Origin of the sequence: Streptomyces sp. GS7, assembly GCF_009834125.1 — a bacterium.
GTDB lineage: Bacteria > Actinomycetota > Actinomycetes > Streptomycetales > Streptomycetaceae > Streptomyces.
The window spans coordinates 4237736-4293336 of the sequence record NZ_CP047146.1 but is presented as its reverse complement, the minus strand read 5'-3'; the positions used below and the strand labels follow the sequence as shown (position 1 = coordinate 4293336).

At 69.3% G+C, this 55601-nt stretch carries 58 protein-coding genes and 4 pseudogenes (1 of these 62 cut by a window edge); 32 read left to right on the top strand and 30 right to left on the bottom strand.

The window, feature by feature from the left end:
* Together GR130_RS18975 and GR130_RS18970 are read right to left on the bottom strand one after the other, a co-directional pair.
* On the bottom strand, positions 1–423 hold the 5' portion of the coding sequence (locus GR130_RS18975; RefSeq protein WP_159505833.1) for a non-ribosomal peptide synthetase. The gene continues 13932 nt to the left of window position 1, outside the view; the window shows 423 of its 14355 coding nt (coding positions 1–423); it begins with the start codon at positions 421–423; its stop codon lies off the left edge, out of view.
* Positions 424–759: 336 nt separating this feature from the next.
* Entirely contained in the window at positions 760–978 is a 219-nt protein-coding gene (locus GR130_RS18970) for an MbtH family protein (RefSeq protein ID WP_159505832.1), read from the bottom strand.
* A 991-nt stretch (positions 979–1969) separates the two neighbouring features.
* Here GR130_RS18970 and GR130_RS18965 point away from each other — a divergent pair.
* Positions 1970–3784, top strand: a complete 1815-nt coding sequence (locus GR130_RS18965) for a TIGR03767 family metallophosphoesterase (protein WP_159505831.1) — start codon at positions 1970–1972, stop codon at positions 3782–3784.
* Between the two features lie 252 nt (positions 3785–4036).
* On the opposite strand, the gene GR130_RS18960 is transcribed toward GR130_RS18965, so the two are convergent.
* Complete coding sequence (locus GR130_RS18960; protein ID WP_159510081.1) at positions 4037–5416, bottom strand: cytochrome P450; 1380 nt, start codon at positions 5414–5416, stop codon at positions 4037–4039.
* A 258-nt stretch (positions 5417–5674) separates the two neighbouring features.
* On the opposite strand from GR130_RS18960, the gene GR130_RS41900 reads away from it, so the two are divergent.
* From GR130_RS41900 to GR130_RS18945, 4 genes and pseudogenes are all read left to right on the top strand, one after another.
* Positions 5675–5809 carry a hypothetical protein gene (locus GR130_RS41900; RefSeq protein WP_443043628.1) on the top strand — a complete coding sequence of 45 codons (135 nt, stop codon included), beginning with the start codon at positions 5675–5677 and terminating at the stop codon, positions 5807–5809.
* Between the two features lie 897 nt (positions 5810–6706).
* Positions 6707–8341: a ribosomal protection-like ABC-F family protein gene (gene abc-f, locus GR130_RS18950; protein WP_159505830.1), complete on the top strand. Its 1635-nt coding sequence runs from the start codon at positions 6707–6709 to the stop codon at positions 8339–8341.
* A 152-nt stretch (positions 8342–8493) separates the two neighbouring features.
* A pseudogene (locus tag GR130_RS41600) lies at positions 8494–8892 on the top strand (SMI1/KNR4 family protein); the annotation flags it as partial.
* 58 nt (positions 8893–8950) lie between these two features.
* Positions 8951–9037, top strand: a pseudogene (locus GR130_RS18945) (IS5/IS1182 family transposase); the annotation flags it as partial.
* A gap of 94 nt (positions 9038–9131) precedes the next feature.
* Here GR130_RS18945 and GR130_RS18940 read toward each other — a convergent pair.
* Together GR130_RS18940 and GR130_RS41895 are read right to left on the bottom strand one after the other, a co-directional pair.
* Positions 9132–9788 (bottom strand): annotated as a pseudogene (locus GR130_RS18940) (LD-carboxypeptidase); the annotation flags it as partial.
* On the bottom strand, positions 9782–9928 hold the full coding sequence (locus GR130_RS41895; RefSeq protein ID WP_201304926.1) for a hypothetical protein: 147 nt from the start codon (positions 9926–9928) through the stop codon (positions 9782–9784). The pseudogene GR130_RS18940 and the gene GR130_RS41895, both read right to left, overlap by 7 nt.
* 406 nt (positions 9929–10334) lie before the next feature.
* On the opposite strand from GR130_RS41895, the gene GR130_RS18935 reads away from it, so the two are divergent.
* Positions 10335–10499 (top strand): hypothetical protein, encoded by a 165-nt coding sequence (locus GR130_RS18935; protein WP_159505829.1) that lies wholly within the window; start codon positions 10335–10337, stop codon positions 10497–10499.
* Positions 10500–10825: 326 nt separating this feature from the next.
* A complete protein-coding gene (locus GR130_RS18930; protein ID WP_159505828.1) occupies positions 10826–11746 on the top strand; it encodes a GNAT family N-acetyltransferase in 921 nt (306 codons plus the stop codon).
* A gap of 145 nt (positions 11747–11891) precedes the next feature.
* Here the strand turns inward: GR130_RS18930 and GR130_RS18925 are convergent, their stop codons facing one another.
* The 5 genes from GR130_RS18925 to GR130_RS18905 all read right to left on the bottom strand — a co-directional run bounded on the left by GR130_RS18925 (position 11892) and on the right by GR130_RS18905 (position 15636).
* Positions 11892–12668 (bottom strand): hypothetical protein, encoded by a 777-nt coding sequence (locus GR130_RS18925; RefSeq protein WP_159505827.1) that lies wholly within the window; start codon positions 12666–12668, stop codon positions 11892–11894.
* 1041 nt (positions 12669–13709) lie between these two features.
* Complete coding sequence (locus tag GR130_RS18920) at positions 13710–14066, bottom strand: hypothetical protein (RefSeq protein WP_159505826.1); 357 nt, start codon at positions 14064–14066, stop codon at positions 13710–13712.
* A gap of 322 nt (positions 14067–14388) precedes the next feature.
* Positions 14389–14613 (bottom strand): DivIVA domain-containing protein, encoded by a 225-nt coding sequence (locus tag GR130_RS41890; RefSeq protein WP_159505825.1) that lies wholly within the window; start codon positions 14611–14613, stop codon positions 14389–14391.
* A gap of 173 nt (positions 14614–14786) precedes the next feature.
* Positions 14787–15125, bottom strand: coding sequence for a winged helix-turn-helix domain-containing protein (locus GR130_RS18910; RefSeq protein ID WP_159505824.1), 339 nt, complete (start codon positions 15123–15125; stop codon positions 14787–14789).
* Positions 15112–15636, bottom strand: a complete 525-nt coding sequence (locus GR130_RS18905) for a hypothetical protein (RefSeq protein ID WP_159505823.1) — start codon at positions 15634–15636, stop codon at positions 15112–15114. The genes GR130_RS18910 and GR130_RS18905 overlap by 14 nt, the downstream gene beginning before the upstream one ends.
* Before the next feature lie 1044 nt (positions 15637–16680).
* Between GR130_RS18905 and GR130_RS18900 the strand changes: the two genes are divergently transcribed.
* Positions 16681–17688 carry a terpene synthase family protein gene (locus GR130_RS18900; protein WP_159505822.1) on the top strand — a complete coding sequence of 336 codons (1008 nt, stop codon included), beginning with the start codon at positions 16681–16683 and terminating at the stop codon, positions 17686–17688.
* Between the two features lie 148 nt (positions 17689–17836).
* Here GR130_RS18900 and GR130_RS18895 read toward each other — a convergent pair whose 3' ends face one another.
* Complete coding sequence (locus GR130_RS18895) at positions 17837–18328, bottom strand: HPP family protein (protein WP_159505821.1); 492 nt, start codon at positions 18326–18328, stop codon at positions 17837–17839.
* A gap of 481 nt (positions 18329–18809) precedes the next feature.
* Between GR130_RS18895 and GR130_RS18890 the strand changes: the two genes are divergently transcribed.
* The 3 genes and pseudogenes from GR130_RS18890 to GR130_RS18880 form a co-directional block, all read left to right on the top strand.
* Complete coding sequence (locus GR130_RS18890) at positions 18810–19544, top strand: carbonic anhydrase (protein ID WP_201304925.1); 735 nt, start codon at positions 18810–18812, stop codon at positions 19542–19544.
* 360 nt (positions 19545–19904) lie between these two features.
* Positions 19905–20624 (top strand): leucine-rich repeat domain-containing protein, encoded by a 720-nt coding sequence (locus tag GR130_RS18885; RefSeq protein WP_159505820.1) that lies wholly within the window; start codon positions 19905–19907, stop codon positions 20622–20624.
* Positions 20625–20663: 39 nt separating this feature from the next.
* A pseudogene (locus tag GR130_RS18880) lies at positions 20664–21011 on the top strand (zinc ribbon domain-containing protein); the annotation flags it as partial.
* On the opposite strand, the gene GR130_RS18875 reads toward GR130_RS18880, so the two are convergent.
* Entirely contained in the window at positions 20980–21876 is an 897-nt protein-coding gene (locus GR130_RS18875) for an alpha/beta fold hydrolase (RefSeq protein ID WP_159505819.1), read from the bottom strand. The pseudogene GR130_RS18880 and the gene GR130_RS18875 sit on opposite strands and share 32 nt — an antisense overlap.
* A gap of 121 nt (positions 21877–21997) precedes the next feature.
* Complete coding sequence (locus GR130_RS18870; RefSeq protein WP_159505818.1) at positions 21998–23515, bottom strand: MFS transporter; 1518 nt, start codon at positions 23513–23515, stop codon at positions 21998–22000.
* A 190-nt stretch (positions 23516–23705) separates the two neighbouring features.
* On the opposite strand from GR130_RS18870, the gene GR130_RS18865 reads away from it, so the two are divergent.
* Together GR130_RS18865 and GR130_RS18860 are read left to right on the top strand one after the other, a co-directional pair.
* On the top strand, positions 23706–23852 hold the full coding sequence (locus GR130_RS18865; RefSeq protein WP_159505817.1) for a hypothetical protein: 147 nt from the start codon (positions 23706–23708) through the stop codon (positions 23850–23852).
* Positions 23853–24185: 333 nt separating this feature from the next.
* Positions 24186–24332 carry a hypothetical protein gene (locus GR130_RS18860; RefSeq protein WP_236573189.1) on the top strand — a complete coding sequence of 49 codons (147 nt, stop codon included), beginning with the start codon at positions 24186–24188 and terminating at the stop codon, positions 24330–24332.
* Between the two features lie 336 nt (positions 24333–24668).
* Here GR130_RS18860 and GR130_RS18855 read toward each other — a convergent pair whose 3' ends face one another.
* Positions 24669–24908: a hypothetical protein gene (locus GR130_RS18855; protein WP_159505816.1), complete on the bottom strand. Its 240-nt coding sequence runs from the start codon at positions 24906–24908 to the stop codon at positions 24669–24671.
* 41 nt (positions 24909–24949) lie between these two features.
* Here GR130_RS18855 and GR130_RS18850 point away from each other — a divergent pair, with 41 nt between their 5' ends.
* The gene (locus GR130_RS18850) at positions 24950–25249 is read left to right on the top strand and encodes a transposase (protein ID WP_159505815.1); all 300 of its coding nucleotides are present in this window, start codon (positions 24950–24952) and stop codon (positions 25247–25249) included.
* Positions 25246–26136, top strand: a complete 891-nt coding sequence (locus GR130_RS18845) for an IS3 family transposase (protein WP_159505814.1) — start codon at positions 25246–25248, stop codon at positions 26134–26136. The genes GR130_RS18850 and GR130_RS18845 overlap by 4 nt, the downstream gene beginning before the upstream one ends.
* A 17-nt stretch (positions 26137–26153) precedes the next feature.
* Here the strand turns inward: GR130_RS18845 and GR130_RS40635 are convergent, their stop codons facing one another.
* On the bottom strand, positions 26154–26621 hold the full coding sequence (locus GR130_RS40635) for a recombinase family protein (protein WP_236573186.1): 468 nt from the start codon (positions 26619–26621) through the stop codon (positions 26154–26156).
* Positions 26622–26640: 19 nt separating this feature from the next.
* Here GR130_RS40635 and GR130_RS18835 point away from each other — a divergent pair, with 19 nt between their 5' ends.
* Positions 26641–26928 carry a hypothetical protein gene (locus tag GR130_RS18835; protein WP_159505813.1) on the top strand — a complete coding sequence of 96 codons (288 nt, stop codon included), beginning with the start codon at positions 26641–26643 and terminating at the stop codon, positions 26926–26928.
* A gap of 139 nt (positions 26929–27067) precedes the next feature.
* Here GR130_RS18835 and GR130_RS18830 read toward each other — a convergent pair whose 3' ends face one another.
* The 4 genes from GR130_RS18830 to GR130_RS18815 all read right to left on the bottom strand — a co-directional run bounded on the left by GR130_RS18830 (position 27068) and on the right by GR130_RS18815 (position 28925).
* Positions 27068–27271, bottom strand: coding sequence for a cold-shock protein (locus GR130_RS18830; RefSeq protein WP_016575107.1), 204 nt, complete (start codon positions 27269–27271; stop codon positions 27068–27070).
* Positions 27272–27555: 284 nt separating this feature from the next.
* Positions 27556–27870, bottom strand: a complete 315-nt coding sequence (locus tag GR130_RS18825; protein WP_159505812.1) for a hypothetical protein — start codon at positions 27868–27870, stop codon at positions 27556–27558.
* A gap of 263 nt (positions 27871–28133) precedes the next feature.
* The gene (locus tag GR130_RS18820; RefSeq protein ID WP_159505811.1) at positions 28134–28409 is read right to left on the bottom strand and encodes a DUF3761 domain-containing protein; all 276 of its coding nucleotides are present in this window, start codon (positions 28407–28409) and stop codon (positions 28134–28136) included.
* 162 nt (positions 28410–28571) lie between these two features.
* Positions 28572–28925 (bottom strand): DUF6415 family natural product biosynthesis protein, encoded by a 354-nt coding sequence (locus tag GR130_RS18815; protein ID WP_159505810.1) that lies wholly within the window; start codon positions 28923–28925, stop codon positions 28572–28574.
* A 106-nt stretch (positions 28926–29031) separates the two neighbouring features.
* On the opposite strand from GR130_RS18815, the gene GR130_RS18810 reads away from it, so the two are divergent.
* The 5 genes from GR130_RS18810 (at position 29032) to GR130_RS40625 (ending at position 34099) form a co-directional block, all read left to right on the top strand.
* Complete coding sequence (locus tag GR130_RS18810) at positions 29032–29859, top strand: helix-turn-helix domain-containing protein (RefSeq protein WP_159505809.1); 828 nt, start codon at positions 29032–29034, stop codon at positions 29857–29859.
* Positions 29860–29876: 17 nt separating this feature from the next.
* The gene (gene cyaB, locus GR130_RS18805) at positions 29877–30434 is read left to right on the top strand and encodes a class IV adenylate cyclase (protein WP_201304923.1); all 558 of its coding nucleotides are present in this window, start codon (positions 29877–29879) and stop codon (positions 30432–30434) included.
* A gap of 414 nt (positions 30435–30848) precedes the next feature.
* Entirely contained in the window at positions 30849–31415 is a 567-nt protein-coding gene (locus GR130_RS41885) for a helix-turn-helix domain-containing protein (RefSeq protein WP_159505808.1), read from the top strand.
* Positions 31412–31786, top strand: coding sequence for an SCO4402 family protein (locus GR130_RS18795; protein ID WP_159505807.1), 375 nt, complete (start codon positions 31412–31414; stop codon positions 31784–31786). The genes GR130_RS41885 and GR130_RS18795 overlap by 4 nt, the downstream gene beginning before the upstream one ends.
* 2052 nt (positions 31787–33838) lie before the next feature.
* On the top strand, positions 33839–34099 hold the full coding sequence (locus GR130_RS40625) for a tyrosine-type recombinase/integrase (RefSeq protein WP_236573184.1): 261 nt from the start codon (positions 33839–33841) through the stop codon (positions 34097–34099).
* On the opposite strand, the gene GR130_RS18785 is transcribed toward GR130_RS40625, so the two are convergent.
* A complete protein-coding gene (locus GR130_RS18785; RefSeq protein WP_159505806.1) occupies positions 34096–34986 on the bottom strand; it encodes an MBL fold metallo-hydrolase in 891 nt (296 codons plus the stop codon). The genes GR130_RS40625 and GR130_RS18785 overlap by 4 nt on opposite strands.
* A 210-nt stretch (positions 34987–35196) precedes the next feature.
* Between GR130_RS18785 and GR130_RS18780 the strand changes: the two genes are divergently transcribed.
* The 6 genes from GR130_RS18780 (at position 35197) to GR130_RS18755 (ending at position 40093) form a co-directional block, all read left to right on the top strand.
* Complete coding sequence (locus tag GR130_RS18780) at positions 35197–35391, top strand: hypothetical protein (RefSeq protein ID WP_159505805.1); 195 nt, start codon at positions 35197–35199, stop codon at positions 35389–35391.
* Positions 35392–35396: 5 nt separating this feature from the next.
* Complete coding sequence (locus GR130_RS18775; protein WP_159505804.1) at positions 35397–36815, top strand: amidase; 1419 nt, start codon at positions 35397–35399, stop codon at positions 36813–36815.
* Between the two features lie 81 nt (positions 36816–36896).
* Entirely contained in the window at positions 36897–37475 is a 579-nt protein-coding gene (locus GR130_RS18770; RefSeq protein WP_159505803.1) for a TetR/AcrR family transcriptional regulator, read from the top strand.
* Positions 37476–37699: 224 nt separating this feature from the next.
* Positions 37700–38548 carry a DUF2127 domain-containing protein gene (locus GR130_RS18765; RefSeq protein ID WP_159505802.1) on the top strand — a complete coding sequence of 283 codons (849 nt, stop codon included), beginning with the start codon at positions 37700–37702 and terminating at the stop codon, positions 38546–38548.
* Positions 38549–38570: 22 nt separating this feature from the next.
* A complete protein-coding gene (locus GR130_RS18760; protein ID WP_159505801.1) occupies positions 38571–39167 on the top strand; it encodes an N-acetylmuramoyl-L-alanine amidase in 597 nt (198 codons plus the stop codon).
* 512 nt (positions 39168–39679) lie between these two features.
* Complete coding sequence (locus tag GR130_RS18755) at positions 39680–40093, top strand: hypothetical protein (RefSeq protein ID WP_159505800.1); 414 nt, start codon at positions 39680–39682, stop codon at positions 40091–40093.
* Between the two features lie 29 nt (positions 40094–40122).
* Here GR130_RS18755 and GR130_RS18750 read toward each other — a convergent pair whose 3' ends face one another.
* Positions 40123–41730, bottom strand: coding sequence for an FAD-dependent monooxygenase (locus GR130_RS18750; protein ID WP_159505799.1), 1608 nt, complete (start codon positions 41728–41730; stop codon positions 40123–40125).
* Between the two features lie 82 nt (positions 41731–41812).
* Between GR130_RS18750 and GR130_RS18745 the strand changes: the two genes are divergently transcribed.
* Positions 41813–42274 carry a MerR family transcriptional regulator gene (locus tag GR130_RS18745; protein ID WP_159505798.1) on the top strand — a complete coding sequence of 154 codons (462 nt, stop codon included), beginning with the start codon at positions 41813–41815 and terminating at the stop codon, positions 42272–42274.
* Between the two features lie 212 nt (positions 42275–42486).
* Positions 42487–42849, top strand: coding sequence for a 5-carboxymethyl-2-hydroxymuconate Delta-isomerase (locus tag GR130_RS18740; RefSeq protein WP_159505797.1), 363 nt, complete (start codon positions 42487–42489; stop codon positions 42847–42849).
* Between the two features lie 95 nt (positions 42850–42944).
* Here GR130_RS18740 and GR130_RS18735 read toward each other — a convergent pair whose 3' ends face one another.
* Positions 42945–43895, bottom strand: coding sequence for an SDR family NAD(P)-dependent oxidoreductase (locus GR130_RS18735; protein ID WP_159505796.1), 951 nt, complete (start codon positions 43893–43895; stop codon positions 42945–42947).
* A gap of 204 nt (positions 43896–44099) precedes the next feature.
* Positions 44100–44834 carry a CTP synthase C-terminal region-related (seleno)protein gene (locus tag GR130_RS18730; protein ID WP_159505795.1) on the bottom strand — a complete coding sequence of 245 codons (735 nt, stop codon included), beginning with the start codon at positions 44832–44834 and terminating at the stop codon, positions 44100–44102.
* 77 nt (positions 44835–44911) lie between these two features.
* Here GR130_RS18730 and GR130_RS18725 point away from each other — a divergent pair, with 77 nt between their 5' ends.
* The 3 genes from GR130_RS18725 (at position 44912) to GR130_RS18715 (ending at position 48044) form a co-directional block, all read left to right on the top strand.
* Positions 44912–45811 (top strand): LysR family transcriptional regulator, encoded by a 900-nt coding sequence (locus GR130_RS18725; RefSeq protein ID WP_159505794.1) that lies wholly within the window; start codon positions 44912–44914, stop codon positions 45809–45811.
* Positions 45812–45876: 65 nt separating this feature from the next.
* Complete coding sequence (locus tag GR130_RS18720) at positions 45877–47106, top strand: TrmH family RNA methyltransferase (protein WP_159505793.1); 1230 nt, start codon at positions 45877–45879, stop codon at positions 47104–47106.
* Positions 47107–47405: 299 nt separating this feature from the next.
* Complete coding sequence (locus GR130_RS18715) at positions 47406–48044, top strand: hypothetical protein (protein WP_159505792.1); 639 nt, start codon at positions 47406–47408, stop codon at positions 48042–48044.
* A gap of 74 nt (positions 48045–48118) precedes the next feature.
* On the opposite strand, the gene GR130_RS18710 is transcribed toward GR130_RS18715, so the two are convergent.
* The 7 genes from GR130_RS18710 to GR130_RS18680 form a co-directional block, all read right to left on the bottom strand.
* A complete protein-coding gene (locus GR130_RS18710) occupies positions 48119–48937 on the bottom strand; it encodes a DUF4344 domain-containing metallopeptidase (RefSeq protein WP_159505791.1) in 819 nt (272 codons plus the stop codon).
* 181 nt (positions 48938–49118) lie between these two features.
* Positions 49119–49820, bottom strand: coding sequence for an esterase/lipase family protein (locus GR130_RS18705; RefSeq protein ID WP_159505790.1), 702 nt, complete (start codon positions 49818–49820; stop codon positions 49119–49121).
* A gap of 498 nt (positions 49821–50318) precedes the next feature.
* Positions 50319–51215: a hypothetical protein gene (locus GR130_RS18700; protein WP_159505789.1), complete on the bottom strand. Its 897-nt coding sequence runs from the start codon at positions 51213–51215 to the stop codon at positions 50319–50321.
* Positions 51216–51427: 212 nt separating this feature from the next.
* On the bottom strand, positions 51428–52111 hold the full coding sequence (locus GR130_RS18695) for a hypothetical protein (protein ID WP_159505788.1): 684 nt from the start codon (positions 52109–52111) through the stop codon (positions 51428–51430).
* 223 nt (positions 52112–52334) lie between these two features.
* A complete protein-coding gene (locus GR130_RS18690; protein ID WP_159505787.1) occupies positions 52335–52742 on the bottom strand; it encodes a nuclear transport factor 2 family protein in 408 nt (135 codons plus the stop codon).
* A gap of 236 nt (positions 52743–52978) precedes the next feature.
* Positions 52979–54958 carry a zinc ribbon domain-containing protein gene (locus tag GR130_RS18685; RefSeq protein WP_159505786.1) on the bottom strand — a complete coding sequence of 660 codons (1980 nt, stop codon included), beginning with the start codon at positions 54956–54958 and terminating at the stop codon, positions 52979–52981.
* Complete coding sequence (locus GR130_RS18680; RefSeq protein WP_159505785.1) at positions 54955–55578, bottom strand: IS607 family transposase; 624 nt, start codon at positions 55576–55578, stop codon at positions 54955–54957. The genes GR130_RS18685 and GR130_RS18680 overlap by 4 nt, the downstream gene beginning before the upstream one ends.
* Between the last annotated feature and the right edge of the window lie 23 nt (positions 55579–55601).

Here is a 55601-nt window from a genome sequence, read left to right as displayed (position 1 = left end):
GATGTGGTGATAGCGGATGTACCAGTAGCGGCGATCGGGGCCGAGCCTGAGCAGGAGGAAGGCATGGTGCGGCGGAGCCGGGGTGCCGGCGACGGTGGCCATGTCGGCGGCCATGAACCGTTCCGCGGCGTCGGCCGGGTCCGCCTCCGCGGAGAGGTCGATGACGCGTGGACGTCCCGGTGACGGGTGCGCCACGCGTTGGTGGATGCCGTCGCCCTGCTCCACGAACTCGACATTGAGGCTGTCGCAGCCCCTGGTGACTTTTTCGAGCGAGGCTATGAACAGAGCCTCGTCCAGGGGGCCCTGGATTTCTATGCATTCACCGATGTTGTACTTCGGACTCTGCGGATCCAACTGCTGCCCGTACCACACGCCCTGCTGCGACATCGTCAGCGGGAGGAGGCGACCGTGGTTTTTCTGCATAGTGCTTCCGCCCTTTCAGGGGGTGTGTTGTGGCCGCCCCTTCAGGGCACGGGAAAGCATCCCGGATCACCGAATTCAGGCGACACCCTGAACGATGAGGCAACGGCCCGGAGAATTACCGTAGATCGCCGTGCCCGCGGTGCCCGGAGATCCTTTCCGGGCGTGGCGAACAGGCGTTACCGGCGATGACCGAAACGGAATAATGGATGTACCTGCGCATCACCGCCCGGCACGGGCGGCGGCGGAGAGAACGGCCGGCGACCACGCGGCACCACCGGCGGGCGCGCCCTCAACGGGGCGCGCCTCGGCCGTACTTGCCCTGGTCGCGGCCGTGGGCTACGAGCCCTGACCCTCCATGGCCGCGACCAGGCTGGCCGGCCGCATGTCCGTCCAGGTGGACTCGACGAATTCCAGGCACTCCTGGCGCGACCCCTCCGGCCGCGCGATCTGCCATCCACCCGGCACCTCTGTGGTGGCGGGCCAGAGCGAGTACTGACGCTCCTCATTGACCAGAACGATGAATCGGGCAAACTCATCGTCAAAAACATTGGCCATAGCTTCCCCCTACTCCTTCCCTCCTGCTGACCGGCAAACCGGGAGGTGATCGGGATCGCACCGCATCCCGCCCCCACCTACGCGCTACGGCATTGACCGATATTCCGTACGGAAACCGGGCGAGCGTGAGTACGGTACACCACAAAACCTTCACACCCGACCAGTTCGCCGAACCGGCCCACCCATGTGATCACACGGCACAGCGAGGGCGGCGGCCCGCTTCCCCGTAAGCAGCCGACCGCTCCCCCTTTCTGCCGGGCGTCACCGACCTGCCGATTCACGAAGAAGAAACACCAAGGCTTTGCCTGTGACACACGCACGACGCCCTACGGTGAGCGAAATTCAGCCACACCATGGCCGATTCCGTGCATGCCGACAACGCACCCGGGACGCCTCGACATGTATTGCAGCCCACGGCGCATCGAAGCTCCATCACCACCCAATCCCGCGAAAGGAACTTCAATACGCCCCCGATGCGCCCTTGCGGAATCGTCGACGAGAACGCTATTGCCGCCACCGCGACAGACCTGACTCGTCGCTTGGTACGTCATTCGTCGACGACGCCCCACGCCGGGAGGGTGCCGGGCCGCGCACCGGTCGTCGTGCATCGACCGGAAGGTCTCCGGACCGCCGTGGGCATGCTGCTCGGCTGCCGACGGTGCGCCGGAGCCGGACCTCGAAGGCGCGGCCCGGGGAACCGCCCGGTTCGCGGATCTCAGGATCTCAGTCGCGTCGCTGAGACCCACCGCCCGACTGGATGAGCGGACCTGGTACCGCGCTCCGGACCTGCGACACGCGCACCGGCAGCGGTCGCTTCATACCGAGGATCCCATGGGCCGCAACGCCCGGTCCGATCCGACGACGGATGGGCGTTCCGCGTTCCGGGCGCGTTCAACTCCCGGCCAGGCACACCGCGCACCCTCAGGAATACGAGATTCCGATCCGTGACACCGCTGTGGCCGGGCACGCCCGGCACTGTACGGAGGGCCCCATGGCCGGAATGGCAACCACCACCGACCGCCGTCGATTCCTCCTCAGCACAGGTGCCGCCGTCGCAGCGGCCGGCGCCTCCTACGCACTCGCGGGCCAGCGCGGCAGCAGTACGCACCCGGTCGCCCGCCCGGCACCGGCCGACACCGGCGCGGCACCCGCCCGCCCCATCGTGAGGCGGGCCGCACCATACGGCGCCACCACGCTCCAGACCACCGCACGGCTCACGGGCAGCGGAGGCTACCGGCGCATCGGCTCCGGACCCGGATGGCCCCTGGTCGTGCGGGGTGACATCGCCGCCGCCCAGGGCGGGCGCGAGGACCGGAGGGCCGCGCTGGCGTGCTTCGTGCAGATCACCGACCTGCATGTGGCCGACGTCCAGAGCCCGTTGCGGACCGAGTACCTGCGCGCCGGGTCGCCCGGGTCGTGGCGGGGCCAGGAGGCACTGTCTGTCGCGGGCGCGGTCTCGCTGGTCGAGCAGGTCAATACGATCGGCGGCGGACCCCACACCAGTCTGCCCCCGGCCTTCGTGATGTCCACCGGCGACAACATCGACAACCACTCGATGGTGGAGCTGGAGTGGTTCCTGACGCTGATGAGCGGCGGCCGGATCACTCCCAACACCGGCGACCCGGCCGCATACGAGGGAGTGCAGAACTGCGGCCTCCCGCTGTACTGGCACCCCGACTCCGACCTGCGTGACCAGGACAAACTACGTGGAATGCCGCGGATCCCCGGATTCCTGGAGGCCGCGATACGCCCCGTCACCAGCCCGGGCCTGCAGATCCCCTGGTACTCGACGCCCGGCAACCACGACGACCTGCCCGGTGGATGCCTGGCCCCCCAGGACCCCTTCCTGAGCGACTACATCACCGGGGCGCGCAAGCTCGTCTCCGTACCGGACTCCGACGTGGCCGCCTTCGCCAAGGTGCTGGAATCCGGCGACGATCCCAAGAGCACCGTCCTGAAGGAGATCCTGCATCACAACGCCCGCCGGGCCCGGTCCGTCACCGCCGACCCGCGCCGGCGCCTGGCCACCCCGCACGACTACGTCACTGCGCACCTCGACCCCGCCTACGCGGGAGCGGGCCCGGTCGGGCACGGGTACACCGAGAATCACCTGGACGGTGAGCGGATGTACTACACCTTCCGTATCGCGGACGGCGTCCTCGGCATCAGCATCGACACCACCTACCGCAGCGGCCACTACGAGGGTTCGCTCGGGACCGAGCAACTGGGCTGGCTGGAACGCACCCTGGCCGCCCACAGCGCGCGCCACTACGACGCCGACGGGCGCCTGGTGCGCAACACCACTGCCGACGACGCGCACATCCTCGTCTTCAGTCACCACCACAGCCCGAGCATGACCCGGCGTCCCGACGCGGCCCGCGCCGACGAGATCCGGCACGACGGTGCGGAGGTGATCGCCCTGCTGAGCCGGTTTCCCAACGTGGTCGCGTGGATCAACGGACACAGCCACGTCAACCGCATCACACCGCACGCCCACCCGACACCGGCCCGCTCCTTCTGGGAGGTCAACACCGCCTCCCACGTGGACTACCCGCAGCACGCGCGGCTCCTCGAACTCGTCGACAACCAGGACGGCACGCTGTCGCTGTTCACCACGCTGGTGGAGTCCGCCGCGCCGTACCGGGCGGACTTCGACGACCTCTCCGCGGTCGGCCTCGCCTCCCTCTACCGTGAGCTGGCCTACAACGCGCCCGGACTCGCCGCCAGGACGGGCAGCGACGTCGATGAGGAGATGGCGGGTACGGCGGCGGACCGCAACACCGAGCTCCTCGTCCGGCGGGGATAGCAGCGCCGCCACTGCCCCGCAGGACGAGCGTCTCGATGGGCGGCAGCCCCTCGGGGGGGGAGCACATCACAATCCCTGAAGACCGTGCCTCTGTGGTGAGGCGGATCAGGCGTGGGTTCTCCGGCGGGGCCGGTCCGGCGCGCGGAGTGTCCACGGCGACGGATTCAACGGCAGCGTGGTGCGGTCGGTGAGCCGTAGGACAGCACCGGGAAGTCGAGCAGCCGGAGCCCGCGCCCCATAGCCACTCGGCTGTCAAGCCACGGTGTTTTTCCCCCGGTGGGAGACCACGAGGCGCGCCCCTCGCGCCGGACCGTGGGTGACCTGGCGGGGGCGTGGGGTCTCCGGGCGGGCGCGATCGGGACGCAGGTCGTAGCGGGTGAGTACCTCCCGCAGCACGATGGTCGCCTCCAGCAAGGCGAATCCGGCGCCCGGGCATCGGCGTGCTCCGCCTCCGAAGGGGATCCAGGCCGGTGACGGAAGCCGGCCGTCCAGGAACCGTTCCGGGCAGAACGCCTCTGGTTGCTCGTGGTGCGTGGGATCGAGATGGACCAGGCCGATGGCGGGCATGACCGTTGTACCCGCGGGGAGCCGGTGGCCTGCGATGGTGAGCGGCTCGGTCAGGCACCGGGCCACCTGATAGATCACCGGCCTGCGGCGCAACGTCTCCTGGAAGATCGCCGTCAGGTAGGCATCGTCGCCTTCGTCGGCTGCCCGTTGTGCCCTGCGCAGGTGCTCGGGGCTGCGACTGAGTTCGTGCAGCGCCCACGCCAACCCGGTCGCGGTGGTCTCGTGCCCGGCGAGGAGCAGCGTGACGAGTTGGTCGCGCAGCTCCGCGTCCCCGAAGCCACCACCGTCCGCCTTCTGTCCCGTCTGCACCAGATGGGACAGCACGTCGCCCTCGTCGTCTGCCGCCACCCGTCGGTGGGCCACCTGGGCGTCGATCAGGTCGTCCAGTCTTCGCCGGACGGACAGGTATCGGCGCCAGGGAGGCAGCCGGCGCAGTCTAGGGTGGGACAGTCCGAGCAGGGTGATCTGGCCGATGTCGGTGAGGCTGCGCATCAGTGGCCGCAGCTGGGCCAGTCGTGCCTGTGCGGTCACTCCCAGAATCAGCTGGCCGATGACCTCCAGCGTGAGTTCCCGCATGCGGTGGTGGGCACAGAACACCTCTCCCACCGGCCACCGCTCGATCTCCCCCACCGCCACGTCCCGCATCATGTCCTCGTATGTGCGCAAGGCCGGACTGCTGAAGGCGGGGAGCAGCAGCCGCCGCAACCTGCGGTGTTCGTCCTCGTCGGTGAGCAGCACCGAGTGATCGCCCAGGATGGGTCTGAGGACCTCGTTGCCCGCACCCGCGTGCAGGACGTCGACCGCCCCGCCGAAGACCTCGTCGACGGCTTCCTGCCGGGCCAGGACCACGACGTTGTGCCGGATCGGCGCCGCCAGGGAGAGCGAGAACACCTCGCCGTAGGTACGTCGCAGTCGAGGGAACCAGCGATCCCGGTACCGCGCGAAGAGCAGGGTCTGCACCATGGCGGGCAGTCGGGGTCCGGGCGGCTCGGCCGGCGTGGGAACCGGGCCGTTCACAGGCCGGCGCGAGAGCCCGACAGACCGGAACGTGGCTTTCCTCCGCATGGCGACCCCGGATCTCACACAACGATGCTCCCTTCCGAATCTAGGCTCCCGCGGCCCGCTTTCCCGTTCACCACGCCTGCTCACCGCGACGCCACGTTGGAGATCGCGGCGGGAGAGTGCGTCAACGGCCGACCTGCCCGGCACGTCACCACGGTCATGGAGGGGTGCTGAGGGCGTGCACGTGCTTCCAGGGGAAGGCTCCGGCAGGTGAGCGAAAACGAAGTGCGCGCAGCCTCCGTCGGCTGAAACGGTGTGCTGATGAACCGTGTCGAGATCTCCCGGATCGCTCATGCCGAGAGCCCGATCAAGTCTCCGCTCGACGACGAGTCGGTCGGTCGGCTGCTGGAACGTGGGCTGCCGAAGGGCGACGAGCGTGTGCTCGACCTCGGTTGACGGGCACGTCAGCACGCGTCACGAGTTGGACGACTACGAGTGGGCCTGCTGGGGTTCGCCGGCTGCCTGGGCCCTGGATCACCCAGCCGATCCGGACAGCTCGCACGTGCTCCGGACAGCCACGACCCGTCGCTCCGAATGGCTGCGCGCCTACCGGGACACCTGGGGCTTCGTCTCCCTCGTACTGCGCCAGACGCGCGACCCTGCCTGAGTGCTGCCGCCGACCGGGCCTACGGGGCTCACTTCCCTCACCTGAGCGCCACGCCCAGTGGAGCCATGGCGCGACAAGGTCTTCGCCCGCCACCGCGAAACAGGGCGGGTACGGTCCGCCGCACGTAGCGGTGTCACAGCCGGGAACGGCCACGGACGCCGTGCGGGCGGTGGCCCGCGAACTCTGCAGCGTGGGCAGGACCAACGCGCCACGGGCATCCGCCACATGCAGGGAATCGGGCGAGATCGCCCCCGAACTGGACGCCAAACGTGAGGTCTCGGCCCTCCGCCGGATCCAAGTCGGTGTGCTGATCCTCCTGTTGACGGGCGGCGTGGAGAACCTGAAGGCCGCCCTCGACCAGGGCATCGCACACCCACAACGGCCTGCCCGTCGGAATCCCGTCAGGCGAACCGGCGCCACGGCCCCCGCCCCAACACCCCTGATGCCAGGGCCTGTCCGATGGGTCACTGTCGGAAATGCCTTACACTGGCCCGAAGCTGATCGTGAGTCGAGGAGACCAGACATGGTGGTGGACGACGACATCTCCGGGTGATACCCGGACCCGACAGGCCACCGGCCGGTGCGCGGAAGCGCCGCCGTCGTGGCTTCGTCGTCGTTCCTCTTTCCCCTGTCTGCCACCGAGGCAGAAGTGTCATTCCTGCCTCCCTCCTCACGAGGTCACCTCCATGTCCGGCGTTTCCGTCGTCTGCTCGAACCTGTCCTTCACCTGGCCCGACGACACCCCCGTCTTCCAGGACCTGTCCTTCACGCTCGGCTCCGGCCGCACCGGACTCGTCGCACCCAACGGCACCGGCAAGAGCACGCTGCTCAAGCTCGTCGCCGGCGACCTGCGGCCCGGCGCCGGATCGATCTCCGTGACCGGCACCCTCGGCTACCTTCCGCAGAGCCTCCCCCTGACCGGCGATCTCACCGTCGCCGAGTTGCTGGGCGTCGTTGCGGTCATCCGGGCCATCGACGCCGTGGAGTCCGGGGACGTCGACGAGAAGCACTTCACCACCATCGGCGATGACTGGGACATCGAAGAACGCACCCGCGCCCAGCTGGACCGCCTCGGCCTGGCCGACCTCGCCCTCGACCGCTCTCTGAGCACCCTCAGCGGCGGCCAGGTCATGTCCCTCGGTCTCGCCGCCCAACTGCTGAAGCGACCCGACGTACTGCTGCTCGACGAGCCCACCAACAACCTCGACCTCGACGCCCGGCACAAGCTCTACGACGTGCTGGCACACTTCAACGGCTGCCTGCTCCTGGTCAGCCACGACCGCGCCCTGCTCGACCGCATGGAACGCATCGCCGAACTCGACCGGGGCGAACTCCGCTTCCACGGTGGGAACTTCACCGAGTACGAGGAGGCCGTCCGGGCCGAGCGGGAAGTCGCCGAGAAGAACGTCCGCAGCGCCGAACAGGAACTGAAGCGGGAGAAGCGGGAGATGCAACTGGCCCGCGAACGCGCCGAACGCCGGCAGAGCAACGCCGCCCGCAACCTGAAGAACGCCGGCCTGCCCCGCATCTTCGCCGGCAACATGAAACGCGGCGCGCAGGAGTCCGCCGGGCGGGCCGGCCAGATGCACGCCAACCGGGTTGGCGAAGCCAAGGCCCGGCTGGACGAGGCCGGTCGCACACTGCGGGACGAGCAGCACATCACCCTGGACCTGCCCGACACCAACGTGCCCGCCGGACGCAACCTGTTCCTCGGCGAACGGCTCCGCGTCCGACTCGGCGACAAGGACGTGTTCACCGGTCACGGTGTCGACCTGACGATCCGGGGCCCGGAACGCATCGCCCTGACCGGCCCCAACGGCGCCGGGAAGAGCACCCTACTGCGTCTGCTCAACGGCGAACTGGTCCCGGAGGGCAGCCAGATCAAGCGGGCCGACGGGCGCATCGCCTACCTCTCGCAGCGCCTCGACCTGCTGGACCTGGACCGTACGGTCGCCGAGAACTTCGCCGAGTACGCCCCGGAGCGGCCGGAGGCCGAGCGGATGAATCTGCTCGCCCGGTTCCTCTTCCGGGGTGCCCGCGCCCACCTGCCCGTCAGGGTGCTCTCCGGCGGCGAGCGGCTGCGCGCCACCCTGGCCTGCGTACTGTGCGCGGAGCCGGCCCCACACCTCCTGCTCCTGGACGAGCCGACGAACAACCTCGACCTGGTCAGCGCGGGCCAGCTGGAGAGCGCTCTGAACTCCTATCAGGGAGCCTTCGTGGTGGTCAGCCACGACGAGCGGTTCCTCCACGAGATCCGCGTGAACCGGTGGCTGCGACTGACCGACGGCGAGCTGACGGAGACGGGAGCCCCTGAGGTGTGAGCCGACGTCTCGACCTGGCCCACGTCCGGGGCGCTTGTGGCGTGAGCTGCCGGTGGTGGGCCGGTCGGGGTGTCCTTGAGCCACTCGACCCATCGGCTTGGCACGGCTAAGTTGGCGGCGCAGATCCCCACTGACCAGTCTTGGAGCAGTGCATGTCCTCGTTGGATGGGTTGCAGACCTTGCTGGGCGAGCCCGTCGGCCGGCAACCGGGCCCGGACGACTGGAACGAAGTCGAGCAGTACATAGGTTCCGCTTTGCCCTGCGACTTCAAGGCGTTTCTCAATGCCTACGGCAGTGGGGCCCTCTCCGGTGAACTCGTTGTCTTCCACCCGCGTGGATCAAGCCCGTTGCTGGAGCGCATGCGCAGGACGCACCAGACGTTCACTGAGCGTCGAGACAAGGCCCTGAGCTTTGGGGACTCCGTGCATGTCCCGTACTCCTTCCACCCCGAACCCGGTGGGCTGATTTCGTGGGGGTACGACCACAGTGGTGACGAGCACTTCTTCCTCCCCTGCGACCCGGACCCGGACCGGTGGAAGGTCGTCACGATGGTCCATGAAGGGGGCTGCGAGACCTTCAACGGCCCGTTCTCCGCCTTCGCCCTCGCGTTGGGCGCCTCCGGCCCTGCCCGGGACCGTCCACGGTGTCCGGGCGGCTCGCGAGCACGGCAGCATCGACGCGCTCGCCGAGGCCGGAGGAACTCAGAGACCTCATCGCCGCCTGACTGCAACCACATCCGGGCCGGCTCGGCTACCGGCCGCAGGTTCGTGCTCGCTTCACGGGGGGGGTGTCAGTGCAGTGTCTGCACCAGTTCATGGCGGGTCGAGGTGTGGATGACGCGGCCGTGCGCCCCGTTGACGAGGGGCAGGTGCGGCGGTACGTGGCCACACTCGACATCGGCGATGACGGGCACGCCAAGTGGCCCGAGCGCGTCCCACACAGCCTCGTGCTGGGTGAGCGAGTCGTTGTCGGGTGCCGAGGTCCGGCCGACGAGGACGGCGTTCGCGGCGTCGAAGAAACCGGCCAGGCGCATCCCGTGGAGGTTGCGGCAGACCGTGAAAGCGTCGTCGCCAGCTGCCTCTACATAGACCAGCAGCCCCTCGGGGGCGTGAGCCCGGGCGAACGCTGCGACGTCACCGTAGGGCGTTCCCGCCACGTTGCACAGCGTTTCGATGCAGCCGCCTATCAGGCGCCCGTCAACCTCCACATCGCCATCGGCATCCAGCCGGGTCCATGCGCCCACGGTGTTCAGTGTGTACTCCGCCACGTCCGGGAAGATGCGGTAGTCGACCCAACCGCCGGTCCGATGGCGGCCCGGCGGGGTCTGGACGAATCGACTTCCCTCTGGCGCGGAGACGATGTCCGGCCACGACAGCAGCCCCTCGGGCGCCCGATAGGGGGTGTCCATCAGGTTGTTCCCGTGCAGGGTCGCGACCCCGGTCAGCACACCACCTCGTAACCACGCGCCTTCACCGCGCGGATCGACACCTCCAGACGCTCGCGCATCTCCCCACCGACCCCGCTCGAAGGAGAGGTGACGGCAACCGTGTCACCAGGACTCAGGAGCTGCGGGTATCGGATCGACATAGTCGGAGTCTGACCCGAAGGCCTCTCCAATTGCCCGCCGAACTACTCGCGTTGGGGTGCCCGGCTCCGCCCGGCGCAACGGCATGGAGCCGTCGACACCTTCTCACGGGCGACCGCTGCTCGGCCAGGAAGTGCGTCGGCAGCGCGCATGTGACCCACGCTCCCCTCTCGTGAACCCTCCATGCCACTACGGGACTTGGGGACGGGGCAGCTCCGCTGGCCGCCTCATAGGAGACGGTGGTGTCCCACCCGCGACACGGCACCCAGGGCGAATTGCGTGGCCAGGCCGCAGGAGGCGCATTCTCAGAAGTGGCTCAGATCATCTTGCGTCCGGCCTACGTTTTGTACCCTCGGGTTGTCGACCTTTCGAGCGAAGGAGCATCCCATGAAGGCTAGCCTTGGTCGCATGACGTCCCGCATCGCCTCGTTCCTGCTGCACGGACGTCGCCCCCGGCTCGACCACCCCGACTCGCACCGCGACGCCCGGGGCGATCAGCACGCGGGCCTCATCAACCACTACTGCCCCTCCCCTCCCCCAGTCAGTGGGTCCGGAATTCAGGGGCCCTTCTGACCACGCGTCCATCCGTGGCTGCGCTGCCCAGCCCCAGGAGGTGCTGTTGATCCGTGGCCGTGAGATGTGTACGGCTGGATGATCTGGGTTGTGGGGGCGGGCGGGACGGCTCGGCGGTGCTGCCGGGAGTGTGGTGCTCCGCTGCCGCAGATGATGGCGGCAGTCCAGCGGGCCGCGCGTTCGAGCACTCCATCGCGTAAAGGCTTCGTCGTCCTGCCCCACCGTGGAAGTCGAGTGCACGATGGGCTGGTGGACCAGTCGGGGCGACGACGGCTCAACTCTGAGCAAGTGCTCCCCCGAGTCGGATACATCAGCAATCATGAAGCATGCGTCCGGATGACTGGCACCTCACCGAAGACGTCGACGACTTCCTCGCCCGAGCCGGGGACTTCCTGCGCTCGCGCCCCGCCCTGCACACCACGCCGCTGACGGTGATCGAGAAAATGCGAACACGCTGGGCGGACGCATTCGGCGCCGAAGCCACCCTATTCGGCCAACTGGAGTCTGGGGACGAGGTCCGCGCCATCTTTTACCGCCCTCCGTCCCACCGCCTGACCCTGACACCCCTCTCTCCCGAGCAGGCCGGCTCCCTCGCCGCCCACCTGGCCGACCTCGGCCACCCCGTCTCCGGCGTCACCGCGGACCACGACACCGCCACCGCTTTCGTCGAGACATGGCAGCGGCACACAGGCGCAGCGTCGGTACCCAGCTGGCGGGGCCGTCTCTACCGTCTCGGCACGCTCACCCCACCGAAGCCGCGCCCAGATGGCCGGGGTCGAGTCGTGGACCCGCAGGACCATGAGCAACTCATCCGGTGGTGCGGTGAGTTCGTCGCCACCGTCGGAGAGGCCCCCTCCATAGACGCCGGCTCCTGGGCCGACTCACGCTTCGCCGACAAACACTTCACGTTCTGGGAGAACCCGGACGGCACTCCCGTCTCCATGGCGGGCTCGACTTCGATGGTCGGCGGCATGATCCGGGTGGACCCCGTCTACACCCCGGCCCACCTCCGGGGCCACGGCTACGCGGGCGCCGTGACGGTCGAGGTCAGCAGGGCCGCGCTGACCGCAGGCGCGACGGACGTGGTCCTGTTCACGGACCCGGCCAACCCCACCAGCAACGACCTTTACCAACGCATCGGATACGTCCCGGTCACCGACTTCACCGGATACGACTTCTCCTACGACGCACCGGAAGCCGGTGAGGAAGAACCCCGAAACACAACGCGCCTGCCATCAGGAAGCTGATCCGCCAACACACCGCACTACCGCAAGGAGGCGGAGAGGACGACCACCACTTTGCTGCTCGCGACGAACCGACCCAGAAGCCCGCGACGATCTCCGGGCGAACCACCGCGCGAGCGTGCGGCCGGGGAGGCGGGCTACCGGTCGTTCAGCTGTCGACGTACTTGCGCAACACCGCCTGGTAGTCGGCGAATTCCGGCTCGGTGTGGAGCTTGTCGGTGCCCCTCTTGAGGTAGACCAGTCCCGGGCAGTTGGGCTTTCCGCTGCCGCGCAGCTGCTCGCTCCCGACCTTTTTGCCCGTCCTGGCCTCGTACACGGTCATGTCGTACACGCCGCGGTACAACTTGATGCTGTCCGTGGTGAACTTGCAGTCGGTCAGGTACTCCCCTTCGTCGGGAGAGTCCAGGCAGGCAATGAGCTGGACCCGGTGCGGGTCGAGACTGTTGCCGCTCCAGTAGTCCGGCGAGCCGGAGGTCGGGAAGACCTGGCTGGGCGAACCGGACTCGCTGATGCTGAACATCGCGATCGGGTGCGGGCCCGCGCCGGTGTGGTCGGCCGCCTGCGGGAAGTACTTGCGGGCCATGCCGTCGCCGCACCCCGTCTCGAAGTCGGAGACGCGGCTCAGCGCCTTGTCGTTGGCCTTCGGCTCGAACATCACCCAGTAGACGCCGTAGCCGACCGCCACCACCATGACCAGCGCGGTCACCCGAAGGAACAGCGTTTGCCGCCGGCGCTGCTGCGGCTGCACGGCCTGGGCGGCCGCTGTGCCGGCCCTGCCTCTGTTCGCCACGAGGTAACCGAGGTAGACGACCGGGGCGGCCGCAACCAGGACGAACACGACACCCACCAGCGGATTGCCGCCTTTGAATGCGACCGCCGCGAAAACCACCGCGACGCCGATGAGCAACACCATCAGCTTGGCCATGAATACACCTTTCCCTGGAGACCAAGACAGCAGGCCTGAACCGGCGACGGCAAGCGGTTCACGTCGGCGTTTCGGCACCGGCCGATACCGAGTCGATGCCAAGGCCGTGACCGGCACTCAACAACCGACCTCGGGCGGCCCGACCGGCCGACCGCCGACCGACGGTCCGGCCGCCCGGTCGCCGACCGCGCCGGCGCTCCTGCCTGCCCCTGCCCGCGACCGCCTGCCGCCCAGCCCGCCGCCTGCCGCCTGCCGCCTGCCGCCTGCCGTCGCGAACCGACCGACTCAGCGAGGCTGTTGACCAGTCGCTCGGCCCGGTGCGGCAGCGCCCGGCTGCGCTTCCATCGAAGCCGACGCGGCACCCTCCTCGCGGGCAGCCCTCCGCCTGCGTGCGGCCATGCTCAAAGCACCCACCAAGGCAAGCAGCCCACCGGTGATGACCCCGGAAACCAGCTTGTGCAACAGATCATCCATCGGGACCCCGTTCACTCATTCCAAGCGCGCATCTACGGACGCATGTCAACGACGTGGATACGCGACTGACTGTTGGCATGTCGCTTCGCCACTGTCGCGGAAGGCGTTGAAATATCGATGAAGTCAGGATGAAGCGCAAGCCGGGGACTTCCGGACTGGACGCGGGCTCCCCGACGGCTTCGGCTCGGCGTGCTCGGGGCGGTGCGAGCCTGGGGCCTGGCGTGAGCCGCCGGGGGTGCCCATCACACCGCGCGAGGCGAGGTACGGCGAGGAGCTTCTGAGCCAACTACGGCTGGTGCGGGCGAAGCTGGAATACGGCGGCGCTTCCTTGCGCAGGTCTTCGAGGCTGCCCGCCGCCGGCGGAACCCCCTACCCACAGCGGCCACTTGCTCGCCATCTGCAACGGCCCTTCGCCCTGCACCTGCTGCCTCCGCGTACCTGCCGGCCACCAGAGGGGCTCCGCTCCGTAACGCTCAGCAGCCCGTGCCGGAGGTAAGGGTGGCCGCTGCGCCCACGGCACGTGCCAGGCGCTCGGGCTCACCGGGAGTTGTCACCTCAGGGTTCGGGTCAGGTATTGATCGAGCTGACGCCGGCCGCGACCGAGCCGGCAATGGCGGCGTTGGTGTTGCCCCACGCTGCCCGCTCTCCGGCGCGCTGTACCTGCTCAGGGGTAGCGCCCCGGGCCACCGCTGCCAACATGGCCTCCGCACGACGCTGCTCGATCCGCTCTGCCCGCATACGCTTCACATTGCTCAAGAAAGACATGACCACCGCGTTTCCCGAACTGCGCCCCAACAAACGCCCGGACAGGCACAAACTTTGCACACCACCGGGTAACCCCGGCCCGACCACCTGCCGATCCCCGGCGCGGTCCTCAGGCATCATCACGTTCCACGCGGCCTCGGCCGAATCGGCGTACCGCATCCGGTGTCCGGTAGCGGCGCCGTGGCTGCCCCTGGCCACGGCCAACCACACCCCTCCCTGGCCGAGTTCATGTACAGCCCGGACAGTGAAGAACCCTGCGAGGACTACTCCACCCGGCCGGTTCTCACGTTCTGACCGTGCGCCATTGCCACCGCACACTGAGCTGCACGGTATGCGGCCCCACCCCTGCTCCCCACTCCCCACCCAAGGCACGGTATCCAGCCCTCGAACTCCCGCCAGCCCCAGAACGGAGCAACCGGACCGCCCGACTGGAAAACTCACCGAACCGATCCGGGAACCGGATTTCCCTTGCAGGCTGCGGCTAACCCGTCAGGCCCCTACGCGCCCGCAGTTCATCGAGATGGGCGTCGACCTGCCCTCGGTCGTACCCGCGCCGCACCAAGTCGAACGCGGCCGGCTCGGTTGGCGGTTCGGGCCCGGACAGTCGCTGGATGTACGCGTCGACCTGTCCACAGTCGTAGCCCCGCCGCACCAACGCAAAGCCGAACGCACCACCGGTCCCCCGCGCCTTACGCGAAGAAAACATACGGCACCCCATCCCTTCCCAACTGGTGGAGGGAAATGTACTCCTGCCTACCAGTGCCTGGCGCAGCTGCGTTGCCCGGGCCACGGACACGGCCTCGGTGCATCGTGCGGTGAGGCAGGGAAGTGAGCCGCCTGGGCTCGTGCAGGGGACGTGGCGCCCTCGTATGGGTGGCTTCAGGACGGCGGCTCGCCGGAGTGGGCTTGTTGCGTTTCCCCGGCCTGCCGGGACTGCTCGACGATCTCGTGCAGTGCCGCGATGTGTGCTTCCAGTGCGCTGCGCCCGGAGTCGCTGAGGCTCAGCCACGTTCGCGGGCGCTTGCCCACGTATCCTTTGCGGACGTCGATGTATCCGGGCTTGCTCAACGTTGTCACCTGCTTGGACAGCGCCGAGTCGGACATGCCCACCGAGTCCCGTACCCAGCCGAACTCGGCCCACTGGGTCGCGGCGAGCAGGGACACGATGGACAGCCGCGTGGGATCGACCAGCAGTGGAGACAGTTCAGCTCCGGCCATCGGGGTGCCCTCCCACACGGTGGCCACTGCCGGCCAACGTGATGAGCCCGGCGCGGAGTTGGCTGCCGAACCCGATCAGCGCGAGAGCCAGCACCGCGCCGAGGATCGTCCCCAGGTAGGGCACGTACGTGTTGGTGTGCGCGCTGCTCAGCAGCACCACGGCCACCAAGGAGACTGCCACCACCGTGGTGATGGTGAGCCGTGCGATGAGGACGAACTTCGACGACACCGCCTGCCGGTGGATCCGGGCGGGTTGGCCCAGCAGGGCCGACCCTCGCCTGGTGCGGAGCAGGATGACGTATCCGACGGCCAGTGCGGCGAAGATCCAGCTTCGCCACACGGCGCTGCCGGGGAAGAAGTCGATGGACGCGCAGTACAGGAAGATCACCACGCCGGCGAGACAGTCCAACCAGCGGGGCGCGTTACGCATCGATCCGCGGGCCTGCTCACTGCGCTGGTCGATGTTCCGCAGTGCCTCGGCAGCTTCCTGCGGGGTCGGCTGAGAAGCCATCACTACCTCCCGTTGCTTCCATGCGCTCAATTACTTTCCCAAGGGGAAAGTATCAGAGCGTTTTCCACTCGGGCAAGTATTTTCCTGAGCATCGGGACGGTGCCTTCGGTGCGAGGACTCGGATAGCCGCTTCCCGCGTCTGCTCGACGCCGTCCTCAACGGGTTGGAACGGCAAGAGGGCAGCAGTCCTGCATGAGAGGTCACCCCCGTAGCCGCTGGTTCCGCGAGCGGGCGCAGTGGGCCGGTCAGAGGTCTTCCACGGCGTACCGATCGCACCCCCCGTGCCTCAATTCGGCGGGGATTGCGCCTCGTTGGGGGTGACGGGTGCTTCCACACTGGTGATGGCGGGTGCGCTGGACCGGACTGCCGACCGCGTCCGCGGCGACCGCCGAAGGGTGTTGTACATGAGGACACTGCGTTCGGTCCCCGCCGCTCCGGGATCACTGCCACTGATCGGCAACGCGACGGCACTGCTGCGCGACCCACGCGCATTCGCCCGGCGGCAGCAACCACCTTTCATCCGCGCGGACTGCGCTTGCGCGCCGCGATGCGCTCCCGCCCGCATGCTCAGCCAGGGACCGGCCATGGCCGCACCGACGGCCAGTAGGCGTCGTCGGGCCGGTCGGACGAATTCACCGGACGCCGGTCATGCGGGTGAAGGCGGTGGCGGTCGCGGTGGCGGTAACCGTGGCAGCGGCAGAAGTGCTTTCCGAAGACCGCAGCGCGCTTCGCGATGGACGACCGCATTGCGAAGATCCGGCCGGGCCGTCCACCGCAGCGGGCTACCGGCACTCGGCGTGCCGCCCCATACACACCGGTAAAGACGACGGTGAAGGTGCCGGAGAGCCGCCTGAGTGCATTCCCGCACGAGCCCGTCATTCACGGGTATCCGACCTCGTTCTGTTCTCCATCCCGCGGAAGATCTCGCCGAAGATCCCGTTGCAGCGACTGTCCCGGACGCGAGAGCACGTGGTCGGCTCCGCCACTGCTCCGGCCGAGCCAGACCGCCTTCGGCGTTCTCGATTCCGTGAAGGAACCCCGACCATGCACCAGGAAAGCCAGGACGGCCCGAACCTTCCCGGCCTCGCCGTTCCCTTCCCCCTCCGTATCAATCCGCACGTCGACACCGCCCGCCATCACGACATGGCCTGGGCCAAAGGCACCGGCCTCGTCTCGACTCCTGCCGACGAACTCCGCTACCGCTCCTGGGACCTCGCGCTGCTCGTCGCAGGCTGGCTGCCCGACGCACCACCGGACGGCGTAGACCTCGCCGTCAACGCATTCAACTGGTGCACCGTCTACGACGATCTGCACGCCGGCGAAAGGGCTACGGACTCCCGCTACGCCCGGCGGATGGCGGAACCTGTCCTGACCTATCTGGAAACCGGACATCTCCCAAGGAATCCGACTCCCTTGCTGCTGGCACTCGACGACATCGTCACCCGGGAAATGCAGCGGTCTCCCCACGAGAGCCATGCACGCATCGCCCACAATTGGGCGCTTTTCGTTGCCGCGTTCATGGAGGAGACGAAGAACAGGGAAGGCGGGCTACCCCTCAGCTATCACGAGTACCGGGCCCTTCGCATGGAGAGCGGAGCGGTCCCTCTCATGACGGATCTCGTCGAGATCGCCAACGGCTATCACGTGACGGCCGGAGCCCGCTCGGTACCTGCCTTCCAAACCCTCTTCAACTCCGCCAACGAAGCCATCTGTTACATCAACGACCTCTACTCCTACCCCAAGGAAGAGGCCGCCGGGGATCAGCACAACCTCGTCTTCGTCTTCGAGAACGCACACCGCTGCACCCGCCAAGAGGCCGTCGGGCGCACCGTCGAAGCCATCCTCGACGCATGCGACAACATGCTTCTCCAGCAATCGCGGCTACGGAACGGATGCCGCCGGGCGAAGCTCCCACCGGAGGAGATCGCCGGCGCCCACCGCTTCTCCCACGACCTCATCTACCCGATTTCCTCGATGGTTTCGTGGCAGCAAAAGAGCGGACGCTACGCACGTCCGGACAACGCGGTGTACAAGAGCGGGTTGCACCGCTGAATCCGAGAGCGGCCGAACAGGTTGTGGTACGCGCGGCGCGGGTGTGGCGGGCTGTGGCGGGGGGGGTTGCGCGAGCGGCGTCAGTCGGATCGGCCGGAGAGGCGCCCCGCCCGGGGCGAGCGGGGCGGCCATGCGGCCTCAGGACGGTTCACCAGGCGACCGGGTAGCGAACGGGGTGCCCGCCTATGCGGCCCGGCAGCAGGCCGATCGCCACCAGCAGCGCCGCGGCCAGCACGAGCAGCGGGAGGAACGGCACCGGATGCGGGGCCTGCAGCACCACGATCACCGCAGTGGCGGCGGCCGGTGAATGGGAGAGGTGGGTAAGCATCATCGCGCCCAACGAGAGCCCGGCGGCAACCGCGGCGCCCCAACCGCTGCTCCCGGTCACCGCCAGGGTGCCGAAGCCGATCAGAGCGGAGAGCAGCTGGCCGCCGACCAGGTTGCGCGGCTGGGAGATCGGCAGCGCGGGTGCGCCGTGCACCAGTGCCGCGCTCGCAGCCAGCGGCGGGATCAGCAGCGGCTGGTGCAGCAGCACCCCGATCCCGACCAGCAGAAGCAGGGCACCGATGGCAAAGGTGGTGGCCCGCAGCACGTGCAGGGGGCGTGGCCTGGGGGTGGCGGCGGACGGGGGCGTGGACATGCGGTGGCTCCGGGCAGGGGGGCGACGACACCCGGATCATAAACAAAATGTTGATTGTGGAATGAACATCTCACATTGCGGGCAGGTGGGCGCGCGGCCCGACGGGCAGCTGGCCGCTCCCCTCGCGCAGGTCCGCTCCCCTCGCACACCAATGCCCGTCCAGGCCCGGCAGCCTGCACTTCCGCCACCCGCACAGGACTGCCCGGCACCATCCGACATGCCCCCCATTCCTCACATACTCCGCGCATAGCGGTCGAAGTGCGGGGGGAGGCAGGGATCCGCAGCCTCTCAGATCAGGCCAGGACAGCTCGGCCACGGCCTGCTTCGCAGGCACCGCCGCCCGAGCCCAATTCTGTGGGCCGTCGGTGGCAAAGTGGCCGGCGCCCGCGGGTGCCTGATGCCCCGTCACCCACCCCACGCAGAACAATTGCCCCGGTCACGACAGACAGATGCGTCGGAACGGCAGCGAGAGGAACGACCGATGGACACAGCAGAGCGTCCGGATCGTAGAGCTCTGCTCGCCGGCGGACTGGCGGGCGCCGTGGCCGCACTGGCGGGGTGCGCCTCGACGCGAGCCGCCACGCCGGTGACCAGCGCTTCCCCGGAAGCGCGGCCGACCACTCCCGCCGCGGCGTTCGCGCGCCTGATGGAAGGCAACAAGCGCTGGGTGAGCGGAAAGCTGCACCACCCCGACCGGGATCCGGACCGGCGCCAGCTCGTGGCCCAGGAGCAGAAGCCTTTCGGGGCGATCCTCTCGTGCATCGACTCACGGGTACCGCCTGAGCTTCTCTTCGATACCGGGCTGGGTGACCTGTACGTGATGCGCACAGGGGGCGAGGCGGTCGGCCCGGTGGTCACCGGGTCCGTCGAGTACGGGCCCATGACCAGTGGCACCCCACTCATCGTCGTCCTCGGCCATCAGCGCTGCGGCGCCGTCAAGGCGGCCTACCAGTCCATTCGTGACCGCAGCCCCCTCCCCGGCAACCTGCAGGCGATCGTCAGGGCCCTTCAGCCGGCGTACGAGCAGGCGGCCCGGGAAGGCGGCGCCGACCCGGTCGAGACGATGGCCCGCGCCCAGGTCAGGCTGACCGCCACGAATCTACGCTCCAACCAGGACCTCGCCCCACTCGTGAGCAAGGGCACCCTCGCCGTGGTCGGCGCCTACTACTCACTCGACACCGGCAAGGTGGATGTCCTGACGGGAGCGCCCTCCTGAACCGTTCGGGGGGGGAGGGCAGGGAGGCGCGAAGGTACGGAGGGACGGTGTCAGCGGCCGATGCCGGCGGCTGATGCAGGGGGGCACACAGTCGGCCGCTGCCCGTACCGAGCCGGCGACCGCGTCACCGCGCACGACACTCTGTGAGTAAGATCGCGGCGGTCCAGGGGAGGGCGGATTCGGCGTGCGTGCACTGGGGGCGGACGGTCCGACGCGCGTGGGAGCGTTCCGGGCGGTCGGGTTGCTCGGGCAGGTGGGCACGGGGCGGGTGTTGCTCGCGGAGGCCCAGGACATCACGCAGACCGCGCTGACGGCCATGTCGCCCAGGGCGAACTGATCGGGAGCGGAAGGAGTCACGCCGTGCGCACTGTGCTGAACCTCTGGCGTCAGCAGCTCGGAGAAGTACCCGAATCCGTCTGGCGGCATGCGGAGTTGGAGGTACTGATTCTCGCGGACAACGGGCTCGCGACCCTCCCGTCCGGCATCGGACAGCTGCGCCGGCTGACCACTTTGGACCTCGGTCACAACCACCTCACCTCGGTGCCGGATGACATCGGTGACCTGACCGGCCTGAGCGGCTGCCTGTATCTGCACGACAACCGCCTCTCGACGCTCCCGGACGGACTGGGCAACCTGACGCGGCTGCGCTACCTCAACATCGGCGAGAACGCGCTCACCGTCCTCCCCGAGGCCATCGGCCGGATGACCTCCCTCATCGAGCTGCGGGCGCAGCACAACCGGCTGACCGCACTGGCCGAGAGCATCGGCGCCCTCCGCGACCTGCGCGAACTCTGGCTTCGGGGCAACGCCGTCGAGAGCCTGCCGCCGTCCGTCGCCGGGCTTCACGAACTACGCCTTGTGGACCTGCGGGAGAACGCCCTGACCGAGCTTCCCGAAGTGCTGGCCGGGCTGCCACTGCTCCGCCGGCTCGACGTGCGCAGCAACCGGATCGGCCAACTGCCCGACTGGGTGGCTCAGATGCCCTCGCTGGAGAAGCTGGATCTGCGCTGGAACGCCTGCGAGCCGTCCCCGCGGTTGCTGGCCGCGTTGGAACGCCGGGGCTGCGTCGTCCTGGTGTGAGGGCGATGCGGTGGTGTCCCCGGGCGCCGGTACGACCGCGCCTCCGTGCGCATCGGACGGTTCGAGCCCACCTCCCAGGTCTGCTCGGCCTGCGGCGTCAAGGACGGCCCCAGGCTCCTCCACATCCGACAGTGGACGTGCGGAGCGTGCGGGACCGTCCCGGACCGAGACGTCAACGCGGCGGTCAACGTCGCCAATGCCTCCAAGGCCACCGGACTGGTGGTGACAGCCTGCGGAGCGCTGGTAAGACCGGTGCCCGTACCGGCACAGCGCAGGGAAACAGGAACCCGCCCGACGCCGCACCCGACAACGGCGCGGCAGGCGGGCATCGCCCTCCAACAGGCGGGCGAGGAGGTCAAGCCCAGAGCTGCCGCAGGGCCGTGTTGACGGCGGCGGGCTGTTCGGTGTGGGGATAGAACCCCGGGACGCGCAGCAGGCGGGCGCGGGCACCGAGGGCCTCCGTTACGGCCTCGGCGCAGGCCATCAGCGGTTCGCCGACGTAGGTGCGGTACGGCTCGGGGGCGTCCTGCCAGGTTCCGCAGATCACCAGCGTCGGCCAGGGAGCCGTGCGCAGGGGTTCGAGCGGCACCTGGGCTTCCCAGATCGGCCGCTCGTGCATCGAGGTGGCCACCGCCCTCAGCCGCTGTGCGGTCGGCTGCGGCATGGGCAGCCCGATGCCTTCGGTGGAGGCGCGCAGGAATTCCTGTGCCGTCATGGAGTCCGGCACGCCGGGTGCCGCCTCCCCCACCCGCTCCAGCAGCGCCGCGACGGCGGGATGCCGGGCGGCGGCGGTGAATGCGGAGGGCTGGATCAGTGTCAACGACCGGACGAGGTCGGGCCGGCGGGCGGCGGCGAGCATCGCGGCCACCCCGCCGTTGCCGTGTCCGACCAGATGTGCACCGCCGCCGCGGCCGCCGGGCAGGTCGGACGGCTCGGGCGGTGCAGTTGGTTCGGGCAGTACGGAGGGTTCAGACGTTTTAGGTTGGTCAGGCAGGTCAGGCAGGTCAGGCAGTTGGGTGAGGAGCGCGATGAGGTCGTCGGCGTCGGCCTCGACGTCGCTGCGGGCGGTGTCGGGGCTGTGGCCGTAGCCGCGCCGATCCACCAGCAACAGGCGATAGCGGTCGGCCAACGGGCGTTGTGCCGCGAAGCCGTACGTCTCGTCACAGCCCCAGGTGAAGATGTTGTGCACGAAGACCGCGGGCGGGCCCTGGCCACCGGTCTCGTCCCATGTCGTCACGTGGATCGGTGTCAACGGCTGTGGCTCCTCTCGATACCCGGTCGGCCCCCAGCACACCCTGACGCCTGGCGAGACCATTGCCACCGCCGATCCTGCCATGCGAACTCGCGCTGCGTTCAGGGCGGTTCAGGGCTGTTCAGTGCCGCTCTCCCGCGTGCGTGGTCGATCCCCGTGCGGCGCGGGTAGCGGTGAGCGGTGCGGCGATGCAGGCGGCGGCGAGGAGGATGCCGAAGGCGACGGTCAGGGCGGTGGTGTAACCGTGGATGGTTGCCGCGGTCGGTGTGGCGTGGCGTGTCGCTGCCCGGTATGCCGCCGTGGCGCCGGCCGCGATGGTGTTGAGCAGCGCGGCACCGAGTGCGGCGCCGAGTTGCTGGGAGGCGTGGTACGTGGCCGAGGCGGCTCCGATGTCGCGGTGCGGTACGTCGGCGGTGGCCAGGGCGGCGGTCGGGGGCAGGACGCAGCCGAGGCCGAGGCCGGTGAGGATCAGTGCGGGTGCCAGGTACAGCGGCAGGATGTGCGTGCTCTGCGATGTCAGGCGCGTCAGGAGGAGCATTCCGGCGGCTGCGGCGAGCAGGCCCGGCAGGATCAGCGCGGCCGGCGCGACGCGGCCGTGCAGTCGCCCGGCGATGAGGGTGGAGCCGAGCAGGGCGGCCAGCGCGTTGAGGGTGAGCGTGAGGCCCGCCTGGACGGGCGAGTAGCCCAGGACGGTCTGGGTGTAGTAGCTCAGGAACAGGTAGAAGCCGAACATCGCGATGAACATCAGGGTGATCGAGAGGAACGCACCTGCGCGGGCGCGGTGCAGCAGCACCCTGAGCGGCAGCAGCGGACGATGGGCACGCGCCTCGACGGTGGCGAACGCGGCCAGCAGCAGAACGCCTCCGGTCAGCAGTGCCAGTACCTCCGGCGAACCCCAGCCGAGCGGTTCGGCCTCGTTGCAGCCGTACACCACCGCGGCGAAGCCCGCCGCACTGAGCAGTGCACCCGCAAGGTCGAGCCGTCCGTCGCCGCGGGCGGGGCGGTCCCGTGGTATCGGTGCCGCGACCAGCACGGCGAGCAGTGCGACGGGAACGTTGACGTAAAGGCACCACCGCCAGCCGGCGTACTCGGTCAGCAGTCCCCCGGCGACCAGGCCGAGGGCCGACCCGGCGGCGCCGACCGCGGCGAACACCCCGAACGCCCGCCCGCGTTCGCGCGGTTCGGTGAAAGTCGTGGTCAGCAGCGACAGCCCCGCGGGCGCGAGCGCGGCGGCGAAGGCACCTTGCAGAGCCCTGGCTCCGAACAGCATCCCGGGGTTCACCGCGGCCCCGCCCAGAGCGGACGAGACGGCGAAGCCGACCAGGCCGACGAGGAACGTTCGGCGGTGGCCGAGTGCACTGCCGACCCTGCCGCCGATCAACAGCAGTCCGCCGAAGGCCACGGCATACGCGGTGATCGCCCATTGCCGGTTCGCGTCGGACAGTCCGAGCGCGCGCTGAGCGGAGGGCAGCGCGATGTTCACGATCGTCCCGTCCAGGACCACAAGGAGTTGGGCCGCGCTGACCGCCAGGAGAGTCCACCAACGGCGCCGTGCTGTGGTTGCGGGACCTCGGGTGGTGGCAGCGCGGGTGTCGAGAGCAGGCGTCGACTCGCGGGGTTCGGTGTCTCGGGGATGCATGAGTTCAAGTGTTTCGTTGAACGGACTCCGGAGACTTTTCCGGCGTCCGCGCGGCGGTCCGGGGCCGAACCGCCGGGAACCCTCAAGCCGCGGTCGAAGCCGAGTGGGCGTCCCGTATGGGAGGAGTCCGGACTTTGCTCAGCGCGCCTTGGCACATTCAGCTCTGCGGCCCCCTTTCGAGCGCGCGGGCGTGCGTGCAGGTCAACACCCCACCCTCACCACCGCCGCCCTCTTCATGACCGCGGCCGAGCGGGGCATGGAACGGCTGGGGCCGGCCCCGCACCACAGCAGCCGCCAGTCCCAGCATGACCGCCAGGCCCAGGACACCGACGCGTGAAAGGCCCGCTACAAGGTCCGGGCCGACGTCGAAGCCACGATCTCCCAAGCCGTGCGCGTCACCGGCCTGCGCCACACCCGCTACCGCAACCTGCCCACCCCCCGCCCCGGCCGCATATTCGGCTACCCCCAGGCCTCTCGCTTCGATGCCCTCATCCTCGCGGCCTGACAACCCTGTTGCGACATTCTCAGCAGAGTCTTTGAAGGGCGGTGGTAGAGCGCGTCCCGCGATGCCGGCGCGGAGTGCCGGAGCGTCACCGCGAAGCGCGAGGCACTCCAACGGCCTTGTCAGCCCACCGCATTGGCCCACGGCTGCGAGGGAGCCGCTCTGGCCATGACGATGCTCACCCTCCTGACCGCACACACCGCCCACCGCTACCACCTGAGCGAACCGCCCGGACCACAACCCACCTACCAAGTCACCACCTTCAGAGGCCTCGCAACCACCGGCCTGCACCTGCGCGCCACCCCGCGCAACTGAGGGCAGTCCTGCTTTCAGTGACAGGCCGCGGCCACCCGCGAACAGCGAACGTCGATCAAGTTCGAGTGCCGTTCCGAGCAGCGGCGAACCCTTTGGCGTTGAGTCGCGGCCCGTGGTCTGGCCTTCCCCGCCAGGGAGGCCAGTCGTTCCGTCGACAGGCGGTGCCGGCATCGGCTTCCCGGTCTCGCCGATGCTCTGGTACGCGTGCGAACGCTGCCGCCGGCGTACCAAGGTCGACCGGTGGGCGGACCTGGCTCGCGACTGCGGATGTCTCGAAGGCAGCAGCGGGTCCGACAGCTGGCAGAGCTTCCGCGTCGCACGTCTGCCCGGCCCCGGCTACGCCTGGCTGCCGGTGCCGCACAGGCTGCCCACGTCCACAAGCGGGGCCGCGACGCCTGGGAGGCGGGGAAGCCTGCCTTCGCCGACCACATCCGCGAGCACCTGAAGATGGCCGCCCGGCTCGTGACGCTGGACGGGCATTTCTCCGTGCGCTGCGGCGAAGCCGCTGACGAACCAGTGGCCGACCGAGACCGTGGGCGAGGGGCTGGTGTGAGCCTTCTCCTTGATCGTGGACACCTGGAGACTGGGACCTGAGGTTCCAGAGGAAGTAGCACCAGGTGGGAAACAAGTACACGAAGCGGTACACCGAGGAGTTCAAGCGGGACGCGATCGCGCTCGTGGACTCCACGGGCAAGACGGTCACCGCGGTGGCCCGGGATCTGGGCATCAGCTCGGAGTCCCTGCGCGGCTGGTACCGCCAGGCCAAGACAGACCGGGGCGAGGGACGGCCCGGTGAGCTCACCACGGCCGAGCGTGAGGAGCTCAAGCGGCTGCGCCGACAGAACGCCGAACAGGCCAAGACGATCGAGGTGCTGCGAAAAGCCGCGGTCTTCTTCGCGAAGGAGAGCGATCGATGAACGACACGTACGCGTTCATCGAGGCGGAGAAGACCACCCACGGCGTTGCTTTCCTCTGCAGGCTGCTGAAGGTGGCCCGTTCCTCCTTCTACGCCTGGCTCGACGCCTCGAAGACCCCGGCCGCACGGCAGGCCGCCGACGAAGTGCTGGTGCACGAGACCACCGTCATCCACATCGCCTCCCGCCAGACCTACGGCGTCCCGCGCATCCATGCCGAACTGCGGCGCCTGGGGCGGAGCGTGAACCGCAAACGCGTCGCCCGCCTGATGCGCGAGCACGGTATCCAGGGAGACCGCCGCCGCCGACGGCGGCGGTCGCTGACCCGGCCGGACAAGAAGGCGAAGCCGGCACCGGATCTGATCGGCCGCGACTTCCACGCCGAGACCCCCGGCACGAAGCTGGTCGGCGACATCACCGCCCTGCCCACCGGCCAGGGCTGGCTCTACCTCGCCTGCTGGCTGGACCTGGCCACCCGCGAAGTCGTCGGCTACCCGATGGCCGACCACCACCGCGCCACGCTCGTCGTCGACGCGCTGAAGATGGCCGCCGGCCGCGGCCGCCTCCCGCCCGGCTGCATAGCACATTCGGACCGCGGCAGCGAACACACGAGCAGCCAATTCCAGTTCGAAATACGCGAGTTGGACCTCCGGCAAAGCTGCGGACGAACCGGATCTTGCTTCGACAACGCCGCCACGGAGAGCTTCTGGGCCCTACTCAAAGAAGAGATCGGCACCCGAATCCGGCCCGACCGAGCCACCGCCCACGCCGAGGTATTCGACTTCATCGAGACGTTTTACAACCGCCGCCGACTGCGCAAGCACAAAGTCTTCGGCTACCTCACCCCAGCCGAGACACGGCAGCGGCACCAACACGACCTCACGGCATAGAGATCGAGTGTCCAAGATCACGGGGAAGCTTCACGCCCGAGACGGTCGACCTCTTGGACAGCGAGCATATCGCCGTCGCGGAGGTAGTCGAGGGCGGCACTGAGACCGGGGCGCTCATCGACGGCCGGCTTGCCGGAGACCTTCTCTTCGAAGACCTTGACGCAGATGGGGTCGAGCGCGTCATGCTGCCGGTCGACGTTCTGCTTGTCGGTGGATACGCGGACGAGCCCGATCAGGGCCCTACAGCCTCCGAATTCATCAAAGGGTTGGCACGGGTTCTTGAACGGTAGCGGTAGATGAACCGTTTGGTGAACAGGTTGTACAGGCCCCTTGCTCAACTCGACGCCCGTCGAGACCAATTCATGTAACGACCGATTGATGAACAGCCTCAGTGGAGCCAATATCCCATCGAGCCTATATGGACGGGTCTGCCACTGCCGTTGAGCATCGCCTTGGGGGCGTGGGCTAGCGTGAGTTGGCTGCATCGAGGAACTGGGTGGCGAGATGGGCGACGACGTACACCGAGATGACGCCTTTTGGACGATCACGGTGCTCGAACCGATCCTGGTTCAGGGACCGGATCCGACAGCGACGGCGATCAACGACGCCGTGATGGACGTCGCAACCATCCCGATCAGTTCCTATGTCGAAGGCCCTCGAGTCGAAGCCCACCACTGTCCGGACTGTGGCGCTGACCGAGGATGGACGGCATTTGGGCACTGGACGGACCCCGCGCGGCTGGTCTGCCCCGCCGGACACACATGGACCCCGTGGGAGGACGATCCGGCCTGAGGCCGCTCGCTGATGCAGGAACTCATCCTTGCTCAAGGCGTTGAGGCATCCCGCGACTGATCTCGGCGCGCCGCTCCCTACGGCACGGCTACGGCAAGGCGCCCCAAACCGTGTGGGTTTGGGGCGCCGAGCCATTCGATCAGGCCGGGGTGACGTTCTCCGCCTGCGGACCCTTCGGGCCCTGGGTGACATCGAAAGTCACCTGCTGGTTCTCCTCCAGGGACCGGAAACCGCCGGCGTTGATGGCGGAGTAGTGGACGAAGACGTCGGGGCCGCCGCCGTCCTGGGCGATGAATCCGAAGCCCTTTTCGGCGTTGAACCACTTCACGGAGCCGGTTGCCATGCTGTCCCCTTGTCCAGGGTCGGGGGGCACTGGCTTGTCAGTGCCCCTGAATGAGGTGATCGCCCTGGTCCTCGGGCACTACTGCACAGCACGACGCCCGCGGTGCGAACCGCGGGCATTGAGACTTCGGAACCACGACTACTAGTGAGGAAGTTAGCCGATCCGGAGTCGCCTGGCTACCAGAAGTGAAGGTCACGCGGACGGTGATCGCCGTTCCAGGGCGCTTCCGCGGCCTTGGCTGATCCGCGGGGCCGGTGCGGGAGCGATCCCTCGCGGTGCTGCTGTCAGAGCAGCTTCTGCGGTGCCTGGTACTGGTCGACGGGCGCGAGGTTGCACGCGGCCTTGGGCCCGCCGAGCCCGTGCCCCCCGATGCCCTCACCCTCCGGTAGCGGCGCCGCGCAGCGGAGGTCGACGTTGATGAGCGGCGCGCCATAGGTGTTGAGAATGCCGCCTGCCTCGCCCGCGATGACGGTGTTGCCGTTGCGGGTTCCGAAGTCCGTCGACGCGCGGGCTCCGAAATCCGTCGCCGATGCGGGTACAGCGACGGCCATCGTTGCGGCAATCGTGAGAGCCGCGCCGGCCAGAACCTTCGTGATCACTGTGATGCCCCTGTTCGATGAGACGTTCATCTTCTTTGTGATCTGTCCAACGCCACGCTGTGGTTGCAGTTACGTGTGCCGGACCAGCCGTCATCGGCGAGCGCCGACAGAGCGGTCGGATCGGAGAGGCGGCGGGGCGCCTCCCCGAAGTCGCGAACATCGACCTGGCCGTCGTAGAGATGACTCCCGCACTCATCGACGAATGACTGCGCAAGCAACTCGTGTACAAAGCGACAGGGGGTACCTACATCTCTCGGGTCGGTCTACTTGAACCAGTACCTCACGCCGCGGTGGTGGGAGCAGGTGCCGGAGAAGTGGCGGCTGTAGGACCAGGTGCCGTCCTTGCACTTGGCCATGACGCCGCGCGGGTGCTTGATGTGGGTGCCGCAGACGCCGGTGGTGTGGCGAGCGCAGTGGACGGTGACGGCCTGTGCGGTGCCGGCGCTGATGGTGACCGGCGCGATGACGGCTGCGGCGAGCGTGGCGGCGGCGAGGACGCTACGGATTCGGCGGGCCGGGCGCGTGATGGTGCTGATCAAAGATCCCCCCAGTGCAGAGGCTCGGATGGTGCGCCGAGTGTGGCAGCGGTGGTATCCAGCAGACGGGGCAACGACGTTGCCATGACAAACGCTTGACGGGCTGTTCGAGGGCGCTCGACTGCGCGCCAGCTGGCCTGCGCGCTTGACCGCGGGCCGCGGGAGTCAGGAGCTGGCGCGCTCGGCGTGCCGGCTGAGTAGCCAGCCGCAATCACGGGCGAGCCTGGTGACGTGGACGTAATTGCCCATCGGCTCGTCCCCCAGCCCGAGGCGGACGTTGTTGGCGACGGTTCCCAGCGTGGACCGGTCGAGGTACCACTCCCGGCTGCCGCGCCACAGCCGCTCGGTTCGCTGTACGGCGTCGGGCAGTATCACTTCGATGTGTCCACGCAGCAGCCCTTCCAGTTCCTCCAGCTCCGTGCGGACGAGGGGCTTGGAGCGGAGGACGAGGGCGCGGTCGATGGTGCGGCGCATCGTCTCGACGTCAACAGGGATGCCCTCGGCGGCTCGGGAGTTCACCCGCCCAGAATCCTGATAGCTGCGGGATAGCTCGATACCCGGCCGGTAATCTCACGGTGAGATAGCTTTCGCGACTGGTGCGGGGGTACGGGTGAAGGCTGCGCTGATGTCGATCGAGCTGCCGGAGTGGGCATGGCAGCGGGCCGAGGTCCGGCAGGCCCTGCGGGCACGGGATGTGGGCGCGGTCTTCCGGCACGTGCAGCAGTACGCCGGCGCCAGCCAGGCCAGGATCGCCACAGCGACCGGTATGACTCAGGCCCGAGTGAACGAGATCAACAACGGGCGGCGCGAGGTATCCCGGCTGGACGTGTACGAACGCATCGCGGACGGACTCAACATGCCCGACGATGCCCGGCACTTGCTCGGCCTGGCAGCGCGACGAGAGAAGCAAAGCGGCGGGCGGGCCTTCGACCTCGCGGCGTTTCCCGAGGTGGTGCGTGTCTACGCCGAGCAGGCGTCGGCTGCCGAGGAGATTCGGCGGCAGGCCCGGACCGCGGTGGAGCTGGATGTGCTGGCCGTGCGGGGTCTCGGCCTGATCGGGTTGAACGACTCCTTGCTAAGGGGGGCGGTGATCCGTCCTGATCCTCCGCGAGTCCGGGTTCTGCTCCTCGATCCCGAGACGCCCGCCTTGGCTGTGCGCGCCGCCGAAATCGGGGAATCTGCGGAATCCCTCGCGAGTGGGGTGCGGTTGACTGAAGCCCGGCTGCGGGAACTGTCGGGCGGTGGCGACGTTCGGGTGTACCGGTACAGGATGCTGCCGACGTGGCGCATCATTCGCCTGGACTCCACGCTGTTCGTGTCTGCCTTCGATGCCGGCTGGGAAGGGCACGAGTCGGCAACGTACAAGGTGATGGAGACGCCGCACGGCCCCCTGTACCGGGGTTTCCGGCGCATGTTTGAAGCGATCGTTGATGACGGCGTTCGTACCGTCTGAGCAAGGGGGTAGAGCTGGTGATCGAGGCAGAGTTGAAGGCTCGGGTGCGGGATCCCGAGGGCGTCATGCGGCGCCTGGAAGGGCTCGTTGCCGGCTTGGCCGAGGTGTACCAAGACACCTACTACGACACCGGCGCCGGCGACCTGGAGCAGAGCGATCGGGAATTGCGTGTCCGGACCGTCCACGGGCCTGAGGAGACCCGCACCGTCCTCACGTACAAGGAGGCGCGGGTCGATGAAGCGTCCGGTTCGAAGCCCGAGCACGAGACTCGCGTGGACGACCCGGACGCCGTCCATGCCACGTTGCGCGGCCTCGGCTACGTGGCCGCCATCGCGTTCGAGAAGCGATGCCGGAACTACCACTTCGAGGCGCGGGGCCGGCGCATGGTCGCCACGCTGGTGCGAGTGCCGGAACTCGACGGCACGTTCCTCGAAGTCGAAACACTCACGAAGGACGACGACTTGCAGGCCGCCTTGGACGACGTCCGTGCACTCCTCACCGAGATGGGCATCAACGAAGGCGACTTGACCACTGAGCAGTACACCGACGCGGTCCGCGCTAGCCGCAAGTCGTAGCGGCAAAGAGAACTCCGCGTTGTCGGCAGGGCCTGAGAACAACAAAGAACGCCCCGCCTCCGACTTGGGTCCTAATGATCGTCGCAACACCCGACCTCCTGGGTAGGCGATGAAGGGCAGAAGCACAGCCGGGGGCCCGAACGGTAGACGGGTGCCCCCCGAGGTCAAGCAGAGATTTCTCGACCTGATACACGAAGGCGTGAGCATAAGAGAGGCCGGTCGCGTCGTCGGCATCAACCGTCGAACGGGACAGGAGTGGATCAGCGGGCGCGGTGCGCGCGTACAGACCACGAGGGCAGGACGAAAGACGGTGCGGGCCGCGATCCAGCCTGTCGTCGGTGATCCCCGCGACTTCGTAACGCATCCCCGCGAAGGGGAACGGAATGCCCCTCAGCCCCCGTCTCCTCCCGCTACTTGTCCGAGGAGGAGCGAGTCCGCATCGCCGATCTGTGGCGAGAGAGGAAGTCGATCCGGACAATCGCTGGCGAGTTGAACCGCAGCCCGTCGACGATCAGCCGGGAGATCCGGCGCAACGGCAACCCGAATGTCAGGCCGAACCATCCGGTCCACTATCGCCCGTTCGCGGCTCACAGGCGGGCACGAGCACGTCGGCCGCGGCCTAAGCCACGGAGGATCGACCGCTGCCCTGAGCTGCGGGAATTCGTCCAGGCGCGACTGGACGAGAAGTGGAGTCCCGAGCAGCCGGCGGTGCCGGATTCTCCTAGAAAGTACGAGTCTTTCACCAACAAGGGGGTCGGGTACCGGTGGAATGACGGCAAGGGGAACGGTATCCGGATCGACAAGGGCAACCTGAACAACTCTCAGACATACCAGCAGGTAGATCACGTGGTCATCAATTCGGGAGGTAAAGTCCTCGGTCGGGACGGCAAGCCCCTCGCTGGATCCATCAAGCAAAATGCCTATGAGGCGCATATCCCGGTAACCGAGTGGCTGAAGTGGAAGGAGTGGAACCGGCCGTGAGTGAAGAGCAGATCCGTCTTCCGAAAATGAGGGGGGAGGTCCTCTCGGCCGTTCGCGCCCTTGCGGACCCTGAGTACCAGAAGCGGGTATGGATCGACAAGATCTACCCGAACCCAGACTTCTTCGACGACTTCACTCTCAATGTCAACATTCTGGATGACGCCGCCATCCTCGACAATCCTTTCAACGTCATTGGCTACACGCTCGCTTCAGATCAGGAAGCTGAGGCCATGAAGGCCCTGTCGGACCGGCTCCTCCAAATCATCGAAGAGGTCGGCTCTGAAAGCACCGACAGTGCCTTCATGGCTTCTCCGTTGTGGGATGGGGTTGTCCAAGCAGCCAAGAATGCGCTCGAAGTGATGGCACCGTAGTCATTCACCGACATCAAAACCGGCTGCCTGCGTTGCCAGGCAGCCGGTTCTTCTTTGTTGAATGGGGTGCTTTGGCAAGGAGCATGTCACAGAGCCAAATGCCTTGTAGGGGAGGGCACATCGGTGCTGCTACTCAATGGCGCCGGGGCGCGTACTCATGTGGAGCGTTGAAACGATCGCGTGCTGGGGTATCGGCCCGGGGGCCTCGTCAGCGCAGCCTGTCTGTCGCGTACCGGGCGCAGACCGCGGTGGATGCGCGGGCCCGGTGGCAGCGGTCGTTGTACTGCCGGCGGTGCACGGCGGTGTTCCCGCGGGAGGACGCGGTGAGGTCTGACCCCGGTGTCGGCCTGGATGTGGGTCGGGCGCAGCGGGGGTTGGTCCCCGGCTACGCCCGCGGTGCCGCTCCCCCGCTCACGCAAATCCTGGGCGGACCCTGACTTCTTCCTTGACGTTGATGCCCACATCGATCTGTTCGGGGGCGACCGTGGTGGTTGTTCCGGTATCGCTGGTCACTGTCACCGGTGCCAGGGTGTTGTTGGTGATGGTGGTGACACCTGAAGCACTGGCCGTGGCGCCGGGAGCGGGGCGTGGGGTGACGCAGAAGTCCCCTGCGGTGGAGGCGATTTCGACCTGTCCGGGGCAGAGGGTGCTGGCGTGGGCGGGGGCGGCGGTGGCCAGCCCGGTGGCGCTGAGGGCGAGGGTGGTCAGGACGGCGGCTATGTGTCGGCGGGGGGGCGAGTCGGTGGTTCATCCAGGTCTCCCTTCGGGCCCATGAAGTGGGCCTCACTCCGTGGCCCGCCGCGGTCGTTACTGCGCGCCGCGCCTAGTGCTGGTGGGTCGATGGTGATGGTGACGTCCCGCAGGTGGTCGTGTAAGGCGTGGTGCCGCAGCGCCCGGAGCGCACCCACAGCGCACGGGGGTCGACGAACACCCGAACGCAGCCAGCGAGGTAGGAATCTCCCTCCGGCCGCGTGGCGGGCGGAGCAACCTGGAGTGACACTTTAAGTAATGGGGGGTTCGTTCAGGGAACTCGTATGGAAAGGGCGGGGTATCGATGAGCCGTCATACGAAAGTCGCAACCCACCGCAAGAGTCAGCCGATCAGCACAGAGAAAGTCCAGGGGACAGAGGGACTGTCGGACATTCGGCGAGGTTTCGCCAGTCATCATCGCCTCTTCGACCAGCCGTTCACCATCTCCGATATTGGCCCCGGCACTGCGGTATCTTGCAGTTTGACAGAGGTCGACGCGAGTAGGACTCCTGTCTTAGGGGATGCGACACTGCACCTTTACAACGTTAGTCCCGGGCATAACGTTGTTTTTGTTCGCGCCGAGATCGATTGGGACACTGATCTGGACATCAGGTTCGACTTCAACGTTGGTTGATCAAACCTGGTAGGACCCGAGCGCGTACAGGCCCGCGAGTCGTATAGCGGCACTGCCGCTGGCCAACTGTCCGACCGCGGCGGCCTATAGCTCGGTGATGCGGTGTTCTCTCGCATCGCCAGCGACAGCGAAAGCCCCCGCCCGGGGAGCCTGGGCGGGGGCTTTCTGCCAAGGTGCGCTATCCCTCGGTGAGGTCGCCAACGTGCTTCAGCTTCATGCGGGCTTTGACGAGGTCGGGGCCGGTGAGGTTGTCCCAGTGGGGGTGGGTGTGGACCTGTGTGGCGAGGTCGAGTGCGCGTTCCCGCAGCTGGACCTCGCGCTGGCTTGATCGGCAGCAAGTTGTCGTTCGCCCCACCCAAAGGCGGCAAACCCCGGGATGTGCCCTTGCCCCGGCACCTCGCCAGCCGCTTGAAGGCTCACCTTGACCAGCATCCTGCGCGGGAGGTGACGCCGCCGTGGATCAATCCTATGCCCCCGTCTACGAAGAAGGAACGTGAAGCCTGGGCTCCTCAGACGCACGCCTTGACCGTCACAGCCTCCAGGGGGGCGCTATCCGCAGGGAGGCATGGAACGCGCGCGAGTGGAAGCCTGCGTTGGCCGCGGCTGGTCTCATCGCCGAACCAGAGGTCTACATCAGGCCGAGGAAGGACCGCAGGCAGGGGCAGAAGGTGAAGCAGTACGAGGAGTCGCGGGAGCATGGCTTCCATGCCCTTCGGCACACATGCGCCTCGGTGCAGCTGGATGCCCGAGAGACCATCGTGGCGGTCTCGAAGTGGCTGGGCCACTCAGACCCGAGCATCACGCTCAAGGTCTACGCGCACATGATGCCGCAGGCTGACGGTCGCGGCCGGACAGCCATGGACGCGTGGTTCGCGGGTGGTTCTGAAACGATCTCCCCAGATTCTCCCCGGCTACCTGATGCCGCCTAAAAACGATGGCCCGGTGCCTTCGAGGCCAGCCGGTAGGCGGAACCGTCGGCGTGCACGAAGCCCCCGGTGGGCGGCGGGAAGTGACTGCCGAGCAGGAGTGTGTCGGCCCCGGCGAGGGAGGCGAGCAGGGCGCGTCGGGTGGCCGCCGCGCGGGCCGGGTCGATGTCGACGCAGCTGTCCAGGTCGGGGTGGGCGAGCTGCACGGGATGGTGGATGCAGTCGCCGGTTATCAGCGCCGTATGGCCGGCGTCGGTCAGCCGGACGGCGAGGTGTCCTGGAGTGTGCCCCGGGGTGGGGATGAGGGTGACGCCGGGTGCGACCTCGGTCCCGACCGCGGGCACGGCGACGACGTCGAGCAGGCCGTGGTCACGGACCGGATGGACGGAGTCACGGAACATCTGGCGGCGGGCGGCGTCCAGTTCGACGCCTGACCAGTAGTCCCACTCCTCGCGCGCGGTCACATACCGGGCGCGGGGGAAGGTGGGTATCCACGCGCCGTCCTGGAGGCGGGTGTTCCAGCCGACGTGGTCGGTGTGCAGATGCGTGAGCACGACCAGGTCGATGGAGTCGGGCGGGAATCCCGCCTCTTCGAGGCGGGTGAGATAGGTGGTGTGCAGATGGTTCCAGGCGGGGTTGGCGCGGTCCTTGTCGTTGCCGATACCGGTGTCGACGAGGATGCGCAGTTCGCCGGCGCGGATGGCGAAGGTGTGACTGGAAAGGCGCAGGCGGTGGTCGGGATGGGCGTGGTCGGGGCGCAGCCAGGGGGTGGCGGCGACGGTGTCGGGGGTGGCGGCGGGGAGCAGCCAGGAGCCGGTCTCCGGCGGGAAGGCGATCTCGTCGATGCGGTGGACGGCGAGGTCGCCGATGGTCCAGGTGGGGGTGGACACGGGGCCGCTCCTTGGTTGGTGGGTGGTGCGGGATGACTGGCGGACACTAAAGCTCAGATGTTGCGTTAACGGTACGCCAGTGCGAGCATTAACGCAACTGGTTTGCTTTAGTGGTGTGGGGTGATCTACCGTCACACCTCCCGGTGGGCGAGTCGAGCGCCGCCCCCGCCCCTCCCGTGTCCCGCCCCTGACGAGAAGGACGCACACGCCATGCCTCTACCTCCGCACACTCCACAGAGCGCCGCCGCGGCGGCCGAACGGGCCGGAATCCCGCTGCACGCCGACCGCCATGCCCCCGTCGCCGCCACCGCGGACCACATCCTGGCCGTCGTCAGTCGCCTCCGGGACCTCGACCTGGACGACCTCCCGCCCGCCCCCTCCTACCGCGCCGACAGCGGACGGTGACGGCGATGCAGCCCTACGAGATGTCCCTCACCGAGGCGTCCGACGCGATCGCCTCCGGAAGCCTGTCACCGGTGGAGCTGACCGACTCCGTCCTGGCCCGGCTCGAAGCCACCGAACCGCTGCACCATGCGTACGCCACCGTCACCGCGGATGCGGCGCGCGCCCAGGCCGCCGCGGCCGAGCGCGAGATCGCCGCCGGGCGGCGCCGCGGCCCCCTGCACGGCATCCCCATGGCGCTCAAGGACCTCATCGACACCGCCGGTGTGGAGACCGCCTCCGGCTCGGCCGTCGACGCCGGCCGGATACCCGACCGTGACGCCATCGTCGCCGCACGCCTCGGGCAAGCGGGCGCGGTACTGCTCGGCAAGGCGCACACCCACGAATTCGCCTACGGCCTGACCACACCGCAGACCCGTAATCCCTGGGCACCGGACCGGACCGCGGGCGGCTCCAGCGGCGGTTCGGCCGCCGCGGTCGCCGCGGGAGCCGCCACCTTCGCGCTGGGTACGGACACCGGCGGCTCCATCCGTGTCCCCGCCGCGCTGACCGGCGTCGTCGGCCTCAAACCCACCTACGACCTGGTTCCCCGGGAAGGGGTCACGCCGCTGTCCTGGTCGCTGGACCACGTAGGCCCCCTCACCCGCACCGTCCACGACGCCCGGCTCGTCCTCGACGCCATCGCCACGCGCGCAGCGGACGGAGCGGGCAGCGGTCCCGGATCGGCATCCCGCCCGCCGACCGGTCACCGCCCGCAGGACCACGACCGGCTCGACGGCCTCCGTATAGGTGTCCCCACCGCCTATTACTTCGACCGCGTGGACCCCGGAGTAGAGGCCGCCGTCCGCGCCGCCCTGGACCACATGGCGGGCCTCGGAGCCCACCTCGTGGACGTGCAGATTCCGCTGCCCGACGCCGTCCAGGCCACCCACTGGGCGCTGATGGTCCCCGAAGCGACCGCCTACCACGCCCCACGCCTGCGCGCCGCCCCCGAACGGTACGGAGCCGACGTCCGCGTCCTGTTGGAGGCCGGGGCGCTCCTCCCCGCCGTCGACCACATCCGCGCACAGCAGGCCCGCACGTTGATGCGCCGGCAATGGGCCCAACTCCTGCGCGAGGTGGACCTCGTCGCGGCACCGACCGTCCCCGCCACCGCCGCGCGCAGCGATCAGGAGTCCTTCACCTGGCCGGACGGGACGACCGAAGCGGTCGCCGACGCCTACGTACGCCTCTGCGCGCCCGCCAACATCACCGGCCTGCCCGCGCTCTCGCTGCCGGTCGGCGTCGACCACGACGGGCTGCCCATCGGTATGCAACTCATCGGACGCCCCTTCGGCGAGACCGCGCTGCTGGACGCGGCCAGCACCTACGAGCGCACCTGTGCCCCCACCCTGCCGGTCATGGCTCGACAGCCCGCCGGTATCTGAAGCCCCGCGCAGCTCCGCCCGGGCGCCTCCGGGCCCCCCGACCCCTCCCTTGAAGCAAAAAATGAGCGTTAAGGTGGAGGGATGGGAGCCAAGCCGAAGGCCCGCCCGGGCGGCAGAAGCGCACGCGTTCAGCAGTCCGTGCACCAAGCCGTACGCGAACTCGAAGCCGAACAGGGCCGTGCGGCCCTCACCGTGCCCCTCATCGCCGCACGCGCCGATGTCACTCCCTCGACCATCTACCGGCGCTGGGGCGACCTGCAGCAGCTGTTGTCCGATGTGGCGGTGGAGCGGCTGCGGCCGGAGGGGCCACCCGCCGACCTCGGCAACCTGCCCGACGACCTCGAAACGTGGGCGGTGCAATGGCTGGAGGAGATGTCCTCGGCCGCCGGGCGCGCGTACATCCAAGACGCCCTCGCCGGCGACCGTGAGGGGTCCAACGCCGGCCGGTGCTCCGCCTACGCCGCGGAGCAGATCACCACGCTCCTTTGCCGCGCCGCCGAACGAGGCGAGCCGGCACCCGAACTGGACATCGTCCTCGACCACCTCGTGGCGCCGATGATGTACCGGATCCTCTTCCGCCCCGGTCTCCTCGACCCCGCCTACGCCCGCCACCTCACCCACACCACCCTCACCCAGCTCACCACGGCCCCCCGGACCTGACGGCGCCCCCCGGCCGCCGCCGCTCCCCTCCCGTCGGGAACCGCCGGGCCGCACCGCACAGGCCGGCCCCCGGACCACGCACACGGCGCCAGGCAACACAGCCGCATGACGCGCCCCGGGTTCCCCGATTCGCCAGGTCCCGTCGCCCACACTGGCGGCGGGCACCTGCGCGCCTGCCGCCGGCAGGCGACGGCCCCCGGACCCGGGTGCGACGAGAGGAACCCATGGCGGACGATCACGAGCCGGTGCCGGTGCCCGGAACGGGCGCGGACAAGCGGCGGTTGCGTTACGAGCTCCTCGGATGCGCCCTGCACGGTCACCATCTCGAAGGCGTGGACGCGGCGCGCGTGCGGCCCGGCGACGGACTGGTCGTGCGCGACGGCGGAGGCGGGCTGCGCTGGCACCGCTGTCTGCGGTGCGATGCCTGGGTGCCGCAGTCCCCGCCGGAGCGTCCCGACCGCACCTTCCCGCCCGGTCGCGACGAGATCGCCCTCCCGCTGCGCGGCAAGCCGCTGCGCGACCGCTACGTGCTGCGCCTGATCGCCCTCGACCGGCTCCTGCACTTCGTGGTGCTGGGCGCACTCGCCGTCGGCGTGCTCCTCTTCGCCGACAAACGCGCAAGTCTGCGAGCACCGTTCTACCGGTTCATGGACCTTCTGCAGAACGGCCTGGGCGGCGCCGGCGGCACCCGGCAGGGGCTACTGGGCGAAGTCACCAAGGCGTTCACGGTGCGCTCGTCGACGTTGTGGGTGATCGGGCTGGTCCTCGCCGCGTACGCGCTGCTGGAGGGCGTCGAAGCGGTCGGCCTCTGGTACGGGAAACGCTGGGCGGAATACCTCACCTTCGTGGCCACGACGGTGCTGCTGGTCCCGGAGGTCTACGAACTGGCCTCCCGGGTCACCGTCACCAAGGTCCTCACCCTGATCATCAACCTGGCGGTGGTGGCGTATCTCCTCTTCGCCAAACGGCTCTTCGGCCTGCGCGGCGGCGGGCGCGCGGAAGCCGCCGAGCGGGAACGGGACAGCAGTTGGGAAGCGCTGGAACGGGTGCTCCCCGGCCCGGCCGGGAAATGACCGAGGAGAGGACGGGGCCACGATGACGCGCGACGGGCACTCTCTCAGCAGACGGCATCTGCTCACCGGTGTGGCGGCACTCGCCGCCGGCACGGCCTGTTCCGGTCCGCCGTCCGAGACCCCGACATCCTCCGGCTATCCCCAGGCGCAGTGGGTCCCCGCGAACATCACCAATTACACCCCCGCCAACCGGCCGGCCGCGCACCCGGTGCAGATGGTGATCGTGCACGTCACGCAGGAGACGTTTCCCGACACCCTGATGCTCTTCGCCCGCCCCGGCTATCACGCCTCCGCGCATTACACACTGCGGTCCGACGACGGCTACCTCGCCCAATGCGTACGGGAGCACGACGTCGCCTGGCACTCCGGCAACACCGCGTACAACTGGCGCAGCATCGGCGTGGAGCACGAAGGGAAAGTCGACGAACCCCGATGGTTCACCGACAGCCTCTACGAGAAATCAGCCGCCCTCACCGCCGCGGTATGCCGCCGCTATCACATCCCCCTCGACCGCGAGCACATCATCGGGCACGAGGAAGTTCCCGGCACCGACCACACGGACCCCGGCCCTTTGTGGGACTGGGACCGCTACATGCGCCTGGTGCACGCCGCCTCCTGAATCCCCTTTCACGCGGCGGGTGGTGTTCAGGTTGTCGCCTCGGAAAGCCGGACCTCGGGAATCCACGGACTGGTCGTCATCGAAACGTCCTGGCAATCGCCCTGGGTACGATACGGATGCGAGAGCGAGGGGACCGCGCGGGGCGGAAAGAGCGGAAAACCCGCGGCACGGGAAAGCGGCTGTCCGCGGGTCTTACGGAAATGAAGCGGATGTCGGGGACACGGGCGCCACGGGAATTGGTCCCGGAGAACGGCACTGAGCTGACGGCGCCGGTGCGCCGCGCTCCCCCCGTCCGGCACGGTTGGCTCGCCTCCGGGATGGCCCCTTGAGCCGGTCCCGAGTAACGTCAGTGAACTGCCACTTGCCGCACAAGCGTGCGGCGACCGGCGCCCGGTCCAGGAATTGCCCCGGACGGTGCGGCCACTCGGCCACTCCGTGGTCGGTCGTGGGCCGCCCCGGCCACCGTAGATCGTCTCGTTGAGGAGAGAAGGATGACCCAGGAGAGAAGAAGGATGACGACGCACCGCGATCACCGCCCGATGCGTGCCGTTGTCCTCACCGTCGTCGGGGTGACCGCGCTGGGTCTGGCCGCAGCGCCGGCCTCGGCGAAATCCTCCCTCTCTTTCAGCGCCGGCCCTCGCTCCGTCAAGGCCGGTGGCCACGTCCGTGCCGCGGGGAAGGCGAGCGACGACAACTCCTCGTTCAACCGCGTCTGCGTCCAGGAGCGCCAGGCGGGTGGCGCCTGGCACACCGTGAAGTGTTCGAAGGCCGTGCGCCGTGCCGGTGGTGCCGTCAACGTCAACGTGCCGGCCAGGCACCGCGGCCAGCTGCAGCTCCGCGCGGTGCTCCTCGAAGGGCGCACTCCGCAGGACCAGCACGCCAAGGTCCGCTCGGTCTCCCGTGTGGTCGCCGTGACGGTCCGCTGAGGTGCCCGGCGCTCACCCGTCGCTGAGGATCACCGGCTGGAGACCGTGATCCCCACGGGTGGGGCGTCGGCTCGGCCGGTGCAGCCGCTCGCCCGGAGTGCGGCCCGGAGGGCGGCGTGGGACGTGCCGCACCAGGCCACGAAGCCGTCGGGGCGGACCAGTACCGCACCGTCCACCGTGCCGAGTTCGTGGACGCGCAGGTCCATGTCCATGGTCGTGCCGAGGGCGGCGGCCGTCGCCCGCCAGCGCGGGATGTCCGAACCGGCGAACAGGGTCCAGTCCGAACCGATCAGGTCCAGGGTGGAAACGCGGTCGGGTTCGTGGGAATCCCGGCCGGTTTCGGCGGTGTTCACCCAGCGGTGCGGGAAGCGGTGGCCGGGGCGGACGGGGTCGTTCAGCAGGTGGTGCTCTGGGGCGGCGGCCCCGGTGCTGTCCGGCGCGGGGTAGCCGTAGAACATCATCCCGCGCAGGTAGTCGACGGCGACCTTCTCGTACAGGTCGTTCGGGTCGCCGTCGAGGGATTGGTAGCCCCGGTGCATCTTGCGGGAGAGGGCCAGGGATGCCTCGGCGGCGGCGCGGCGTTCGGGCTCGTAGGTGTCCAGGAGCGCCGGTGCGAACTGCCCGCGCAGCACGGCGGCGATCTTCCAGGCGAGGTTGTGGCCGTCCTGGATCCCGGTGTTCATGCCGAGCCCGCCCGCCGAGCTCTGCACATGGGCGGCGTCTCCGGCCAGGAAGACCCGGCCCTCGCGGAAGGAGGACGCCATGGCGACGGCGGCTTCCCAGGCGTTGACGGCGTGCAGCTCGATCGGGATCGCCGGGTCGCCGATCGCCGCCCGCAGCAGTGCGACGGTCGTGGCCTCGGTCAGCTCGGCCAGGCCCTCGGGCTTGCCGGGGTACGCGAGGAGGTGCGAGGACCACTGGTCGCGCCCGTTCTTCGATATCAGCGCGGCGTACACCGCGTCGTTGCGGACGAAGCACAGGTGCGTGCCCCACTCCTCGACGACCGGCCCGAGATCGGCGCGGAAGAAGGCGGTGTTGAGGCGGGCGATGACCTCGCGGTCGGACAGGGGGATGCCCAGCCGCGCGCGGACCGCGCTGTTCGCCCCGTCCGCGCCGATGACATAGCGGGCGGTGATCTCCCACTCCTCGCCCGTGCGGGCGTCGACGACCTGGGCCCGCACCTGGTCGGCTTCCGGGACGAGGTCCACCAGCCGTACGCCGAACCGGGCTTCCCCGCCTCGTCGGCGCAGTTCCCCGAGCGCCAGGCGCTGCACCTGATCGTGCGTCAGGTGGCGGCGGGGAGGCACCGGGCTGCAGGTGTCCAGGAGTTGGGCGTACCGCGGCGGTGGCCCCACTCGATACAGGGTGCGGCCCAGCCCGCTGTCCTTGAACACCGAGCACATCGGCGGGCCGCCTTCCCAACCGCACTGCTCCACCTCGGGCTGCAGGCCCACCGCCCGGAGCAACTCCAGTGTGCGCAGGCTCGTGTTCGCGCGCGGAACCGCCGCGAGCGCCGATGCCGCGTCCCGCTTGTCGATGACGAGGGGCCGGGCACCCCAGTGGGCGAGAAACATCCCCGCCGACAGTCCGACCGGACCGGCCCCCACCACCAGCACCGGCACCTTCTCCGTACGCATCGTCGGCACGCTCCCTTCGCGGTTTGCGGGTGATCGGCGACCAGCCTCCCCGCTCAAGCCGACTTGAGTGCAACATCGACCCATGGGAGACGCGCGCTACTCGATCAGTCAGACCGCCCGATGCTTCAACGTGCCGGTATCCACCTTGCGTTACTACGACGACCTGGGCCTCCTCCCCGCAGCCGAACGCCGCGGGAACGTGCGCCACTACGGCCACGCCGAGCTGCTCCGGCTCGCGCTCATCCAGCGTCTGCACCATCGCGGCCTGGTGAGCCTGGCCGACACCGCCACGCTGATCACCGAGACCCCGGCCGCCGATCAGCCCCCCGGCCGCGAGGTGCTGACCACCTCGATCGGGGCCATCAAGGGCCGCATCGAGCATCTACAGGCCGCCCAGCGGATCCTGGAACACCTGCTGACCTGCCCGAAGACCGACCCGGTCCGCGAATGTGCCCCGCTCCGCGACGAACTCGGCCAGGCCGTCGACGAGGCCCTCGCCAAGCTCGCCCCGCCGGCGGCCGCGCCGTGGCCCGGACGTCGTTGACGAGGTGGCGGCCCACCGGGAACCGCCGATGTTCTGCCGGCCGCAGGAACTGGCACGCGTCCTGCTCGACGCTGCGGGAGAGCGGTTGCCCGCGAGGCAGGGGCCGAAGGGCCACGGGTGTGCGCTGCCGTTTACGGGGGGGCTCCGTGAACTCCGGGCGAAGGCATCGACGAGGATAGGTGCATAGCGAACGCACACGCGAGAGGTCCCTCATGCCGCATATCACCGTCGACTACTCCGCACAGTTGGCCGGTGTCTTCGACCGGCAGGCCTTCGTGCGGGAGCTGCACCCGATGGTGGTGGAGGAAACCGGCTCGGCCGGTGCGTGCAAGACGTTCTTCCGTCCGGTCGCCGAGACCTGCGTCGGCGACCGGGACGGTGCGCAGGTCGGCTTCGTGCATGTGGACGTGGGGCTGCTGCCGGGGCGGTCCGAGGAGCTGAAGGCGCGGCTGTCCGACGGCGTGCTGGCCCTGCTCGGCAAGCACCTGCCCGGGCAGGATGCCTACGAGGTGGTCACCTCGGCGGAGGTCCGGGATCTGGCGGGCTCGTACCGTCTGAGCCACCCCCAGCAGTAGGGGCGGACAGGCCAGGCACACGACCGGGCACCGGGCTCAGGGCCACGTGCCGGGCTCGTTCCCCCTCGTCCCCCGTCCCTCCGCTTCCCTCCTCGTCATGGGCGGCGGAATGCGGGGTCGACGCCGGTCAGTTCGCAGCTGACCGCCCACAGTCGCGCCGCGGCGGTACGGTCGGCCAAGTGACCGCGGACCTGTTCGGGTGCGGGTGCGCCGCGCAGTCCCAGCACCCGGGGCCCCCACAGCTGCCCGCCGGTCGCCGAGGGGTCGAGGACGGCCCGGACGGCGGGCCAGGCACCGGCGTCCTTGCCCTGGACCACGACGCCGGCGGGCAGGCCGCGCAGTCGTTCGCCGGTGGTGCGGTGGTGCACGGGCGGGCGCGCGGGGGTGAGGGAGTCCAGCGCGCCGCCGGGGTGGTTCACCACGCTCAGGGTGGTGTCGCCGGCGGCACGCAGCCGGCGGTCGAGTTCGAAGCCGAAGAGCATCTGCGCCAGTTTCGCCCGCGCGTAGGTGCGCTTGGGCCGGTAGTCGCGGGTGCTGTGGAGGTCGTCGAAGTCGAGTGGCGCGGACTTGGCCACGAAGCTTCCGGTGGTGACGACGCGGGCCGCGGGCGCGGCCGAGAGCAGGGGGGCGAGCCAGCCGGTCAGTGCGAAGTGCCCGAGGTGGTTGACGCCGAACGTCAGCTCGTGGCCGTCCTTGGTTTCCCGGCGCCGCGGCTCGTCGAGCAGGACACCGGCGTTGTGGACCACCGCGTCGAGCCGGTCCAGCTCCAGGGCGTCGACGCAGGTCCTGAGCGAGGCGAGATCGGCGAGGTCGAGGGGGAGGTGACGTACGCGTGCGCCGGGGACGCGGGAGCGGATCGCCGCCATGGCGGCAGCGGCCCTGGCCGCGTCCCGGCTGCCGAGCACGACGGCGGCTCCGGCGGCGGCGAGTTGCTCGGCGACGAAGTACCCGATACCCGCGTTCCCGCCGGTGACCAGGACGTTCTTGCCCTCGGCGGGCGGGAGCCGGTGGACGTCCCACGGCCCGGGCCGGACGACGGATGACATGCGTACGCACCTTCCTCACGGTGTGGCGGGGGCGGCGGCCGGCGGTCGGCCGTGTCCGTGGACGGCGCCGGCGCGCCGCTCGGCTCCCTCACTCTGCCGATGGCCACCGACAGCTCACCGACAGGGCGACGTCGCCCGCCGACAGATGGCCTGCAGCTCCGCGCCGGCCGCCGCGCGGTGGCGTCCCCGCCCGGGTCCGCCGGATCAGGCAGGTGCGGGGACTGCGGTGATCCGGGTGCGTGCGTGCTCGACGGCGGCGGTGGCCAGGCCGGCGATCAGCGGGTGGGCCCGGGTGCCGTCGCCGTCGAGTTCGGGCTGGTAGAGGGTGGCCAGGAAGAAGGGGTGGTCGGGCAGTTCGGCGATCCGGACCTCGCCGGACTCGTCGGTGCCGCTGAAAGTCAGACCGTGCTCGCGCAGCAGGTCCAAGTGGCGGGGATTGGGGGCGTAGTTGCAGTGGTAGCGCGCCGGTGTGCGCTCGGCGCCCAGCAGTCGGGCAGCCCGGGAGCCGGGGGTGACGCGGACGGTGCCCTCGTGACCGACCAGGGAACAGGCCAGCGGGATCACCACGGCGTCCTCGTCGGCGACGTGCGGGTCGTTCTCGGCGTGGCCGGCCCGGGCCAGACCGCAGACATGGCGGGCGAACTCCAGCAGCGTGTGCTGGAAGCCGGCGCAGGTGCCGAGGAAGGGGATGCCGCCCTCGCGGGCCGAGCGGATCGCGGCCAGGGCGCCGGATTCGCTGCGATAGGGGCTGCCGGGCAGCACCCAGATCGCGTCGAAGCCGGTCAGGTCCGCGCCGGCGTCCTCGGTGGGTATCCAATAGGCGTCCAGGTCCAGTCCGTCGCGTACGCGCAGTGCCTCCAGGAGGGCGGGGACGCGGGTGTGGGAGCGGACTGCCGGGGAGCGATCGCCGACCAGGGCGATACGTGCGATGTCGTTCATGGCAGCCATCCTGCTGCGCACCTCGGCATCAGGTCCAACGATGATTCGTGCATCGCGGATAAGCGATACTGATGCGCATGGATCCGCATCTGCTGCGTACCTTCGTCGCGGTCCTCGATCAGCGCTCCTTCTCCGGAGCCGCCGCGGCGCTCGGCTACACCCAGTCCGCCGTCTCCCAGCACATCGCCGCGCTCGAAACCGACCTGGGCACGCGGCTGGTCGAGCGCCGCCCGGTGGCTCCCACACCCGCCGGGGCACGGCTGCTGGAGCACGCGCCCGCCCTGCTGCTGCGCCTGGACGCGGCCCGTGCCGATGTCGCCCGCCTGCACCACGCGCACCCCGCCCGGCTGGCCCTCGTCAGCTCACCCGCCGCCCTCGGCCCCGATGTTGCCCGGGCCCTGGCCGGTCTGCGTTCCGCCACGCACGCCCTCGACCTGGAGGTACGGGTGCTGGGCCGGGACGCGGTGATCGCGGACGTGCTCACCGGGCGCGCCGATCTCGGCCTCGTCGACGGTGCCGCCGCCCCGAACGATCCGCTGCCGATGCCGGACCTCGGCCCCGCCACCACCCTCGCGGCAGCCGAGGAGCCCCTGACCGTGCTCTTCCCCGACGGCCATCCCCTCGCACGGCGCCGCACGGTGCGCTTGACGGATCTGGCGCAGGCGCAGTGGATCGACGCGCCCGACACCGCCGTCCCCTTGGAGCGGCTGCGCGCCGTCTGCCGGGCCGACGGGTTCCGCCCCCGGATCCGCCACCGCGGAACCGACCTGCACGGCCTCGCCGCGCTGGCCGCCGCCGGCCACGGCCTCGCCGCCCTCCCCCTGCCGGTGGCCGCCGCGCTGCCCGGCGTCGCCGCCGTCCCGGTCGCCGAACCGCGCCTGGTCCACCGCACCGAGCTGCTCCACCCCGCCAACCCCACCGCGACCGCACGGCAGTTGGCCGGACTGATCACCGGCCGGGCGGCGTCCGATGCCTGAGTGAGGTGGCAGGCGCGGAGAAATCGCCGCGCTCCGCCGCGAGTTGCCCGCTAGCCTGACCGCTCATGAACCCCGTTGACGCGATCAGGGATCCGCGGATCGCCGCGGCCCGCGCGCTGGCCACCCGGTCCGGCCGGGCCGCCGCGGGCCGCTGCCTGGTCGAAGGGGCGGACCTGATCCGCCAGGCTCGGGCGGCCGGCGCCCGGCTGGACTATGTGCTGCGGGCGGCGGGAGTCCACGACGCCTCCCTGGAAGGGGAGTTGCGCGATGCGCAGGTGCCCGTCCACGGCGTGCGCGACGGCCTGCTGCGCAAGGTCACCGGCGGCACGAAACCGGTCGACTGGCTGGCGGTCGCGCAGCTGCCAAGACCGGCACAGGAGGCCGACGCCTACGGAGACTTCGCCGTGGTGTGCGAACGGGTCGCCGATCCGGGGAACCTGGGCACCATCGTGCGGACCGCCCGGGCCCTCGGGGTGCGCGACGTCGTCCTCACGGACGAGACGACCGATCCGTCGTCCCGGCGGGTGGTCGACGCGTCCCGGGGTACCGTACTGGACTGCCGCATCCGCCGGTTCGCCGATCCCGCCGGTGCGGTGGCGGCGCTGCGCGCGGCGGGGTTCCAGATCGTGGTGACCAGTCCGCGCGGCACCCATCTCCAGTCGCTGGCGCCGCTGCGCGGACGCAGGGTCGCGCTCGTCGTCGGCAACGAGACCGAGGGGGTCAGCGACGCCGTACAGGCCGCGGCCGACCTGGTCGTACAGATCCCGATGGCCGGCGCGGTGGAGTCCCTCAACGTCGGTGTGGCCACCGGGATCAGCATCTACGAACTCCGGATGAGGATGATCCTGGCCATGCTGACCGACCGTATCCCCGACACCCTCGGCCGCAACCTGACCGCGGGCGCGCACCTCGTCCGGCAGGTCTTCGACGCCGAGTTGCGCGCGATCGGCGATCTGGACAGCTCCCAGGCCGTGCTGCTGATGGTGCTCGCCTGCGAGCAGCGCACCCCACTGGAACAGCTGCGGCGCGACATCGGCGTCGGCTCCGAAGAGTTGGCGGCGTCGGTCGCGCCCCTGCGGGACCGCGGCTACGTGGCGCCGGCCGCGGACGACCCCGCGCACCTCACCATCACCGGCGAGGGCAGGCAGGCCGTCGCGTCTCTTTGGGCCGTGCAGGAGCGTGTGGAGGAGGCCCTGTACGACGGTTTCACGACGACCGAACGCGAGCAGTTGCGGAGCCTGTTGGGCCGTGTCCAGGACAATGCCGTCCGCTTGGTGCGGACCGGCGGCCGGTGAGGCGTGGTACGCGGCGGGTGGCAGCGCCGGCGGCATGATTTCAGGGGTTCGGCATTGAGTAAAGTGAGCGAATGAGTACACCGCAGCAGCCGCCTTATGGATTCGGTGGTGCGCCCGGATACGGCGCACCCGGCGGAATGCCCCAGCCCGGCCCGCCGGCCGGGTACCCGCAGCAGGTTCCGGGAGTTTCGATACCGCCGGGCTTCGGCCCCCAGGGACAGCCGGGCCCTTATGGAAACGCTCCGCAGACGCCGTACGGTGCGCCGCAGCAGGCCCCGCTCGGATATCAGGGCCCCGGCATGCCGCCGCCGGTCCCGCCCAAGGGAAACAGCGGGAAAGTATGGGGAGTCGTCGGCGCGATCGCGGGGGTACTCATCCTCGGCAGTGCGGCGTTCGCCATGATTCACAGGAGCGGCTCGACGGGCGGCTCTTCCGGGCCGAAGTTCCGGATCACGGTGCCGAAGACGCTGGCAGGCGGCACCTTCACCCTCGCCAAGGACATCTCGCAGCAGGCCAACACCTCGGTACCGCACGACGGGACGAACGCGCACGGGGTGACTTCGGCGGGTGGGCAGTACACCAGCGGGACGAAGTCACTGGTGATGCTGGGGCTTTACGGCACCATCGACGATCCTCAGGAGGCCGTCGACCACACCCTCCAGGGAATGACGCGCGACGGGAATACGCATGTCGCGGTACCGGACAAGAAGTTCACCCCGACCGGCGGTGGCGATTCGCTTACCTGCGGGGTGGATGTGCGCGAGAAAATGGGGCAGAAGATCACGGTGCCGTACTGCGTGTGGGCCGACTCCAGTACGAGCGGGAACGTCGCCGAGACCGATGCCTCGGACCTGGCGAAGAATCCGTCGTCGATCGACCTCCAGGCATTCGCGGACACCGCGTCGAAAATCCGTGGCGAGGTCACGAAACCGCTGTAGTGGAGCCGGTTTCGGCAGCGGCCGAGCCGGGTGGGCGCCGTACCCCGGCCGCCGCCGGGGGTACGGGCACGGGGTCACAGACGCTTCTTCAAGTGCGAGCCGAGCAGCATCTCCCAGCCCTTCTTCGCCTGCTTCCATTCGTCCGGGCAGCCGTCGGCGCGGTCCTCGGTGAGGGTGCCGTCGCGTACCAGGTCTCTGTGCCGGGCGGGGTGCGCGCCGTAGACGTAGCAGGCGTAGTTCGCGGCCCGCTGACCGTCCAGGCTGTGCTCATCCCGCAGATCGGTATCGTCCGCGGGGTTCTCCTTGGCCGACAGTGCGTAGTCCGCGGCGGCGGCGAGCGCACCGTCCTCGCCGGAGCGGCCCTGCCGGACGAGCATCACGGCGGCGAACTGGTCGGCCACGTCCTCCTCGCGGCCGGTGAAGTGCAGACCGAGGGTGTCGATGAGGGCGTGGGCGCCTTCGTGGTAGGCCGTCTCCGTCAGGACGCCCGTCACCCGGGCCGCACGCTCGTCCCCGTCCACGTCCTTGCCGGTGTCCTCGAAGTGCTCGCGCACCTCGCCGACATGCTCGACGCAGAAGTCGATACTGCCGGTCTCCGGGTCGTAGGCGGGTTCGGCCGCCCCGCAGGAGCGGACGACCAGGGGGATGCGCCGGGGCACGGTGACCGTGTCGTTGAGCCGGTCCACCGCCTTCTCCAGCACCTGCCGCGATCGGAGGTAGGTGGTGGCGCGCGCGTCCTTGCCGCCGGTGCGGTACTGCACGGTGAAACCGCCGGAGCCGTTCCTGCCGTGGGTGCGCCGAGGAGCCTCGTCGGCCGCGTCCGGGTCCGCGGCGCAGCCGGACACCGCCAGCGTCAGCAACGCGAGAGTCCCGATCCCTGCCCGGCGGCTCATTCGTACCCCTTCCCATGGCGAGCGTGTGCTCGATGAGGAAAGAGGGACGGAGGGGGCTGGAGGTTCCACTGGGGTCGCCGTCCGTCTCACGGTGGGCGCTCCGGCGGGCTCGACCTCGGCCGCGGCCGACCGCACCGGCCGGTGCCACCACGCGGTGGTGCGGGGTGCAGGACGGCCTGGGTCAGGCGGAGTCGAGGGCCGTGCGCACCTCGTCGGCCACCGTGGGGTCGGTCAGGAGGTCGTTGTGTTTCAGGCACGGCGTCTCGATGTTGTCGGCTCCGGCCAGTGCCGTGCTGGTCGGCGGCGAGATCTGCTCGTCGCACCGTGACCAGAGGGTGGTGTAGCGCACCGGCCCCGGTGTCTCGCCGCCCTCGTTGAGGTGGGTGACGACGTACGAGCCGGGGGTCATGTCCCGGCATCCCTGGTCGTACGGGGCGCACAGCCAGGCGAGTTGGGTGCCGTGGTTGGGTCCGGCCAGGGACACCCAGTGGCGCACCTTGGTCACGCCCTCGCCGAACTTGACGTACCAGCGGGTGGTGAGGCTGCCCAGGCTGTGGGCGACGATGTCCACCTGTGCGGCGCCGGTTTGCCGCAGCACCTGATCGACGTAGGTCCGGAGTTGCGGGGCGAGGGTTTCGTTCGCCGACTGCGAGGTGTCGTAGTCCCAGCTGAAGAGACGGTCCGCCGGTCTGCCGGCGGCGGTGAGCCGGCGGATCATGCTGTCCCAGACGCCGGGGCCGGCGTTCCGGCCGTGCACGAAGATCACCGGACGATCCGGGGCGTGCGGTGTGCGTCCTGGCGCGGCGGCGGCCGGTGGGGCCGTCAGCACGGCGGACAGCAGGGCCGAGAGAGCTGGGAGTAGAGGCACGGCTGTGCGGCGCATGGGAGGACCTCCGCAGCGGTTCCGAACGGACGGGGCAGGGGGAATCCTCGACCGGCGATGCATCGCCCAAACCCCTTGAGATTACCGGAGGTTACGCGAATCGGGCCCGCTCGCCGGGCCGGGCTCCGACCCCGGCTCCGGCTCCGGCCCCGGCCCCGGCCCCGGCCCCGGCGGGATGGCGGCGCTGCCGGGTGCGGTTTCCGGCCAGACGAACAGGACGGGGCAGAGGGGCACCAGGGATCCGGCGTAGGTGCGACAGCGGGAGGGGAGAGCGCTGCCGGGCGCCTCTCCGCCCCTCCCCCATCCGGTCAGCGCAGGCCCGGTGCCTCGCGGACCGTGGTGCACAGGTCGGTCCGGTTCCTCACGTCGAGGACGGACCACCCTTGGCGATGATGCCGCCGGGGCAATCGGCCATGCCGCCCGGTCCCTCGCAGGAGCGGTCGGACGCCGGGCCGGCCGCGCTCCGCAGAGCACGACCGCGCCGCCGGGGACGGCGAACTACTTGCCCCGGCCCATGAATTCCTTGAGGGCCTGCATCAGGTCGACGGTGTCGTCGGCCGGCGGGGCCTGCACCGCCGCCTTGGCCCCGTAGTCGGAGAAGGTCGTGGTGGTGTCGATCCTGCCCTGCGGCGTGGACACGCCCACGTCCATCTTCACCGGGTAGTCCTGGCCGTTGACCCAGACGTCGTAGTCGTAGCCCTTGACACCCGCCTTCTTGATGTTCGCGATGAGCTTCTCGCGCTCCGCGGGCGGCAGAGCCTCCGCGGTCTTGAGGGACGCGAGCGCCTCGTCGGCCGTGAGCGTGCCCTTGTAGTGCTCGGCGTGCTGTCCGTTGACCTCACCGGCGCCCAGGTGCTTGACGTTCGGCGAGCCGAGCACCATCGCGAGCTGCTGCGCCGGGTCCTGGTTCCCGTCGCCCAGACCGGCGGTCAGCTGCTTCGTGAGCTTGTCGTCACCGGCGAGCGTGGCCGCGGCCCGCAGGTCGATCTTGCCCCACCGCTTGCCGTCGAGCGCCTCGCTCCGCTTGCCCATGTCCATGTAGACGACGTTGTCGAGCCAGATCATGTGCGTCTTCTCGGCGCCCTCGGCCCGCGCGCCGAGCGGACTCTGGTCCATGGTCATATCCATGGCCATCGGGTCCCAGCCCATCACACCGGACATCTTCGTCTCGCCGCCGCCTGGCATCGACGCCGGCATCGACAGGGCCATCGTGACCTTCGCGGACTTCGCCGCCGCGGTCTTCTTGTAGGCCGCCGTGAGCGCCTGCGTCGGTGTACGGGCGGAACCCTGCTCGCCCTCGGCCTTGTCCGCACCCTTCTGGCAGCTCGTCACGCCCGCCAGCACGGCCACGGCCGCCAGCGAGACGCCGACCCGCCGCCCGATGCTCTTCCGCACACCCCACCCCTTTTTGTCCGCTATGCCAAATACACCACGCACCGTAACGCATTGGGCTGACATTTCGCGACGCGGGCGGGCGGACGGGCCGTCGTTCGCCGAGTACACCAGGGGCGCGCATCCGGCCTCGTGCGGGGGCGGATGCGCGCCCCGATCAAGCGGCGGGACCCTCGCGCGGTCGCCCCACGCAAGCGGTCCCGCCGCTCCCCGTCTCAGGAGGTGGCGCCGCTCACCGCGAGCACGCCCCGCGCGAACTTGTAGGTCTGCGCCGCCGCTTCGTCGAGCGGTAGGTGCCGGCCGGCCGGCGGGAAGAGATCGACCACGCCGATCGCGCCGTAGTTCGCCCAGAGGCACGTGGTCATGGGGATCGTGTCGGACACGTTCTGCTGGCACTTGAGCACCAGACCGGCCGTGGTGAAGCTCTCGGGCTTACCGACCGGCACCCTGCCGTAGCCCTTCGCCAGCCCCATGGCACGGTCGAAGACCTTGTCCAAAGCGGCGGCGGGGTCCGCGACCTTCGCGTACAGACTCGTGCGGGTGGTGAGGTTCGGCGCGGTCACACGCATCGCGCCCTTGCTGAGAACGATGCGCTGCGGCGCGAAGCAGGAGACCTTGTCGTCCCCGGTGTCCCCCCTGGTCACCGTAAGGCCGTCGACAGACGGGACGATCATGGCCCGGTCGCTGCCGAACTGAAAGCCCCCGTCGCCCTTGTCACACGTCATGCCGTCCAGCGACGGGACGTTGACCTGCCGATAGCGCGCCCCCGAATCCGCGGCGAGCTTCGCCGTAGTCGGCAGGGACGCACCCGCGGCGGCCTTTCCGCCACCCTCCCCTGCGCCCTTCTTCCCGTCGCTGCCGTCGGAACCGCATCCCGCGACGAGCAGGCCGATCGCCACGGCCCCCGCCAGAGCCCCCCAAGTCCTGTTCATTCCTGCCAACTCTCCCCGTAGTTCTCGATGATCACCGAGCGATCCTACGAGAGGGCACCCCGTGCCGTCCTTCGTCGACGTCTCGGGCACGGGGGCGGGGGCCCGGTCATGACCACCGCCGTGAGCGCACCCCGGGCCGCTCGCGCACCCGGCCCGCGCCGCCCCGCCCGCCGCCCGCCCGGCACGGCGGTCAGCCGGTGACCAGCGCCCGCTCCCAGTGCTGGGTGTCCGCGTACTCGCGCATGGTGACGATCCTGCCGTCGCGGACGGTGAAGATCCCGGTGTTCTTCTGCTGGTACGGCCTGCCGGTCTTGCCGGTCGCCCAGGAGTCCCACTCCACCAGCACCTGCTCCCCCTCCCCGAAGATGTTGGTGACCCGCACGCCGACCTCCCGTTCGGGGTCGAGGTGGGCGAACGCGGTCGCCAGGAACCCGTTGATGACCTGGTCCCGTCCCTCCCAGATGCCGGAGATCGGCAGGTCCCCGCCGTACCAGCAACTGCCGTCCTCCGCCCAGGAGTCCCGGATCACGTCCTGCTCGCCGGCCGCCAGCGCGGCGAAGTAACGGCGGACGACGTCCTTGGCTGCGGCGCTGTTCATGAGGTTCCCTCCGTCGATCCGGGCGGCCCTTCCGCCCGACGACCCCCAGTCAAGCCGCCCGCCCGGCACGCACCAAGACGCATTCCGCACACCCAGTCATCACGAACCCTGATCAATAGCCGATCGATGCCGGCCGGACCTCCCGGCGCGGCACGCCGCGTGCCTGCCCGCTCCGGTCGCGGCACGCCCGCAGCCCGGCGGACGGCAGGCGGCCGTGGAGCGTCAAGCGTCTCTAATCAGCTAAGCGATCCTGAGTCGGACCTAAGGTCCGGGTTCGGTTCGAACCACCGTGGTGGGGTGGCATGTGCGGGCAGGTGGAATCCTGCGCCCAGTGCTGCCCCTCGTGGCCCGTGTCGGCTGGTGGTGGTGTTGCTGATCGTGTGCATGCCCTGGTGTCGGTGGGCTGCGCGGGGCAGCCGGGTCCGGTCCGTTGGTGCGTGTCCCTCCGGACGCTTGCCCGCCGAACCCGAGGGTGCGATGGGGGAGGGTGCCCTGCGTCGCCTGGGCGCGGGACGTGAGGTGTGGGGCCGGGTGGGTCCGGTCTTTGACCGATCCTTCCGGCTTTCGTCGGGAGCCGTCGTGATGACGGCCTTGGTTTCGAGGTTGTCGACCACGGAACGGATCACCATGGCGCCGCCGGCGCGGCTCGCCGTGGTCGTGGTCTGGTGAGTGAGGCCGCGGGCTGCGATGCGTCGCCAGGCGCCTTGGTCCCGGTCGCCCTGCCACCCGCACTCGCGGTGAGGGCAGATGGCCCACTTCCAACCGGACTCGGTGGGCCGGTCAGGGGCCTTGCGGTGCCTGAGCGGGGTCAAGCAGCGCGGGCAGTGCTTGGAGGTGTTGCGCGGCGGTACGGCGACCACGGCGATACCCACCTCGGCGGCGAGGTGCCGCATCCGCTCGGTGATCTGACCGCGCACGGTCTGTGACATGCGGGTGTTGTGGGTGCGGCCCATGCCTTTAGCTTCCATCGACCGCAGATCCTCAAGGTAGATGACCGTGGCGCCGGCCGCGCTCGCCTGGTCGACAGCCCACCGGGCTGCAGACCAGGCGAGCGCGTCGTTGAGGTTCGACCGCCGCTTGGAGACGTACCGGATCTCGTCAACGAGGATGTGGTACTTGGCGGCCAGCTGCTCGTCATCGTGTCCGGTAAGGAGCAGGGCCAGGTGATCCACCTTCGCCTGCAGCAGCTCCGACTGACGACGAAGCCGGTGCTGCTTGGCCAGCACTCCGGCGGCACGAAACTGGGCCCCACAACCGAGCACGGTGATACGGCCGTCCTGATGCAGCCGGGCGGCTCCGGCGGACAGGAGGGTGTTCAACCCCCAGTCCACACCCAGCGCGACCATATGCCCGGTGCGCTGGGCTTTGGGAACGGGGTGGGTGTAGGCGAGGTCGGCCCGCACCTTTCCGCCCTCGATACGCACGGTAGGCAGGTGCAGCACTGCGTTCGCTGGAACTGTGGGCGGCAGGGGGATCGGGCAGGAGACCCAGGTCCAGTCGGCGTACGAGCGCGGATCCGGCCGGGTGGGAAGCTGGAGCCGCAGCAGAGCCTTCTTCGGCTCTGCCTTGGTTCGTTCGATCGTGGCCTGCTGCCCGTCGCACGCGGCGAGCAACAGCATCCGCGCCACCCGCGGCACGCCCTCAGCCTCGAACACGTCAGCCGGAAGCCGCCCGTGGTTGCGGGTGAACGTGGCGATCTGCCGGGTGCGACCCTTGAAGACGCTGGACGGCAGATGCTCACCGCCCGCAACCGCAGCCCGGACCTGGTCCCACTCACCGGCCGTGCGCTTGGCCGGATCAGTCGGCCATGTGGCCAGCACTGCGGCAGTCACATCGGCTCGCCACTTCGCCGACCGCAGGGTGCGGCCGACCTGCTCCTGGGCCATGCGTACGATCCGGTCATTGACCTTGATGCCCCCCTTCGGGGCGACGGTCCAGCCCAGGCGTCGCAGCGCCATCCACGCATTTGACGGAAGCTTCCTGCCACCCACGTCCACACCGGCCGCCAGTACATCGACGTCGCGTGTGTTCCAGTGCTCGCCCAGCAGCGAGGCGGCCATGCCAGCCACCAGGTCAGCGCACCAGCCGATACGCTCCACCACTACGGCCCTGGTGAGGACTTCGCCCCACTTCTCGTCAACACCACCGCGGATCAGGGTGCGGGCGCAGGCGGTACGGGAGGTCTCGCCTTCGGCAAGCTGCACCTTACGACTCACGCGGCGCGCTCCTCGCCGGTGGGGTATTGGCCGGACTCGGCCAGCAGACGCCGCCTGTTCTGGGCCGACCGCATCCCGTACAGGCGTCCGGCGAAGGTGGTGACCAGGGAAACGAAGTCCTCCAGCAGCTCTTCCCGCCCGCCGAGCCTCTTCGGGTGCAGCACCTCCAACTCGACGCCGTACAACGCGAACAGCCGCTTGAGCCAGCGGACACCGAACCGGGCGAGACGGTCCTCGTGCGTCACACGCACCACCGTCACCGAGCCGTCAGCGATCACCTGCAACAGCCGGTTGAGCCCCGGACGGTCCTCACGCAGACCGGAGGACCGATCCCGAAACACCTTCACGACCTTGCCTGTCGAAGTGGACCGCAGCTCTTCCTCCTGCGCAGCCAACGACGACTCCTGCCCGGATGAGCCCGACACCCGTACGTACAAGCCCTCCAGACGCACACGTTCGAGGCTGCCGGCGACCTTCATCGCCTCCACGTCAACCGAGGAGAACCGACGCTCACGGCCAACCCAAGTGACAGGAATCTTCCCCGAGTCAGCCCAAAGGCGAAGCGTCACAGGGTGAACACCCAGGCGTTTAGCGGCCTTTGACAGTCGGAGAAGCTCCATACAGATCACTCTACGGACACTGA

Bases quoted from the DNA above. Each gene is read 5' to 3' on its own strand.
- GR130_RS18720 (WP_159505793.1), top strand. From the start codon at position 45,877: ATGAACCCCGTTGACGCGATCAGGGATCCGCGGATCGCCGCGGCCCGC.
- GR130_RS18970 (WP_159505832.1), bottom strand. From the start codon at position 978: ATGGCCAATGTTTTTGACGATGAGTTTGCCCGATTCATCGTTCTGGTC.
- GR130_RS18755 (WP_159505800.1), top strand. From the start codon at position 39,680: ATGACGACGCACCGCGATCACCGCCCGATGCGTGCCGTTGTCCTCACC.
- GR130_RS18960 (WP_159510081.1), bottom strand. From the start codon at position 5,416: ATGCGGAGGAAAGCCACGTTCCGGTCTGTCGGGCTCTCGCGCCGGCCT.
- GR130_RS18775 (WP_159505804.1), top strand. From the start codon at position 35,397: ATGCAGCCCTACGAGATGTCCCTCACCGAGGCGTCCGACGCGATCGCC.
- GR130_RS18870 (WP_159505818.1), bottom strand. From the start codon at position 23,515: ATGCATCCCCGAGACACCGAACCCCGCGAGTCGACGCCTGCTCTCGAC.
- abc-f (WP_159505830.1), top strand. From the start codon at position 6,707: ATGTCCGGCGTTTCCGTCGTCTGCTCGAACCTGTCCTTCACCTGGCCC.
- GR130_RS18920 (WP_159505826.1), bottom strand. From the start codon at position 14,066: ATGCGGTACGCCGATTCGGCCGAGGCCGCGTGGAACGTGATGATGCCT.
- GR130_RS18835 (WP_159505813.1), top strand. From the start codon at position 26,641: ATGGGCGACGACGTACACCGAGATGACGCCTTTTGGACGATCACGGTG.
- GR130_RS18930 (WP_159505828.1), top strand. From the start codon at position 10,826: ATGCGTCCGGATGACTGGCACCTCACCGAAGACGTCGACGACTTCCTC.
- GR130_RS18905 (WP_159505823.1), bottom strand. From the start codon at position 15,636: ATGGCTTCTCAGCCGACCCCGCAGGAAGCTGCCGAGGCACTGCGGAAC.
- GR130_RS18830 (WP_016575107.1), bottom strand. From the start codon at position 27,271: ATGGCAACCGGCTCCGTGAAGTGGTTCAACGCCGAAAAGGGCTTCGGA.
- GR130_RS18750 (WP_159505799.1), bottom strand. From the start codon at position 41,730: ATGCGTACGGAGAAGGTGCCGGTGCTGGTGGTGGGGGCCGGTCCGGTC.
- GR130_RS18925 (WP_159505827.1), bottom strand. From the start codon at position 12,668: ATGGCCAAGCTGATGGTGTTGCTCATCGGCGTCGCGGTGGTTTTCGCG.
- GR130_RS18935 (WP_159505829.1), top strand. From the start codon at position 10,335: ATGACGTCCCGCATCGCCTCGTTCCTGCTGCACGGACGTCGCCCCCGG.
- GR130_RS40635 (WP_236573186.1), bottom strand. From the start codon at position 26,621: ATGCAGCCAACTCACGCTAGCCCACGCCCCCAAGGCGATGCTCAACGG.
- GR130_RS18765 (WP_159505802.1), top strand. From the start codon at position 37,700: ATGGCGGACGATCACGAGCCGGTGCCGGTGCCCGGAACGGGCGCGGAC.
- GR130_RS18860 (WP_236573189.1), top strand. From the start codon at position 24,186: ATGACGATGCTCACCCTCCTGACCGCACACACCGCCCACCGCTACCAC.
- GR130_RS18730 (WP_159505795.1), bottom strand. From the start codon at position 44,834: ATGAACGACATCGCACGTATCGCCCTGGTCGGCGATCGCTCCCCGGCA.
- GR130_RS18690 (WP_159505787.1), bottom strand. From the start codon at position 52,742: ATGAACAGCGCCGCAGCCAAGGACGTCGTCCGCCGTTACTTCGCCGCG.
- GR130_RS18910 (WP_159505824.1), bottom strand. From the start codon at position 15,125: ATGGCCGGAGCTGAACTGTCTCCACTGCTGGTCGATCCCACGCGGCTG.
- GR130_RS18745 (WP_159505798.1), top strand. From the start codon at position 41,813: ATGGGAGACGCGCGCTACTCGATCAGTCAGACCGCCCGATGCTTCAAC.
- GR130_RS18760 (WP_159505801.1), top strand. From the start codon at position 38,571: ATGACGCGCGACGGGCACTCTCTCAGCAGACGGCATCTGCTCACCGGT.
- GR130_RS18740 (WP_159505797.1), top strand. From the start codon at position 42,487: ATGCCGCATATCACCGTCGACTACTCCGCACAGTTGGCCGGTGTCTTC.
- GR130_RS18895 (WP_159505821.1), bottom strand. From the start codon at position 18,328: ATGTCCACGCCCCCGTCCGCCGCCACCCCCAGGCCACGCCCCCTGCAC.
- GR130_RS41895 (WP_201304926.1), bottom strand. From the start codon at position 9,928: ATGTCGATCCGATACCCGCAGCTCCTGAGTCCTGGTGACACGGTTGCC.
- GR130_RS18715 (WP_159505792.1), top strand. From the start codon at position 47,406: ATGCCGCCGCCGGTCCCGCCCAAGGGAAACAGCGGGAAAGTATGGGGA.
- GR130_RS18710 (WP_159505791.1), bottom strand. From the start codon at position 48,937: ATGAGCCGCCGGGCAGGGATCGGGACTCTCGCGTTGCTGACGCTGGCG.
- GR130_RS18965 (WP_159505831.1), top strand. From the start codon at position 1,970: ATGGCCGGAATGGCAACCACCACCGACCGCCGTCGATTCCTCCTCAGC.
- GR130_RS18705 (WP_159505790.1), bottom strand. From the start codon at position 49,820: ATGCGCCGCACAGCCGTGCCTCTACTCCCAGCTCTCTCGGCCCTGCTG.
- GR130_RS18845 (WP_159505814.1), top strand. From the start codon at position 25,246: ATGAACGACACGTACGCGTTCATCGAGGCGGAGAAGACCACCCACGGC.
- GR130_RS18680 (WP_159505785.1), bottom strand. From the start codon at position 55,578: ATGGAGCTTCTCCGACTGTCAAAGGCCGCTAAACGCCTGGGTGTTCAC.
- GR130_RS18770 (WP_159505803.1), top strand. From the start codon at position 36,897: ATGGGAGCCAAGCCGAAGGCCCGCCCGGGCGGCAGAAGCGCACGCGTT.
- GR130_RS41890 (WP_159505825.1), bottom strand. From the start codon at position 14,613: ATGTTTTCTTCGCGTAAGGCGCGGGGGACCGGTGGTGCGTTCGGCTTT.
- GR130_RS18725 (WP_159505794.1), top strand. From the start codon at position 44,912: ATGGATCCGCATCTGCTGCGTACCTTCGTCGCGGTCCTCGATCAGCGC.
- GR130_RS18780 (WP_159505805.1), top strand. From the start codon at position 35,197: ATGCCTCTACCTCCGCACACTCCACAGAGCGCCGCCGCGGCGGCCGAA.
- GR130_RS18900 (WP_159505822.1), top strand. From the start codon at position 16,681: ATGCACCAGGAAAGCCAGGACGGCCCGAACCTTCCCGGCCTCGCCGTT.
- GR130_RS41900 (WP_443043628.1), top strand. From the start codon at position 5,675: ATGAACCGTGTCGAGATCTCCCGGATCGCTCATGCCGAGAGCCCGATC.
- GR130_RS18890 (WP_201304925.1), top strand. From the start codon at position 18,810: ATGGACACAGCAGAGCGTCCGGATCGTAGAGCTCTGCTCGCCGGCGGA.
- GR130_RS18810 (WP_159505809.1), top strand. From the start codon at position 29,032: ATGTCGATCGAGCTGCCGGAGTGGGCATGGCAGCGGGCCGAGGTCCGG.
- GR130_RS18735 (WP_159505796.1), bottom strand. From the start codon at position 43,895: ATGTCATCCGTCGTCCGGCCCGGGCCGTGGGACGTCCACCGGCTCCCG.